At 64.8% G+C, this 55,750-nt stretch carries 53 protein-coding genes (2 of these 53 only partly in view); 27 read left to right on the forward strand and 26 right to left on the reverse strand.

What is annotated here, in order from left to right:
• Both ACN0S5_RS16055 and dctP (ACN0S5_RS16060) read left to right on the forward strand, forming a co-directional pair.
• Nucleotides 1-1,901, forward strand: partial view of a xanthine dehydrogenase family protein molybdopterin-binding subunit gene (locus tag ACN0S5_RS16055; RefSeq protein WP_417209748.1) — the 3' portion only. 394 nt of this gene lie to the left of the window's left edge; 1,901 of the gene's 2,295 nt are visible here — the last part of the coding sequence; the start codon falls outside the window, past its left edge; the stop codon is at nucleotides 1,899-1,901.
• 30 nt (nucleotides 1,902-1,931) lie between these two features.
• Nucleotides 1,932-2,951, forward strand: coding sequence for a TRAP transporter substrate-binding protein DctP (gene dctP / locus ACN0S5_RS16060; protein WP_417209749.1), 1,020 nt, complete (start codon nucleotides 1,932-1,934; stop codon nucleotides 2,949-2,951).
• Between the two features lie 83 nt (nucleotides 2,952-3,034).
• On the opposite strand, the gene ACN0S5_RS16065 is transcribed toward dctP (ACN0S5_RS16060), so the two are convergent.
• From ACN0S5_RS16065 to ACN0S5_RS16075, 3 genes are read right to left on the reverse strand one after another with little or no spacing between them, the layout of a single operon-like run.
• The gene (locus ACN0S5_RS16065) at nucleotides 3,035-4,165 is read right to left on the reverse strand and encodes a C4-dicarboxylate TRAP transporter substrate-binding protein (RefSeq protein ID WP_417209750.1); all 1,131 of its coding nucleotides are present in this window, start codon (nucleotides 4,163-4,165) and stop codon (nucleotides 3,035-3,037) included.
• Nucleotides 4,166-4,215: 50 nt separating this feature from the next.
• On the reverse strand, nucleotides 4,216-4,698 hold the full coding sequence (locus ACN0S5_RS16070; protein WP_417209751.1) for a (2Fe-2S)-binding protein: 483 nt from the start codon (nucleotides 4,696-4,698) through the stop codon (nucleotides 4,216-4,218).
• Between the two features lie 12 nt (nucleotides 4,699-4,710).
• Nucleotides 4,711-5,568 carry an FAD binding domain-containing protein gene (locus ACN0S5_RS16075; RefSeq protein ID WP_417209752.1) on the reverse strand — a complete coding sequence of 286 codons (858 nt, stop codon included), beginning with the start codon at nucleotides 5,566-5,568 and terminating at the stop codon, nucleotides 4,711-4,713.
• Between the two features lie 174 nt (nucleotides 5,569-5,742).
• On the opposite strand from ACN0S5_RS16075, the gene ACN0S5_RS16080 reads away from it, so the two are divergent.
• From ACN0S5_RS16080 to ACN0S5_RS16090, 3 genes are read left to right on the forward strand one after another with little or no spacing between them, the layout of a single operon-like run.
• Nucleotides 5,743-6,756 carry an amidohydrolase family protein gene (locus ACN0S5_RS16080; protein ID WP_417209753.1) on the forward strand — a complete coding sequence of 338 codons (1,014 nt, stop codon included), beginning with the start codon at nucleotides 5,743-5,745 and terminating at the stop codon, nucleotides 6,754-6,756.
• Nucleotides 6,753-7,598 carry a thioesterase family protein gene (locus ACN0S5_RS16085; protein WP_417209754.1) on the forward strand — a complete coding sequence of 282 codons (846 nt, stop codon included), beginning with the start codon at nucleotides 6,753-6,755 and terminating at the stop codon, nucleotides 7,596-7,598. Before ACN0S5_RS16080 ends, ACN0S5_RS16085 begins: the two co-directional genes overlap by 4 nt.
• Before the next feature lie 25 nt (nucleotides 7,599-7,623).
• Complete coding sequence (locus ACN0S5_RS16090; protein WP_417209755.1) at nucleotides 7,624-7,983, forward strand: carboxymuconolactone decarboxylase family protein; 360 nt, start codon at nucleotides 7,624-7,626, stop codon at nucleotides 7,981-7,983.
• Between the two features lie 290 nt (nucleotides 7,984-8,273).
• Here the strand turns inward: ACN0S5_RS16090 and ACN0S5_RS16095 are convergent, their stop codons facing one another.
• The 4 genes from ACN0S5_RS16095 to dctP (ACN0S5_RS16110) all read right to left on the reverse strand — a co-directional run bounded on the left by ACN0S5_RS16095 (nucleotide 8,274) and on the right by dctP (ACN0S5_RS16110) (nucleotide 12,202).
• On the reverse strand, nucleotides 8,274-9,554 hold the full coding sequence (locus ACN0S5_RS16095; RefSeq protein WP_417209756.1) for a TRAP transporter large permease: 1,281 nt from the start codon (nucleotides 9,552-9,554) through the stop codon (nucleotides 8,274-8,276).
• 1 nt (nucleotide 9,555) lies between these two features.
• Nucleotides 9,556-10,065: a TRAP transporter small permease gene (locus ACN0S5_RS16100; protein ID WP_417209757.1), complete on the reverse strand. Its 510-nt coding sequence runs from the start codon at nucleotides 10,063-10,065 to the stop codon at nucleotides 9,556-9,558.
• A 35-nt stretch (nucleotides 10,066-10,100) separates the two neighbouring features.
• Complete coding sequence (gene dctP, locus ACN0S5_RS16105; protein WP_417209758.1) at nucleotides 10,101-11,120, reverse strand: TRAP transporter substrate-binding protein DctP; 1,020 nt, start codon at nucleotides 11,118-11,120, stop codon at nucleotides 10,101-10,103.
• 80 nt (nucleotides 11,121-11,200) lie between these two features.
• Nucleotides 11,201-12,202, reverse strand: a complete 1,002-nt coding sequence (gene dctP / locus ACN0S5_RS16110; protein ID WP_417209759.1) for a TRAP transporter substrate-binding protein DctP — start codon at nucleotides 12,200-12,202, stop codon at nucleotides 11,201-11,203.
• A 293-nt stretch (nucleotides 12,203-12,495) separates the two neighbouring features.
• Here dctP (ACN0S5_RS16110) and ACN0S5_RS16115 point away from each other — a divergent pair, with 293 nt between their 5' ends.
• Genes ACN0S5_RS16115 through ACN0S5_RS16135 form a run of 5 tightly spaced genes read left to right on the forward strand, consistent with a single transcriptional unit; the run spans nucleotide 12,496 to nucleotide 17,504 of the window.
• Nucleotides 12,496-13,662, forward strand: a complete 1,167-nt coding sequence (locus ACN0S5_RS16115; RefSeq protein ID WP_417209760.1) for an acyl-CoA dehydrogenase family protein — start codon at nucleotides 12,496-12,498, stop codon at nucleotides 13,660-13,662.
• A gap of 8 nt (nucleotides 13,663-13,670) precedes the next feature.
• Nucleotides 13,671-14,837 carry a CaiB/BaiF CoA transferase family protein gene (locus tag ACN0S5_RS16120; RefSeq protein ID WP_417209761.1) on the forward strand — a complete coding sequence of 389 codons (1,167 nt, stop codon included), beginning with the start codon at nucleotides 13,671-13,673 and terminating at the stop codon, nucleotides 14,835-14,837.
• A 23-nt stretch (nucleotides 14,838-14,860) separates the two neighbouring features.
• On the forward strand, nucleotides 14,861-15,721 hold the full coding sequence (locus ACN0S5_RS16125; protein ID WP_417209762.1) for an SDR family NAD(P)-dependent oxidoreductase: 861 nt from the start codon (nucleotides 14,861-14,863) through the stop codon (nucleotides 15,719-15,721).
• A 5-nt stretch (nucleotides 15,722-15,726) separates the two neighbouring features.
• Nucleotides 15,727-17,079, forward strand: a complete 1,353-nt coding sequence (locus ACN0S5_RS16130; RefSeq protein ID WP_417209763.1) for an MmgE/PrpD family protein — start codon at nucleotides 15,727-15,729, stop codon at nucleotides 17,077-17,079.
• Nucleotides 17,080-17,099: 20 nt separating this feature from the next.
• Entirely contained in the window at nucleotides 17,100-17,504 is a 405-nt protein-coding gene (locus tag ACN0S5_RS16135; protein WP_417209764.1) for a lipocalin-like domain-containing protein, read from the forward strand.
• 7 nt (nucleotides 17,505-17,511) lie between these two features.
• Here the strand turns inward: ACN0S5_RS16135 and ACN0S5_RS16140 are convergent, their stop codons facing one another.
• The 9 genes from ACN0S5_RS16140 to ACN0S5_RS16180 form a co-directional block, all read right to left on the reverse strand.
• Complete coding sequence (locus ACN0S5_RS16140) at nucleotides 17,512-18,879, reverse strand: MFS transporter (RefSeq protein WP_417209765.1); 1,368 nt, start codon at nucleotides 18,877-18,879, stop codon at nucleotides 17,512-17,514.
• Between the two features lie 220 nt (nucleotides 18,880-19,099).
• Nucleotides 19,100-20,515: an aldehyde dehydrogenase family protein gene (locus tag ACN0S5_RS16145; RefSeq protein WP_417209766.1), complete on the reverse strand. Its 1,416-nt coding sequence runs from the start codon at nucleotides 20,513-20,515 to the stop codon at nucleotides 19,100-19,102.
• A 72-nt stretch (nucleotides 20,516-20,587) separates the two neighbouring features.
• A complete protein-coding gene (locus ACN0S5_RS16150) occupies nucleotides 20,588-21,058 on the reverse strand; it encodes a DUF2938 family protein (RefSeq protein ID WP_417209810.1) in 471 nt (156 codons plus the stop codon).
• A 66-nt stretch (nucleotides 21,059-21,124) separates the two neighbouring features.
• Complete coding sequence (locus tag ACN0S5_RS16155) at nucleotides 21,125-22,120, reverse strand: aldo/keto reductase (protein WP_417209767.1); 996 nt, start codon at nucleotides 22,118-22,120, stop codon at nucleotides 21,125-21,127.
• Between the two features lie 148 nt (nucleotides 22,121-22,268).
• Nucleotides 22,269-23,408, reverse strand: a complete 1,140-nt coding sequence (locus ACN0S5_RS16160; protein WP_417209768.1) for a hypothetical protein — start codon at nucleotides 23,406-23,408, stop codon at nucleotides 22,269-22,271.
• A 186-nt stretch (nucleotides 23,409-23,594) separates the two neighbouring features.
• Entirely contained in the window at nucleotides 23,595-25,109 is a 1,515-nt protein-coding gene (locus tag ACN0S5_RS16165; RefSeq protein WP_417209769.1) for a tripartite tricarboxylate transporter permease, read from the reverse strand.
• A gap of 62 nt (nucleotides 25,110-25,171) precedes the next feature.
• Complete coding sequence (locus ACN0S5_RS16170; protein ID WP_417209770.1) at nucleotides 25,172-25,678, reverse strand: tripartite tricarboxylate transporter TctB family protein; 507 nt, start codon at nucleotides 25,676-25,678, stop codon at nucleotides 25,172-25,174.
• Nucleotides 25,679-25,701: 23 nt separating this feature from the next.
• Nucleotides 25,702-26,712: a tripartite tricarboxylate transporter substrate binding protein gene (locus ACN0S5_RS16175; protein ID WP_417209771.1), complete on the reverse strand. Its 1,011-nt coding sequence runs from the start codon at nucleotides 26,710-26,712 to the stop codon at nucleotides 25,702-25,704.
• Nucleotides 26,713-26,830: 118 nt separating this feature from the next.
• A complete protein-coding gene (locus ACN0S5_RS16180; RefSeq protein WP_417209772.1) occupies nucleotides 26,831-28,033 on the reverse strand; it encodes a CaiB/BaiF CoA transferase family protein in 1,203 nt (400 codons plus the stop codon).
• Nucleotides 28,034-28,321: 288 nt separating this feature from the next.
• Here ACN0S5_RS16180 and ACN0S5_RS16185 point away from each other — a divergent pair, with 288 nt between their 5' ends.
• From ACN0S5_RS16185 to ACN0S5_RS16195, 3 genes are all read left to right on the forward strand, one after another.
• Nucleotides 28,322-29,491: an FAS1-like dehydratase domain-containing protein gene (locus ACN0S5_RS16185; protein ID WP_417209773.1), complete on the forward strand. Its 1,170-nt coding sequence runs from the start codon at nucleotides 28,322-28,324 to the stop codon at nucleotides 29,489-29,491.
• Nucleotides 29,492-29,506: 15 nt separating this feature from the next.
• Nucleotides 29,507-31,081, forward strand: coding sequence for a class I adenylate-forming enzyme family protein (locus ACN0S5_RS16190; RefSeq protein ID WP_417209774.1), 1,575 nt, complete (start codon nucleotides 29,507-29,509; stop codon nucleotides 31,079-31,081).
• Nucleotides 31,082-31,142: 61 nt separating this feature from the next.
• A complete protein-coding gene (locus ACN0S5_RS16195; RefSeq protein ID WP_417209775.1) occupies nucleotides 31,143-32,576 on the forward strand; it encodes an MmgE/PrpD family protein in 1,434 nt (477 codons plus the stop codon).
• A gap of 57 nt (nucleotides 32,577-32,633) precedes the next feature.
• Here the strand turns inward: ACN0S5_RS16195 and ACN0S5_RS16200 are convergent, their stop codons facing one another.
• Nucleotides 32,634-33,704, reverse strand: a complete 1,071-nt coding sequence (locus tag ACN0S5_RS16200; RefSeq protein WP_417209776.1) for a zinc-dependent alcohol dehydrogenase family protein — start codon at nucleotides 33,702-33,704, stop codon at nucleotides 32,634-32,636.
• Nucleotides 33,705-33,854: 150 nt separating this feature from the next.
• Between ACN0S5_RS16200 and ACN0S5_RS16205 the strand changes: the two genes are divergently transcribed.
• Complete coding sequence (locus tag ACN0S5_RS16205) at nucleotides 33,855-34,292, forward strand: NAD(P)-dependent oxidoreductase (RefSeq protein ID WP_417209777.1); 438 nt, start codon at nucleotides 33,855-33,857, stop codon at nucleotides 34,290-34,292.
• Nucleotides 34,204-34,788, forward strand: coding sequence for an NAD-binding protein (locus tag ACN0S5_RS16210; RefSeq protein WP_417209778.1), 585 nt, complete (start codon nucleotides 34,204-34,206; stop codon nucleotides 34,786-34,788). Before ACN0S5_RS16205 ends, ACN0S5_RS16210 begins: the two co-directional genes overlap by 89 nt.
• Here the strand turns inward: ACN0S5_RS16210 and ACN0S5_RS16215 are convergent.
• Nucleotides 34,785-35,768, reverse strand: coding sequence for an NAD(P)-dependent oxidoreductase (locus ACN0S5_RS16215; protein ID WP_417209779.1), 984 nt, complete (start codon nucleotides 35,766-35,768; stop codon nucleotides 34,785-34,787). The two genes, ACN0S5_RS16210 and ACN0S5_RS16215, sit on opposite strands and share 4 nt — an antisense overlap.
• A 7-nt stretch (nucleotides 35,769-35,775) precedes the next feature.
• The gene (locus ACN0S5_RS16220) at nucleotides 35,776-36,675 is read right to left on the reverse strand and encodes an N-acyl homoserine lactonase family protein (RefSeq protein WP_417209780.1); all 900 of its coding nucleotides are present in this window, start codon (nucleotides 36,673-36,675) and stop codon (nucleotides 35,776-35,778) included.
• Between ACN0S5_RS16220 and ACN0S5_RS16225 the strand changes: the two genes are divergently transcribed.
• Together ACN0S5_RS16225 and ACN0S5_RS16230 are read left to right on the forward strand one after the other, a co-directional pair.
• A complete protein-coding gene (locus ACN0S5_RS16225) occupies nucleotides 36,674-36,868 on the forward strand; it encodes a hypothetical protein (protein WP_417209781.1) in 195 nt (64 codons plus the stop codon). The genes ACN0S5_RS16220 and ACN0S5_RS16225 overlap by 2 nt on opposite strands.
• Nucleotides 36,858-37,298 (forward strand): nuclear transport factor 2 family protein, encoded by a 441-nt coding sequence (locus ACN0S5_RS16230; RefSeq protein ID WP_417209782.1) that lies wholly within the window; start codon nucleotides 36,858-36,860, stop codon nucleotides 37,296-37,298. The genes ACN0S5_RS16225 and ACN0S5_RS16230 overlap by 11 nt, the downstream gene beginning before the upstream one ends.
• Here ACN0S5_RS16230 and ACN0S5_RS16235 read toward each other — a convergent pair.
• The 4 genes from ACN0S5_RS16235 to ACN0S5_RS16250 form a co-directional block, all read right to left on the reverse strand.
• A complete protein-coding gene (locus ACN0S5_RS16235; RefSeq protein ID WP_417209783.1) occupies nucleotides 37,295-38,209 on the reverse strand; it encodes an NAD-dependent epimerase/dehydratase family protein in 915 nt (304 codons plus the stop codon). The genes ACN0S5_RS16230 and ACN0S5_RS16235 overlap by 4 nt on opposite strands.
• Before the next feature lie 75 nt (nucleotides 38,210-38,284).
• Complete coding sequence (locus tag ACN0S5_RS16240) at nucleotides 38,285-39,034, reverse strand: SDR family NAD(P)-dependent oxidoreductase (RefSeq protein WP_417209784.1); 750 nt, start codon at nucleotides 39,032-39,034, stop codon at nucleotides 38,285-38,287.
• A gap of 28 nt (nucleotides 39,035-39,062) precedes the next feature.
• A complete protein-coding gene (locus ACN0S5_RS16245; protein WP_417209785.1) occupies nucleotides 39,063-40,682 on the reverse strand; it encodes a GMC family oxidoreductase in 1,620 nt (539 codons plus the stop codon).
• Nucleotides 40,683-40,810: 128 nt separating this feature from the next.
• On the reverse strand, nucleotides 40,811-41,743 hold the full coding sequence (locus ACN0S5_RS16250) for a LysR family transcriptional regulator (protein ID WP_417209786.1): 933 nt from the start codon (nucleotides 41,741-41,743) through the stop codon (nucleotides 40,811-40,813).
• A gap of 147 nt (nucleotides 41,744-41,890) precedes the next feature.
• Between ACN0S5_RS16250 and ACN0S5_RS16255 the strand changes: the two genes are divergently transcribed.
• From ACN0S5_RS16255 to ACN0S5_RS16265, 3 genes are read left to right on the forward strand one after another with little or no spacing between them, the layout of a single operon-like run.
• On the forward strand, nucleotides 41,891-43,087 hold the full coding sequence (locus ACN0S5_RS16255; RefSeq protein ID WP_417209787.1) for a CaiB/BaiF CoA transferase family protein: 1,197 nt from the start codon (nucleotides 41,891-41,893) through the stop codon (nucleotides 43,085-43,087).
• 17 nt (nucleotides 43,088-43,104) lie between these two features.
• A complete protein-coding gene (locus tag ACN0S5_RS16260) occupies nucleotides 43,105-44,328 on the forward strand; it encodes a serine hydrolase domain-containing protein (RefSeq protein WP_417209788.1) in 1,224 nt (407 codons plus the stop codon).
• A 17-nt stretch (nucleotides 44,329-44,345) separates the two neighbouring features.
• Complete coding sequence (locus ACN0S5_RS16265) at nucleotides 44,346-45,776, forward strand: MmgE/PrpD family protein (protein WP_417209789.1); 1,431 nt, start codon at nucleotides 44,346-44,348, stop codon at nucleotides 45,774-45,776.
• A gap of 53 nt (nucleotides 45,777-45,829) precedes the next feature.
• On the opposite strand, the gene ACN0S5_RS16270 is transcribed toward ACN0S5_RS16265, so the two are convergent.
• Genes ACN0S5_RS16270 through ACN0S5_RS16280 form a run of 3 tightly spaced genes read right to left on the reverse strand, consistent with a single transcriptional unit; the run spans nucleotide 45,830 to nucleotide 49,046 of the window.
• Nucleotides 45,830-46,228, reverse strand: a complete 399-nt coding sequence (locus tag ACN0S5_RS16270; RefSeq protein ID WP_417209790.1) for a MaoC/PaaZ C-terminal domain-containing protein — start codon at nucleotides 46,226-46,228, stop codon at nucleotides 45,830-45,832.
• Nucleotides 46,225-46,686, reverse strand: a complete 462-nt coding sequence (locus ACN0S5_RS16275; RefSeq protein WP_417209791.1) for a MaoC family dehydratase N-terminal domain-containing protein — start codon at nucleotides 46,684-46,686, stop codon at nucleotides 46,225-46,227. Before ACN0S5_RS16275 ends, ACN0S5_RS16270 begins: the two co-directional genes overlap by 4 nt.
• Entirely contained in the window at nucleotides 46,683-49,046 is a 2,364-nt protein-coding gene (locus ACN0S5_RS16280) for a xanthine dehydrogenase family protein molybdopterin-binding subunit (RefSeq protein ID WP_417209792.1), read from the reverse strand. The genes ACN0S5_RS16275 and ACN0S5_RS16280 overlap by 4 nt, the downstream gene beginning before the upstream one ends.
• Before the next feature lie 260 nt (nucleotides 49,047-49,306).
• On the opposite strand from ACN0S5_RS16280, the gene ACN0S5_RS16285 reads away from it, so the two are divergent.
• From ACN0S5_RS16285 to ACN0S5_RS16315, 7 genes are all read left to right on the forward strand, one after another.
• Complete coding sequence (locus ACN0S5_RS16285) at nucleotides 49,307-50,449, forward strand: hypothetical protein (protein WP_417209793.1); 1,143 nt, start codon at nucleotides 49,307-49,309, stop codon at nucleotides 50,447-50,449.
• 55 nt (nucleotides 50,450-50,504) lie between these two features.
• Nucleotides 50,505-51,263 (forward strand): SDR family NAD(P)-dependent oxidoreductase, encoded by a 759-nt coding sequence (locus tag ACN0S5_RS16290; protein ID WP_417209794.1) that lies wholly within the window; start codon nucleotides 50,505-50,507, stop codon nucleotides 51,261-51,263.
• A gap of 18 nt (nucleotides 51,264-51,281) precedes the next feature.
• Nucleotides 51,282-52,265: an amidohydrolase family protein gene (locus ACN0S5_RS16295; RefSeq protein ID WP_417209795.1), complete on the forward strand. Its 984-nt coding sequence runs from the start codon at nucleotides 51,282-51,284 to the stop codon at nucleotides 52,263-52,265.
• An 11-nt stretch (nucleotides 52,266-52,276) separates the two neighbouring features.
• Nucleotides 52,277-53,260: an NAD(P)-dependent oxidoreductase gene (locus tag ACN0S5_RS16300; RefSeq protein WP_417209796.1), complete on the forward strand. Its 984-nt coding sequence runs from the start codon at nucleotides 52,277-52,279 to the stop codon at nucleotides 53,258-53,260.
• 165 nt (nucleotides 53,261-53,425) lie between these two features.
• Nucleotides 53,426-54,574, forward strand: a complete 1,149-nt coding sequence (locus tag ACN0S5_RS16305) for an aldo/keto reductase (RefSeq protein WP_417209797.1) — start codon at nucleotides 53,426-53,428, stop codon at nucleotides 54,572-54,574.
• A 123-nt stretch (nucleotides 54,575-54,697) separates the two neighbouring features.
• The gene (locus tag ACN0S5_RS16310) at nucleotides 54,698-55,153 is read left to right on the forward strand and encodes a cytochrome P460 family protein (protein WP_417209798.1); all 456 of its coding nucleotides are present in this window, start codon (nucleotides 54,698-54,700) and stop codon (nucleotides 55,151-55,153) included.
• Nucleotides 55,150-55,750: the 5' portion of a DUF4405 domain-containing protein gene (locus ACN0S5_RS16315; RefSeq protein ID WP_417209799.1), read on the forward strand. The gene runs 140 nt beyond the window's last position; 601 of the gene's 741 nt are visible here — the first part of the coding sequence; its start codon is at nucleotides 55,150-55,152; its stop codon lies beyond the right edge, outside the window. The genes ACN0S5_RS16310 and ACN0S5_RS16315 overlap by 4 nt, the downstream gene beginning before the upstream one ends.

Consider the following 55,750-nt stretch of genomic DNA (forward strand, 5'->3'; position numbering starts at 1 on the left):
GCGCCGCCCTTAAACTGATCGATGTCGACTACGAAGTGCTGCCCTTCGTTGTGACCATCGACGCGGCCATCGCCGAGGACGCGCCGCTGCTGCACGAGGACGCCTTCACCCGCAATGTCGCGCCAAAGCCGGCAAAGCCCTCGAACATCTCGCGGGTCTACGAGGATCGCATGGGCGATACCGAGGCGGGCTTTGCCGAAGCCGACGTGATCGTCGAACACAGCTTTTCCAGCGATCCGGTGCATCAGGGCTATATCGAGCCGCACGCCTGTGTCGCGGAATACAACGGCGGCAAGGCGCACCTCTGGGTCTCCAGTCAGGGGCATTTCCAGATGCGCGACCTGACTGCGGCCTTCACCGGCATGTCCTCGGGCGACATCCGCGTGACCCCGGCCGAGATCGGCGGCGGATTCGGCGGCAAGACAAAGGTCTACCTGGAGCCTGTGGCGATGATCCTGTCGCGCAAGTCCGGCCGCCCGGTGAAGATGGTGATGACCCGAAGCGAAGTGTTCCGCGCCACCGGACCCGGTTCGGATTCGAAAGTCCGGGTCAAACTGGGCGCCCGGAAGGACGGTAGCATCACCGCCGCCGAGATCGAATTGTATTACGGGGCAGGGGCCTTTCCCGGCTCGCCCTTCATGAATGGCTGCCTGTGCGCCTTTGCGCATTACGCCATCCCGAACCAGCATGTGAAGGGCCATGATGTGGTGACCAACCGCGCCATGACCTGTGCCTATCGCGCTCCCGGATCTCCGCAATCGAATTTCGCGGTTGAAAGCGTCGTGGACATGGTCGCGCGCAAACTGGAAATGGACCCGATCGAGATCCGCCTGAAAAACGCGATCCGCAAGGGAGATCCCTTGATCGGTGGGCGGGTGATGACCCACGAGGGCTTTGTCACCATGCTGGAACGGCTGCGCGCGCATCCCGCTTACCAGCGGGATCCGGGGCCGAACCGGGGCCGGGGCGTCGCCGCCGGGTTCTGGCACAATGCCGGTGGCGATTCCGGCGCGACAGTCTTTGTGAACACTGACGGAACGGTGTCCGTGGCAACCGGCAGTCCCGATATCGGCGGCAGTCGCGCGTCGATGGCGATCATGGCCGCCGATACGTTCGGTGTCCCCTATGAGCAGGTCCACAGCGACGTGCATGACACCGCCTCGGTTCCATTCACCTACGTGACGGGGGGGTCGCGGGTGACATTCGCCACCGGCAAGGCGGTTGTCAGCGCAAGCGAAAAGGTCATCACGCAGTTGAAGGAGCGCGCCGCGAAAATCTGGGGCGTGGACCCGGATGCGGTGGACTGGGTCGACGGCGAAGCGCGGCCGTCGTCGTCCAATGTTGGTGAGTTTGAGCCCCTGTCGCTGAAGTCTCTGGCCGCACAGGCGACCGCGACGGGTGGGCATTTCGGCGCGTCTCATGCAGAGAACATGACCGGCCATGCCCCCGGACTCAGCGCGATGTTCTGCGATGTCGAGGTCGATCCGGAGACCGGGCACACCCGCGTCGTCACTTTCGTCGCGGCGCAGGATGCCGGACAGGCCATCCACCCGTCCTACGTCGAAGGCCAGATTCAGGGCGCCGTGGTGCAGGGCATCGGCTGGGCATTGAACGAGGGCTATGTCTTTGGTCCGGACGGCGTGTTGCAGAATGCGGGCTGGCTGGACTACCGGATGCCCGTGGCCTCGGATCTGCCGATGATCGAGGCTGTGGTGGTCGAGGTTCCGAACCCGAACCACCCGTTCGGCGTCAAGGGCGTGGCAGAGGCGGGCATGGTCGCCGCCATGGGCTGTGTCGCCAATGCGATTCGCGATGCCTCTGGCCGGCGGATGACGTCGCTGCCGATCTCGCCCGTCAAGCTGCTGGAGGCGATCGAGACACGCACCGATCCCGATCTATAGATCATCCCCTGCAAAAGAGGAGTTGCAGACATGTTGACCGGCCTACCCACCAGAACCTTTTTCGGCGCGGGGGCGGTTTCGCTTCTGGCGCTGACGCAGGCGCATGCCGAAGAGCTTTCGGTCGTCACCTACCTGTCCGCCACCCATTTCGGCGTGACCGAGGGCATGCAACCGTTCATGGACTGCGTGACTGCGGAAACCGCGGGAGCGACGACATTCAACTTTTACCCCTCGGGTCAGTTGGCATCGGCGGAATCCTCGTTGGATGCGCTTGGCAACGGACTTGCCGACATCGCCTATATCGTGCCGCAGCGGGCCTCGTCCAAGATGCCGCTGACAAACGTGCCCGTGCTGCCCAACATGGGGGATAGCTCCGGTGAGATCTCGGCCGCCTATCGCAAGGCGCTGGAGGCGGACGGGTTGCTGGCAGAGGAATTGCGCCGCAACAAGCTGACCCTGCTGACCGTTAACCAGTACCCGCCCTATCAGGTCGGCTTTACCGGTGGTGTGGTCGATACACTGGACGGGTTCGCGGGCCTGAAACTGCGCGTGATCGGTGGGTCGGCGTCGAGCACGGCCACCGTTCTGGGTGCGGTGCCGGTCGAACTGTCCGCCGCCGATGTCTACATCGCCCTGCAACGGGGAACCGTGGATGGTGTGTTTTTCCCGATTGCGGGCATGCAGGCCTTTAAGCTGGACGAGGTCACCAAGGCGATCAGCACAAACGCCAATTTCGGCGGCTCCATGGCGATGATCGCGATGAATTCAGACACTTTCGGTGCGATGCCGAAAGAAACGCAGCAGATCTTTCTGGATTGCGGCATGAAGAGCGAAGAAAACTTGATCGCCTACCAGGACGGGGCACAGGAAAGGTTCCTGCAAGAATTCGAAGCGGGCGGAGTTTCGGTCTTTGCCTTCCCGCCCGAGGAACTGGCCAAGATCAACGCGGAACTGGACAAAACGGCTGAGGAATTCATCGCCCGGCTGGAGGCGCGCGACCTTCCCGGTCAAGCGGCCTACGACGAGTTCAGGGCCGCGCTTGGACGCTGAGACGCAAGCCGCCTGAATGAGACGGGGCGCCCGGAGAGATCTCCGGGCGCCCCTTGCATTCCGACCGCAGGGCCTGAATCGGCTCAGTCGATCCCGTAGGTCGCCACGTCGATCCTGTCGTGCAGGTTGGTCTTGATGACTTCGGTGATCGCATCCTCAGAGGTGCGGTCCACGCCCTCGAACAGCGCGGTCCACTTCTCGACATAAGGCTCGAACGAGGCCATGACCGCCCCGGCGTCCTCAATCCCGAACTGGTCGCGGCCAATCGCTTCGAGCCCGCCAAAGCCATCCGCGACCCAGGCGTCGAAGGCCGAGACCAGATCGTCTCCGGGCGCATTCAGGGCAATGCCCTTTTCCTGCGCCAAAATTGCTCCCTCTGCCACCTGTGCCTCGAAGGCCAGAAAACCGCGGGCCATGGACCGCGCGGTCGCGTCCAGATGGATGCGGCGGTCCGCCTCGCTGAGACCCTGCCAGTAGGTGCGGTTGTAGTTGATCAGCGCCAAAGCAAAGAGCGGCGGCATCGGCAATGTGACCACGGAATCCGCCAGCCCCGCCAGATCGAAGGAGATCAGCAGCGACAGGTCGCCCGCCACGCAATCCACCGCGCCGCGTTCCATGGCCGTATACAGCTCGGAACTGGTCAGGTTCACCGGCACCATTCCGATTGACTGGCTGAAGCGCGACAGGGCGCCTCCGGGGGTGCGCACCCGTTTGCCCTGAAGATCCTCGGCCGTCTTCAGGTCGCCGCGACAGATGAAGTTGTAGGAGGGCGTCGCGATGGTTCCCGCGCCGTAGAGGATGTCGTTGTTGGCGAATTCCTTCAACCCCACGGGTTCGTTGACCGTGAAATCCGCATAGGCCGAGGCCAGCACCAGCGGGTCCGGATTCAGCGCACCCATGTCGTTGATAAGATTGCTGATCGGCAGGTTCGACGGGAAATAGGCCGGCACGATATGTCCCGCCTGCGCGATGCCGCTGCCGACCGCCTCAAGCGTGCCGGTGGCCGGAACCAGCGAGCCGTTGACGAAGATTTCCCAGTCGATGGCCCCGTCCGAGGCTTCTTTGATCAACTCGGCCCAGCGGGTCTGCATTTCCTCGGTCATGACGTATTTCGGCGGCGTGAACCCGGCAAAGACCGGACGATTCTGCGCCTGCGCCGCCGGTGCCGTCAGCGCCAGAGCGGCGAGCACGGCCCAGAGTTTCGATGTCTTCATTTTCTGTTTCCTCCCTTGAAATGTAACGACTGTCACAGCGGCCCGACGGCTCAGGCCGGCGCGCGCATTTCCTCTGCGGCTTTCTGCACCGCGCGTATGATCTTGTCGTAGCCGGTGCAGCGGCACAGGTTGCCCGCCAGCCAAAAGCGGATCTCGGATTCCGACGGGTCGGGGTTCCTATCCAGCAGGTTGCGGGCCGCCACGACGATACCCGGCGTGCAGAATCCGCATTGCAGGGCGGCCTCTTGCAGGATGTGCCGTTGCACCGGGTGAAGCCCGTCACCGACGGCGATACCTTCGATCGTGGTGATCCTTTTGCCCTCGGCCTCGGCAGCGAGCATCGTGCAGGAACAGGCGACCCGTCCGTTCACCTCGATGGAGCAGGCACCGCAGTCACCCGAACCGCAGCCCTCCTTGGTGCCCATCAGGGCCAGTTCGTCCCGCAGGGCGGACAGCAGGGTCTGGTCGGGGCGGGCGAGAAACTCGACCTCGGCACCGTTGATGTCGGCGGTGATATGGATCTTCTTTGCCATGGGTTTTCCTTTTCAGGCTTTGGCGCGGTCGAGCGCCCTGAGCGCGGCGCGCTTGAAGATCACCCCCGAGATCCTGACCCGGTAGGCGGCTGTGGCGCGCTTGTCGTCGATGGGGGCGCAGGCGGAGCGGACCGCCTCGGCGGCGGCATCCAGTGCGGGGTCGTCCACCGCAGAGCCGATCAGGGCCCCGGCAGCCTCGGGGACCAGCAGGACGGTCGGGGCCACGGCGCCGATGGCCACGCGTGCCGCGGTGCAGATCCCTTTGGTGTCCAGCGTTATGCTGACCCCGACGCCGACAACGGCGATGTCCATTTCCGTCCGCGGCGTGAACCGCAGGTACGCCTCGCCCGAGCGGGGCGGCTTTGGCGGCAGGTTGATCGAGACGATGAATTCGCCCTTCGCAAGCGACGTGCGTCCGGGCCCCGTCGGGATCTGCTCGACCGGGACGGTGCGGCGTCCGTCGGGGCCGGCAATGGTCACGGTGGCCCCGGCGGCGACCATGCCCGGCACGGCATCGGCTGCCGGCGAGGCGTTGCACAGGTTGCCCGCCGGGGTGGCCCGGCTTTGCACCTGCATCGACCCGATCACGTCCGTCGCCTCGGCAAAACCCGGCCAGTTGGCGCGGATCTCGGGGTGTTCGTTGATGGCGGCGCCACAGACCGCGGCACCGATGCGGATGCCCCTGTCATCGACCTGAATGCCCGTCAGTTCGCGGATGTTCTTGATATCCACAACCAGAGAAGGCCGCCGCAGCCCCGCCGTCATCTGCACCACAAGATCGGTGCCGCCGGCCAGAACCCGTGCATCGCCGGACGCGCCCGAAAGCAGGCCAACGGCATCTTCGACGGTTTGGGGAGAAGCGTAGTCCATCGCTGAAAGTCCTTTCCACCAGACATCGCGTCGGGCCCGCATGGCGCGGGCACCGTGAAAATATTATGTCAGACAGTATAGGATAAATAATCTAGATGAAATAGACTTATATTGCGCCGCCCGCAATCAGGGCAGGCGCGGCCAGACAACTTCCGGTTTCATAAAGAGGTGCCCATGCCGGTCAGACGCAACGAAGGACGATCCGAGCCGATCATCGACCCCGACCTGCCGATCATCGACGCGCATTTCCACCTGATCCATCGCCCGGTGACCTACATGACGCCGGAGTATCTGGCCGACGTGAATGCCGGGCACAATATCCGGGCCTCGGTCTATGTGGAAACCCGCGTGTTCGAGCGCCAGACCGGCCCCGAGGCGTTGCGCCCGCTGGGCGAGGTCGAATTCGCCAACGGCATCGGCGCAATGACGGCCACCGGCGTCTACGGCCCTTGCCACGTGGCGGCGGGAATCGTCGGCCATGTGGACATGCGTCTTGGCACCGGCGTGGCCGCCTGTCTCGACCGCTGCATCGAGGCCGCGCCCGAGCGGTTTCGCGGCGTCCGGCACCTGTTGCTGGAGTTCGATTCGTCGAAGGAATTCCCCACCGTCATCGGCAGCAGGCCCCCGACCGGAATCATGGAAAGTCCGGGCTTCGCCCCGGCGCTGAAAGAGCTGGAAAAGCGCGGGCTGCCTTTTGACGTGTCGGTCTTTCACTACCAGTTGCCCGCAATCGCCAGCCTGGCCGATGCCAATCCCGGCATGACCTTCGTCCTGAACCATTGCGGCATCGCCGCCGGGTTCGGGCTGGACGCGGCCGCGCGCGACGAGGTCTTTTGCCAGTGGGCCGCCAACATGCGGCTCGTCGCCGAACGGTCCAATATCGTCTGCAAGGTTGGCGGGCTGGGCATGCCGCACTGGGGCTTCGACTTCGAACGTCATGACGGCGAAGTTGGCTATGCCGATCTGGCACGGGTCTGGCGGCCCTATGTCGAAACGGCGATCGAGGCGTTTGGCCCGGATCGCTGCATGATGGAAAGCAACTTTCCGCCCGACGGGCGCTCGGCCGGTTTCGTGCCGCTGTGGAATGCCCTCAAACACATCACCCGCGATGCCGGAGATGGCGAAAAAGCCGCGCTGTTTTTCGGCACGGCCAAACGGGTCTATCGCTTGGAGGTTCCGCAGACATGACACGACACAACCTTGCCGATCGGGGAACCCCGACGCTTCACACGCGGGTCGAACGCTGGGAATGCGATTTCAACAACCACTGGAACGTCCGTTTCTATGCCCGCAGTTTCCAGATGGCGAGCGAGTCGCTGGCTAGCCGTGAAACCGGGCGAAACCCCGGTGCAGGAGTGGTCGCGACCCGACATATCCGGTTCCACAAAGAGCTGTTCGCCAATGCGCCGGTGGTCATCCGGTCCGCGCGTGTCGGCGACGGCGCATTCGGGGGCGCAGTCATGCACCTGGCGGTCAGCGAAGGCAAGCTGGCCGCGACATCCCTGGAGCAAGGCATCGCCCATGGCGAAAGCCTGCCCGTCATCGCCTCTGACGCCTTGTCCAGCGCCTTGCCGCGAGGCATCGACACCGCGCCCGTGGACACGGACTGGCCCGCCGGGTCCGGGGACCAGACGCTGGAACTGGGCCCGGTGCGCCCGGCGGAACTCGACCACACCGGCGGGCTCCTGACCGAGGATATCCTCAAGCGTGTGGCGCTGGCTTCGCATCACCAACTGGCTGCGGTGGGCTATACACCCGAATTCGTTCAGGAAACGGGAATCTCCAGAATGTCGGTCGAAAACCGGGCGGTCCGGCATGGCGACCCGAAGGCAGGCGACATGGTCCATGCCCGGTCGCGCATCATTCACGTGGGCGAAAAGATCTTCAACGTCCAATATCACCTGTTTGTCCCTGACGGCCCGGCTGTCGCCACGGTCGAGCAATGCTTTGTCGCGGTCGACCTGAAGTCGCGCCGGGGCGTTGCCGCGCCGGCTTTCCTGCGCGCCGCGATGCCGGTCGCCGCCAGTTGATCCGCCCCCAAAAAAGGTCCCTTCCATGTCCAATCCTTCCTCCTCCAAGAACCGGATACGGCCCGTCGTGCCGAAACTGGCCGAAGTCATCGACGAGGTCATCTACGGTGACATCTGGAACCGTCCCGGCCTGACCAAGCGGGAAAGGAGTCTGATCACCATCGCGGCGCTGATCGGGCTGCGGCAGACGGACCAGTTGCGTTCGCACATGGAAAAGGCTCTGGACAACGGCGCCTCGCCGGAAGAGTTGAGCGAGGTTCTGACGCATCTGGCCTTCTACACCGGGTTTCCCGCGGCGCTGTCCGCCTCGCTGGTGGCGCGGCCATTGTTCGAGGAGCTGGGGCTCGTGTCCGCAGTGGACGGTCACGCCGACCCGGACGCATAGCCGGTATTCGGGGCCTCGCCTTGTTGCTGCGATGCGGCATGATATATTGCAGCGCAGCAACAGCAAACATTCGAGGTCCCCCATGATCACCAAGGAAGCAACCCTGCTTATCCGTCAGGCAAAGCTTGATCGTCAGCGCATGGTGCGCGCATTCTTCGCTGCGCTGTTTTCCGGCACGACCAAGGCCTCTGCCCAGGCGTAACGCCCAAGCAGGCCGCCGACTCGTTCGCGCCCGCCCCTGATCGGGGCGGGCGCGACGGTTTCCGGGCCTCGACCCGCTTCCTGTGGGCCTAGAGATAGGCGAGATACAGCGGGATAGCGGGGAAGATCAGCATCAGACCCAGCACGAGGAAGTCGATCACGACAAAGGGCGCGATCCCCTTGAAGCAGGTCTTGAGATCGACCCCCGAGGCGGCAGAAGTCACGTAGACGTTCAATCCCAGCGGTGGGGTGACCATTCCGATCTCGGCCGTCTTGACCATGATAACTCCCCACCAGATCGGGTCATAGCCAAGACCCACCATCAGCGGCGTGGTAATCGGCGCTGTCAGGATGATGATCGCGGCCTGATCCATGATCGTGCCCAGCAGGACATAGATCAGGACAATCGCCAGCATGATCGAGGTGGGCGACATGTCCGCGTCGACCACGAATTGCAGCATCGCGTCGGTCACCCGCGAGAACGAGATGAAATAGCCGAACATATGGGCGCTGATCACGATGGTCATGATCATCGCCGTGGTGCGAATGGTATTGCCGATTGCGGTGGTCGCCTTGCCCCAGTTCAGCCGCCGCAGGTACAGGCAGATCAGCAGCGCGCCCGAGGCACCGATGGCGGCGATTTCCGTCGGCGTGGCGATCCCGGTATATAGCGAGGTGAAGATCACCACCACCAGCAGGCCCACCGGCCAGACACGGGTGCGTTCGCTGGAACTGGCCAGCTCTTCTTCCTTTTCGCGGTCGGGGCCGAGTTCGGGTTTCCACCACAGAACGACGCTGACTGTCACGATGTAACCAAGCGCCGTCATCAGGCCGGGGATCACGCCGGCCATGAACAGCTTGCCGATGGAATGCTCGGTGATCAGCCCGAACAGCACAAAGGCCACAGAGGGCGGGATCATCATCGCCAGCGTGCCGGAAATCGCGATCGAGCCGACGGCCAGAGAGGGCGAATAGCCCGCGAGCCGCATGGTCGGATAGGCCGACCGGGTGATCGTTGCCGCCGTCGCGGTGCTGCTGCCCGACGCTGCGGCCAGGATTGTGCCGGCCGCGATACAGGCCATGGCCATGCCGCCCCGAATGCGCCGCAGCGCGCGGTTGCAGGCCAGCATCAGGTCCCGCGTCACCGCGCCGGCGCTGAGGAATTCCGCCATCAGCAGGAACATCGGCACCGTCAGGAAGGCGTGGTTCGTGACCGTGTCATGCACCACTTTCTGGGCCAGCACTGTGATCATGTTGAAGGGCACCAAAGCGGTCAGGCTGAACAGCCCCGCCAGTCCCAGCGCAAAGCCCACCGGAACGCCAAACACGATGAGGCCCACCAAAAGGCAGGTCGCAATAAGAAATGCCATGTCAGACGTCCTCTTCGGGGTCGTGTTCGATATGCAGGAAGTCCGAAGGCCCCAGGGCAACCATAAGGACGCGCAACGTCAAAAGGCCCATGCCGAGCGGAATCCAGATCCAGGAAAGGTAAACTGGCCAGTTCAGGTCCTCGATGTAGACCTGTCCGGTCAGGAAGGTCTTGAGGAAATACTGCCCGCCCTTCCATGCCAGCAGCAGCAGATAGCCCGCGCTCAGCAAAAGCCCGAGGCGAAACAGCAGGAACCGGGGGCCATCGGGTATGATTTCGGTCAGGATACCGACGCGGATATATCCTCCGGTCCGGAAGCCCCAGGGCAGCGCCATGAGTATGATCCCAACCAGCAGGTAGTTCGCGGTAAAATAGAACTGAAAGACCAGCGGAGCATCGAAAAGATAACGCATCAGCGCATCTGCCGTGGTCAGGACCATGGCCAGCGCGGTGCAGACGCCCGACACGATGGCTGCGGCATTTTCAAGCGGCACGAGCACACGGTCAAACATGCCGTGTACCCGCCGCCAGTTGGAAACAGCCTCTGTCACTTGCCAAGGGCCTTCCTGTATTCGTCGTAGGCTTCCTGGCCGGGCAGACCCAGCGCGTTCATGCGCTCGATATAGTCGGTGGCGACCGGCTGCATCTTTGCGGCCACCTCGGCCCAAAGCTCGGGGGTGAACTCGAACATCTCGACACCCTGTGCGGCGAAATCGGTCTTCAACTCGTTTGCCAGATTTTCGAGATAGGCGGACATGCTGTCCTCGGTCTGCTTGCCGCATTCGAGGTAGATCGCCTGCCGTTCCGGCGTGAAACTGTCGAACACCCGCTGGTCCATGCCCAGAAAGGTCTGGGCGTTCGCAAAGTTGCCGTTGGTGCTGATCGCCGAGGACACTTCCTGCAAGCTGTAGGAGACCACCGAGGTCAGCGACAGCAGGAAGCCATCGACCGTGCCCTGCTGCATCGCCACATAGGCGTCGCCAGAGCTGATCTGCACCGGAACGCCGTCCAGCGCCTGAATGCCGAAGACCTGCCCGCCCCCGGCGACCCGGACCTTGAGCCCGTCGAAGTCGCCGATGGCGTTCAGCGCCGGACCCTTGAGACCGATCTGATAGGGCGGCAGATAGATCACCGTCAGCGGCAGCACGTTCGCCGCCGCCAACTCGCGCGCCAGCGGCCCGTCCTGTGCCATCACCTTGCGGTAGGCGGCGACGATGTCGGGTGCGGTATCGCCCATGTCGGGCAGCATGGTGATCTGGTTCAGTGGCAGCCGGTCGGAATTCGCGCTGGTGGCGATCATGCCAAGCTGTGCCAGCCCCCCGGTCACCGCGTCGAGCGCGCCAGCGGTCGAGGCGATCTGCCCCGCGGGAAAGAAATCGAAATCGATTTCGCCCTCGGACCGCTCGCGGATGCAGTCCATCAGCGGTTCCATGCCCTGGGTGTTCAGCCAGTGCGTCGGCGGTACGCTGGATGTGGCAACAAAGGTTTCGGCGACGGCACCCTGTGCGGTCAGCGACGCGGCGCACGCCAGCAGGCCAATGCCTTTGACGGTGTTTCTGATGGACATCTGAATCCCCCTCCCAAGTGGATCATGTGCGGCCGTGGGCAGGGGTTTCCCTGCCCACCAAAAGTCTCATAGCGGTGCAATCATTCCGTCAGAGCGGCGCGGTACTGCTCCAGCGCTTCTTGCGCGGGCATCCCCAGTTCGGTCAGCCGGTCGACGTAGTCCTTGACCGCCAGTTCCAGCGTCTGGTTCAGCGCGGCCAGCGTCTCGTCGGACAACTCGTAGATCTCGGCACCGGCCTCGGCGAACTTGACGTTCATCTCTTCGACGAGGGTATCCTGAAAGACGGCCAGCTCTTCTTCGATCTTCAGCCCGCACTCACGCAGGGCGGCCTGCTTGTCTTCGGACAGGCTGGCCAGGTATGCGTCGTTCATGCCGATGAACGCGGCGGCACCGGCAAAGGCGCCATTCGATGTGATCGAACCCGAGACTTCCTGAAGGCTGTAGGAATCGATGCTGGTGACGGCCAGCATATAGCCGTCGACGGTCCCGTTCTGCATCGCGACATAGGCATCGCCTGCGGAAATCTGCACCGGAACCGCGCCCAGCGAGTTCACCGCAAAGACCTGCGCACCGCCCGCGACGCGCAACTTCAGCCCGGCGAAATCCTCGATCGAATCCAATTTCTCGCCCGTCAGGCCCAGTTGGTAGGGCGGGTACATGTGGACCGTCAGGGGAACGATGTGGTTCTCGTCAAGCTCGTCCTTCATCGGTCCGCCATCGGTGATCACCTTGCGCCAGGCATCGACCATGCCCTTCACGCTGGACCCCATGCCCGGCAGGACGGAAATATTGGCAATCGGCAGTTTGTCAGAGTTCGACGTCACGACGACGTAGGACACATGCGCAAGGCCGTCGTTGATCGAATCCACCGAGGCCTTGGCCGAGGCGATCTGCGATGACGGAAAGAAATTGAAGTCCAGTTCGCCGCCAGAGCGTTCTTTGACGCAGGCCATGAACGGCTCAATCGCGTGTTTGGTGGTGAAGTGCGTCGGCGAGTTGTTGGTCGACAGGATCAGTGTCTCTGCGGTCGCGGTGGTCGCCGCCAATCCCGTCAGAAGTGTTGCCAGACATATTGATTTCATTGGTGTATTCCTCCCTGCTTGCCCTCATTCGGGGCCGCTTGGCGAACCGGCTGGCCGCCTGGCCCGGCTGCGCCTGAGATGCACTGGCGACCCGGCCGACACGTCACGTTAGGGAGCGATGGTGTCATCTGTCAAGATCGTTTTGTTGATTTAGATGATTGCGTCCAATCTGTCGTCCGTGATCCTTTTCGCAGCAACGCTCTTGACCGTCTTAGTATTTTAATGATCTAACTGAAATAACCTTGCGGCCCCGGCCCGTCCGGCCGCGAGAGCTGCAACGAAAGGGCTCGGTTTTGAATTTCGACTACACAGACGATCAGCGCGCGATCCGGGAAGGCGTGGCCGCCGTGGCCTCGCGTTTCGGCGACGATTACTGGCGCGCCCGCGACGACGACGGCAAGTTCCCGGTGGAGTTCCACAAGGCCATGGCCGAAAGCGGCTGGCTGGGCATCACCATGCCCGAGGAATACGGCGGTGCCGCGCTGGGGGTGGCCGAGGCTGCCATCATGATGAACGAGATCGCCCATCACGGTGGCGGCATGGCGGCTTGTTCGACCGTGCACATCAATCTTTTCGGCCCGCACCCGATCCTTGTCTACGGCTCGCAGGACCAGAAGGACCGCTGGATTCCGAACCTTGTCAGCGGCAAGGATCAGGTCTGTTTCGGCGTGACCGAACCCGATGCCGGGCTCGACACCACAAAGATCCGCACTTTCGCGAAAAAGGTGGATGGCGGCTATGTGGTGAACGGTCAGAAGATCTGGACGACGACCGCGCAGGTGGCCTCCAAGGTGCTGCTGCTGACTCGCACCACCCCGCTTGAGGAGTGCGCCAAGCCCACCGACGGCATGACGATCTTCTACACCGATCTGGACCGCGACAAGATCAAGGTGACGCTGATCCCCAAGATGGGGCGCAAGGCGGTCGATTCGAACAACACGTTCTATGACGATCTGTTCATCCCCGACAGCGACCGGATCGGGGAGGAGGGCAAGGGTTTCCGTTACCTTCTGGACAGCCTCAACCCCGAGCGCGTGCTTGTCGCAGCTGAGGCCATCGGCATCGGGCAGGATGCCCTGTCGCGCGCGGCGAACTACGCCCAAGAGCGCAAGGTGTTCGGTCGCACCATCGGCAAGAACCAGGCGATCCAGCATCCGCTGGCCGAAAGCTGGGCCCATCTTGAAGCGGCCTGGTCCATGACCATGAAGGCCGCTTGGCTTTACGACAACAAGCGTCCTTGCGGCCCCGAGGCCAATGCCGCCAAGCTTTTGGGCGGGCGGTCGGGCCACAAGGCCTGCGAGAATGCCGTGATGACCCACGGCGGGCTGGGCTATGCCAAGGAATACCATGTCGAGCGGCTTTACCGCGAGGTCATGCTGACCCGGCTGGCGCCGGTGTCCGAGCAGATGATCCTGTCTTTCCTCGGGGAGCGCGTGCTGGGTCAGGAGAAAAGCTATTGACGGACGCCATGACTGACAGCTTGCCGCTAAGGGGCTACCGGGTTCTGGAAATCGGTGCCTATATCTCAGGGCCCTATTGCGGGGCGCTGCTGGCGGCCCTGGGGGCCGAGGTGGTCAAGATCGAGCCACCGGGCGGCGAGCCGTTCCGCCGTGGCAACGGCAACCGCGATCCGTTCTTCATGCAGTACAATGCCGGCAAGCACTCCGCCACGGTCAACCTAAAGTCAGCCGGGGGCCTCGATCTGATCAAGCGGTTGCTGCCGGATTTCGACGTTCTGCTGGAGAACAACCGCCCCGGCAAGATGGAGAAGCTGGGCCTGGGCGCCGAGGTCTGCCGCGCGATCAATCCCCGGCTGGTCTATACCTCCGTCTCGGGCTTTGGCGATGGCGGGCCGCTGCGCGACCGGCCGGCCTATGACACCATCGGGCAGGCGATCTCGGGCAACTATTCCCTGATGAACGACCGTGACCAGGCGCAGATGCTGGGCGGCGCGATCTCGGATCTGATTTCGGCGGTGGCGGCGACCATGGGCATTCTTGCGGCGCTGGTGAAGCGCGCGGACGACAGCGAAGGTGCCGTGGTCAAGACCTCGCTGATGGAGGCGATGTCGCTGGTGACGGTCGATGCCATCACCTCGTTCTATGAAAAGGGCGTGACCCCGGTGCGGACCTCGCGCCACCCGCAGGCGCAATCCTACTGCCTGCCCACCGCCGACAGGGGCGCGGTGGTGATCCACATGTCGGTGACGCAGAAGTTCTGGGAAAACCTCTGCACCGCGATGGAGCAGCCGCATTTGGCCGCCGACCCGCGTTTCGCCACCTACCGCGACCGGCTGGACAATTATTTCGATCTGGAACCGATCCTCAAGGGCCTGTTCCTGACCCGCAGCCGCGCCGAATGGGAACAACGCCTGCTTGACGCGGATGTGCCCTATGCTCCGGTGTTGTCGGTCGAGGAAGTCATGAAACACCCCCAGACCGAATGGTTGGAGTTGATGGAGCCGCAGCGCAACGGGCTGGCCCTTGTTCGCCCGCCATTCCGGTTTGACGACGCCCGTCCCGGCCGCGCCTTTGACGCGCCGATGCCGGGCGAGCACAGCGACCAGATCGCCGCCGCGGTTCTTTCCCCGGCCGAGGTCAAAGCCTTGAAGGCAAACGGCGTGCTTGGCGCCTGAGCCCCTGAAGAAGGACAACAAGAATGGCAAAATTCGAAACCTCCGATGGCCTGCCCGGCGGCAAGGGTGAGCGCGTCGCGGGCAAGGTGGCTCTGGTCACCGGTGCCGGCTCTTCGGCCGACGGGATCGGCAACGGGCGCGGGTCCGCGATCCTGCTGGCCCGGCACGGGGCCAAGGTCGGCCTGATGGATTTCAACGAAGAGGCTGTCCGCAAGACCGAGGCGATGATCCGCGAAGAGGGGGGCGACTGCTTTGTCATCATCGGCGATGTCAGCAAGGAGGCGGATTGCCAGCGCGCGGTGCAGGAGACAGCGCAGCGCTATGGCCGTCTCGACATCGTGGTGAACGTGGTCGGCACCAGCAAGGTGCGCGGCGATGCCACCACGCTGGATCTGGACGACTGGGACATGGCGATGACGCTGAACCTGAAATCCATCGTCATGACCACGCGCCATGCAGTGCCGGAAATGCGCAAGGTCGGCGGCGGGTCCATCGTGATCATCGGCTCGATCACCGGGCTGTCCGGCGGCCACCCGAACCTGAACTATCCCACCACCAAGGGCGCTCTGGTCAACATGACACGGGTGATGGCGGGCAATCACGGCCCCGATGGCATCCGCGTCAACAACGTGGCGCCCGGCTTTGTCTATACGCCGGTGGTCTACGGCAAGGGCATGCCCGACAGCGTACGCCAGTTCCGCCGCGAGGTCGGTCCGCTGGGCACCGAGGGCACCGGCTGGGACGTGGGCTACGCCGTGCTGTTTCTCGCCAGTGACGAGGCCCGCTGGATCACCGGTGTCACCCTGCCCGTAGATGCGGGGGCTTCGGCAGTCAGCCCGCATTTCACCCGCACGACCCACAACAGGGATATGAGCAAGGACTGAACGAGATGCACCGCGACATCGACATTACGGCGCAACTGGCCCGGTACGCGCTGTCGACGGAGTTCGAGAGCCTGCCGGACAAGGTGCAGGACGAGGCCGCCCGCGCCTTTCTGAACTGGGTCGGCGTCGCCATTGGTGGCAGCCGGGAACCCGCCGTGGCCACGGCCGCGGCCTATGTTCAAAGCCTGGGCTGCGCGCCGCGGGCCAAGGTCATCGGGCGGGGCGGGCAGATGACCGATCCGGCCAACGCCGCGCTGGTCAACTGCATCTCGTCCGCGGTACTGGCCTATGACGACGCCTACCTGCCCTCGGTGGCGCATCCCAGCGGCCCCGCCGCCGCCGCGCTGTTCGCGCTGGCGCAGGATCGCGGTGCCACCGGGGCCGAATTCCTGAACGCACTGGCGCTTTCCATCGAAGTCCAGTGCCGTTTGGCCAACATGCTGTCGCTGGCACCTTCACCGTTTCACCCCTCGCTCTACGTGAACGGCTTTTCAGGGCCCATCGGCGTGGCCGCCGGGGCGGCGCGGATGCTGCGCCTGACCGAAGAGCAGACGATCTGGGCGCTGGGACTGGCGGCGTCGCAGGCCTCGGGCTTTCGCGGCACCCACGGCACGATGACCGCGCATTTCCGGGCCGGGCATTGCAGTCGGGTCGGGCTGGTGGCGGCCATGATGGCCGAGGCGGGATTCGATTGCGCCCGCGCCGCGCTGGAAGGGCCGGGCGGCTTCTTTGATGTCTACGCGGACGGGGCCGATCCGGGGCATCTGCTGGACGGGCTTGGCCAGCGGCACGTGATGCTGGACAACCGCTACAAACCCTATCCCTGCGGCATCGTCATTCACCCGACCATCGACGCCTGCCTCGCGCTGCGCGACCGTCTGCCAGAGGGGGCGCGCGTCGCCGCGCTGCGGCTGGAGGTTCACCCGGTCGTGCTGAGCCTGACCGGACGGCGGACACCGACCTCTCCGATCGAGGCCCCGAACAGCGTTTATCATTGGGCCGCGGCGGCCTTGCTGCGCGGGCGCGCCGGTCTGGCAGAGATGCAGATGGACTGTATCACCGACCCCGCCATCGACGCGCTGCGCAGCCGGATCGAGGCCACCGGTGTCGAGGCGATGGCCAAAGGCGAAGCGGCTGTGGAACTGGAACTGGATGACGGCACGCGGTTGCGCGAACACATTACAAGCGCCCGTGGCAGCCATGAACGCCCGATGAACACCGCCGATCTAGAGGTCAAATTCCGCGACGTGGTCAGAGACCACCTGACCCCGGATCACACAGAGCGGCTGATCGCCGCCTGCCGGGATGTCGGCCAAGCCGGGGATGTCGGCGCCGAAATCGGTCGGCTGTTGCCATGAGAGGCGGTGGAGGACATCCCATGGACGCGCATCCCATTGACGCCGAGCAACTGTACGGAACCTGGCGACTGGTACGGTCGCGGGCCGTGGATGCCACCGGTAACCCGATCCGCGATCCATGGGGCCCCGAACCGATGGGCCGCCTTGTGCTGGCGCGCAACGGCCGCATGATGGCGGTCCTTTGCGATGGTCGGCTGTCCCTGCCAGAAGGTAAAAAGCGCGCCTATTCATCCTATTGCGGGAACTATGTCTACGAAAATGGTCTGCTGACCACGATCATCGACGCCGCCTCGGACCCGTCCCGGATCGGCAGCAGCCAGCCACGCCGCGTGGCCCTGCGCGACGGGGCGCTGGTGCTGATGCCACCCACCCGAAAGGACGGCGAACGGCGCGAGATCTTCTGGCATCTGGAAGCGCGCCTCTGACGCTTTCTTAATGCGGGTCTGGAGCCGACTGGCGATTCCGTCGGTCCAAGGCCGCCAGCATAGCCGCCAGGATTGCCCCTGCCAGACACAGGCCGACCCCCAGCAGGATGGCCACGGCGGTGCCCCGTTCCGCGAAGAGGTGAAAGCTGATCCCGACAAGCGCGGGCCCCAGCATCTGACCGATGACCCGCACCGTTGACTGCACGCCCCCCGCTGCGGCCATCCGCCGGGCAGGAGCGCCGAGGATCAGCGTCTTGGCATTGTGGTTCTGAAACAGCGCGAACCCGACGCCGATCACCACGATACCGGCGGTCAGAAGCGCGCGTTCATCGCGCGCTCCGATCAGGTAGATTGCCAGAAACCCGACCGCGGTGACAAGACAGCCGAACAGGTTCAGCGGCAGCGCGGGGAAGCGGTCGCAGAGGCATCCCGCCACCGGCGAGACCAGCAGCGTCGCCAGCGGCAGGACAGAGATCAGCAGCCCGGCCTCGAACAGCGCCATGTCCAGAGAGGACATCAACAGAAAGGGCAGGGCGGTCAGCGCCACAGCCTGCGCCCCGTATGTCAGCGCCGAGACACCGGCGGGCAGGGCAAAGCGCGGCAGGGTCAGCAGGTCGACGGGAAACAGCGGCCGGTCGCGGCCGCGCTGCCGCCGGACCAGCAAGACGCCGGCGGCACATGCCACAGCGAGCAGCAGGTAGGGCGCGGCCCGGTCCGGCCCCCGCGCAAGCCGGTCCAGCGCGAAAAAGCCAAGCCCCAGCGTCGGTACGCAAAGCGCTGCGCTGAGGCGATCGAACCGGCCCGACAGCCCGGTGTCGCGCGGGATCGCGTACAGCGCCAGCAGGATCGCGGACCCGGTCAGCGGCAGGTCGTAGAAGAACAGCCAGCGCCAGTTGGCGTATTCCAGGACAAAGGTGCCCACCAGCGGCGCCGCGCCCTGCGCGGCACCCAGCACAATGGCCAGCGAGGCGATTGCGCGGCCCAGAAGATGCTCGGGCACGATCCGCCGCACCAGCGCCGCGTTGACCGAGCTGATGCCCGCCGCGCCCAGCCCCTGAAGGACACGGGCCAAGGTCAGTTGCGTGAAGTTTCCGGCCAGACCGCAGAGCACCCCGCCTAAGGCGAAGACCGCCAGACCGATGACGAACATGCGGCGGACCCCGATGGTCTCGGACAGGCCCGCGAAGGGGATGGTGCAGCTGACCGCCGCGATCTGGAACGCGACCGAGACCCAGACGACCTCTGACGCCGACACGCCCAGTTCCCTGGTCAGGATCGGCAGCGCGATATTGGCGATGCCGCCGCTGAGGATGAATATCCAGGCGCCCAACGCGATGGTCAGCATGGCTAGGTAAGGGTGTTCAGGTCGGTCCAATCCGGTCCCTCTTTGGGCTTTTCGCGGGAAACGATGCGCGCCAGTTACATTGACCGGGCAAGGGGCCGGCGCAGAAGGCGCGAGGCCCTCCCCGGCATGGGCGGGAGGATGACCCATGCCGGGCGGCAAAACACGCCCCGATGAAGGATACGGGGCGTGCTTCAGAGCGGTTCGCAAGAGGCGGGGCGCTATTCCGACCGGCCCCTGTGCGAAGTCGAGGTCAGCCGTTGATCGACTGGAACTCTGTGAACTCCTCGATTCCGAAACGCCCCCACTCGCGGCCAAAGCCGGAATGTTTGAACCCGCCGTGGGTGGCATTTTTGCTGAAGGGTGCGCCATTGATCCGCTGACGACCGGTGCGGATCTGCCGGGCCACGGCAACGGCGCGGTCGCGCGAGGCACTCCAGACCGCCCCGGCCAGCCCGTAGTCGGAGTCATTGGCGATGGCGATGGCCTCCGCCTCGTCCCGGTAAGGGATGATCGTCAGCACCGGGCCAAAGATCTCTTCGCGGGCGATGCGCATGGCGTTGTCGCCGGAAAAGACCGTGGGCTGAACATAGTAGCCGCGCTGAATCCCGGCCGGCAGGTCGGTGCCGCCGGTCAGCAGCCGCGCGCCTTCCTCTTGGCCGATGCGGATGTAGTTGCGCACCCGCTCCATCGCCACGTCCGAAATCACCGGCCCCAGCGTGGTGTCGGGATCGAAGGGATCGCCGATGACAAAGCTCTGCGCCTTGGCGATGGCCAGTTCCTCGGCCTCGGCCAGACGGTCCTGCGGCACCAGCATCCGGGTCAGCCCGCCACAGACCTGACCCGAGTTGCGAAAGGCGTCGTCCAGCCCGACGCTGACGGCCTTTTCGAAATCCGCGTCATCCAGCAGGATGTTTGCCGATTTGCCGCCGAGTTCCAGATGGACGCGCTTGACGTCTTGGGCAGCCAGTTCCATGACCCTGCGCCCCGCCCGCACCGACCCGGTAAGAGAGACCATGTCGACCGCCTTGTGCGTCACGATGGCCTCGCCGATTTCCGGCCCCGTGCCGCTGAGCAGGTTGAACACGCCCGGCGGCAGGCCCGCCTCGTGCGCGATCTCGGCAAAGATGAAAGAGGTCAGCGGCGCGACCTCGCTGCCCTTGACGACAACGGTGCAGCCCGCCGCGATGGCCGCTCCGGCCTTGGAGATGACCGACCGTAGCGGCCCGTTCCACGCGGTGATCGCCCCCACTACGCCCGAGGGCAGGCGGCGCACGACCGCGCCGCCCACATCCTCTTCCCAGGTGATGGTCTGAAGGTTCTCGGCCATGACCCGCAATTCATCGACTGCGCCACCAGTCTGCAAGGGTGCGGTGAACCGGATCGGCTGACCGACCTCCGAGACCGACGCTTGCGTCAGTTCCTCGCCGCGTTTCTCGACCAGATCGGCCATGCGGTTGAACAGGGCGACACGCTCGGCGATGCTGGAATTCGACCAGCCCGTGAAGGCCTCAGCGGCCGCGCTGGCGGCACGATCCGCGTCTTGCGGCACGCAACGGGGAATGGTGGCGATGACCGCTTCGGTGGCGGGGTTCACGACCTCGATCACCTCTTTGCCCTCGGGAGCGACCCATTGGCCGCCGATATAGATCTTGTCTCTTTCGATCATTCGCCTTTTCCTTTGTTGGTCCGCCGCGTGCGGCGGTGTCTCTTCTGCTCAGGGGGGCGCTGCCCCGGCGCGCTATGCCAGCGCCAAGGCCCCGATCCACAGCGCCACGCCAAAAACGACATGTCCCAGCAGACCGTTGATCCGCACCTTGGCCGGGTTGGGCGCCTGCGCACCGGCGATGCCAAGACCCATGCCGGGAAGCATCAGGAACCAGCCGAACCCCACCGTGACGATGCCGAAGGCAAGCGCCGGCAACAGGGTCGGTTCGGCAAGCCAGTCGCGCCCCGCAAGCAGCGCCAGCATGACGCCGAACGTGGCGCCGACGCAGATGTGGAACAGCCACCCGATGCGCGTTTCGCCGGGAACCGGCGGCGCGGCGGCAATGCTGTCGTGAAACAACCGGCCCCGCGCGCCATGCGCCGCCCAGCGACCCATCATCGCGCGGTTGGGCATGGGTATGCCTGCGACCCGGAACAGCAGCAGCGCCCAGATATTGATGGCCAGCGTCGCAATCAGGCCGATCGCCATGCCCTGCACGATCATCGTCACGTCCACAGCTCCTGTTTGGTGCCGCACGCAGGGGGGTGGCGTGCGGCGAGCCCTTGGGAATTATCCGTTGGTCAGCGCCAGAACCGCCTCTGGCAGGCGCGCGCCCTGAAGGTCGAGCCTGGCCGAGGCCTCGTCGATCTCGCGCAGGTCGTCGGGGCTCAGCGTCACGTCGACGGCGCCCAGGTTCTCTTCGAGACGGTGCAGCTTGGTTGTGCCGGGGATCGGCACGATCCATGGCTTCTGCGCCAGCAACCAGGCCAGAGCGACCTGTGCGGGGGTGGCGTTCTTGCGCGCCGCCACGTCCTTGACCAGCGCCACGAGGGCCATGTTCGCCTCCAGCGCCTCGCCCTGAAAGCGCGGCACCATGGTGCGGAAATCGCCTTCGGGGAACTTGGTCGCCGGGTCGATTTTGCCGGTCAGGAACCCCGCGCCCAGCGGACTGAAGGGAACAAAGCCGATGCCCAGCTCTTCGAGTGTGGGCAGGATTTCCGCCTCCGGGCCGCGATACCACAGCGAATATTCGCTTTGCAGCGCCGCCACCGGGAGAACCGCGTGCGCGCGCCGCACCGTGGCGGCGGACGCCTCGGACAGGCCCCAGTGCCGGACCTTGCCCTCGGCGATCAGGTCCTTGACAGCACCGGCGGTCTCTTCGATCGGAACATTGGGGTCGACGCGGTGCTGGTACAGCAGGTCAATCGTCTCGATCCCCAGCCGTCTAAGCGCGTTCTCCGTCACCTGACGCACGTGGTCGGGACGGCTGTTGGCGCCGCCGCGCCGCTCGCCGGTGGTCTGGTCGATGTCAAAGCCGAACTTGGTGGCGATCACCACCTGATCACGTACCGGTTTCAGCGCCTCGCCCACCAGCTCCTCGTTGGTCCAGGGGCCATAGGCTTCGGCGGAGTCAAAAAGGGTCACCCCCAGATCGACCGCCTTGCGGGTCAGGTCGATCATCGTGGCGCGGTCGGGCATGTCGCCATAGACGCCGGTCATGCCCATGCAGCCAAGCCCGATGGCCGAAACCTCCAGCCCGCTGGTGCCAAGTTTGCGTTTCTGCACGTCTGTAACTCCTGTCTGATACGGACCGGCCAAATCGCCGGTCCGTCGATAGGGACAATTTAGGCGGAGCGGTGCTTATCGATAATCCGCATAATTCCGCATGAACCCATCGGCATTCAGCATGAATGTTTCTGCCGGCGCGACGCCGTCAGTCCATGCCGTAGGCGGTCTCGTCGATCTGATCGAAAAGGTTTTCCTTCAGGATCGCGGTCAGCGCCGCTTCGTCGTCGCGGGCCACGCCGTCGATCAACCCGGCCCACTTGTCGATGTAGCTCTGCATCGACTCGAGCACTGCGCCGGGGTCTTCAAGGCCGCGCTCCTTGGCGGCGTCGATGACGATCTGAAGATTTCTGGTGTTCCAGTCGTCGTAGAAGGCCTGAATCTCTTCATCCATCTCCTCGATGAACACCATTCCGGCGTCGCGCCCGGCCTGCTCGGCCTTGGCGACCTCGGCCTCGTATCCGACATGGGCGCGGACCATACCGACTGCGATGGCGTCCAGAATGGCGCGGCGCTGGTCGTCGGTCAGGCTTTTCCAGACATCCTCGTTGATGGCGTTGTGGGCCGAATTGTAGCCGGGGCTCAGCGGGATCTTCAGGACTGAACCGGACTTCACCAGTTCCAGAACGGTTGCCCCGCTCACCAGATCCGCGGTCGACATGGCCGCACAATCGACCGCGTTTCGTTCCATCGAGGTGAACAGTTCGTTGTAGGGGATGCTGACCGCGACAAAGCCGACGTCGGTGGTAAAGCGTCCCCAGGCACCGCCGGGTGAACGCACCTTCTTGCCCTGTAGCGCGGCCATGTCGGTCACGACGTCCTTGCAGACGTAATAGTAGTTCGGGGTCGAGATCGTCCCCATCGGCACGACGTTCTGCGCCCGCCATTCGCCATGCGCCGCCGGATCGTTCACGATGTAGTCGGCATAGGCAAAGGCCAGAGCGAAGTAGTCTGGATTGGCAAAGCCCAACTCGCCGGCGACATAGTTGATCGGCAAGTCCGACGCATAGTAAGGCACCGCAAGATGGGCCGCGGTGGCCAGCCCGTCCCCCACCCCTTGCAGCATGCTGAGCGGCGGCATCAGCGAAGCGCCGGGGAAAATTTCGAAGTCGACTTCGCCGCCGGTCGTCTCGCGCACCTGATCGGCCCAGCCGGAGCCCAGGGTTCGCACCATGATGTGCGACGGCGCGTTGAAGGATGCATAGCTGTAGGTCTCGGCACCGGCCGTTCCGGCCGCGAGGACCGACATGGCTGCGGCAGCCGCAAGCATGGTTTGGTTGGGTTTCATGCCCCTCTCCCTGATGGACGGCTGTTCTGCGGTCCGTCCGTAGACGCCGTGCCGTAGCAGCGGCGACGGCCGGGGAATCCGGCCGCCGGCCTGCGGACATGGCGGCACGTTTGTGTTAATTGATTTATATGATTATGTCAAACTGAATCCGGGCGGCAGACGCGCCGCGCTGCGGCGGATGCAGTCTTATTCATCGACCGCGCCTGACAGGTTTCGCGCCTTGACCCTCGCCGCGCGAATGCGCAGCACGATGGTCAACAGGCCGATGGCAAAGAACACCAGCGCGATTGGCCGTTCCAGGAAGATCAGGGCGCCGCTGTCGTCCAGCAGCATGGTGCGCCGCAGCGAAGCCTCGGCGCCGTGGCCAAGAATGAAGGCGATGATGAAGGCCGGCAGGCTCATCCCCAACCGTCGCATGGCAAAGCCGACGAGGCCGAAGATCAGCATGATCACCATGTCGAAAACTGCCTGCCGCACAGCATAGGCGGCCACAAAGCAGGTCACAAAGATGAACGGATAGATCATCCTGACCGGAATCAGGGCAATGGCACGGCCAAGAAGGGCGCTGCCGAAATACCCCACGATCAGATAGGTGAAGATGCACAGCAAACCGGCGGCGAACAGCCCATAGACCAGGTCGTAGGACTCGACGAAGACCATCGGCCCCACGGTCATGCCGTGGATGACCATGACCCCCGCCAGCATCGCAGCCGTGGTGCTGCCGGGAATGCCCAGCGTCAACATCGGGATCAGGTTGGCGCCCGACGTCGCGTTGTTGGAGGCCTCGGCGGCGGCGATGCCTTCGATTTCCCCTTTGCCCCACAGGGTGCTTTTCGACACGCGCCGCGCCTCGCCATAGGCGACGAAACTGGCAATCGTCGCCCCCAGACCCGGCAACATGCCGATGAACGTACCGATGGCGCTGGATCGCAGCATTACCGGGAAACAGCGCCGGTATTCGCTCCATGTGACGCGCCGGTCCTCGGGCCGCTCCGATTCCGGCGCGATCTTGCGGTCGTCCGACATCTCTTCGCGGTCAAGCACGCGGGCAAAGACCTCGGAGAGCACCAGCACACCCAGCAGCACCGGAACCAGCGAAAGCCCCTCGAGCAGATAGTCGAACCCGAAATCGAAGCGTTCGAAACCGGTGATCGAATCCGCTCCGATCATCGCCAGCAGCAGGCCGAGAAGAGTGCTCAGGATGCCTTTGATCACGGAGTCGCCGATCACGCTGGCGATCACGATGAAGGCGCAGAAATAGACCGCGACATATTCCGGCGGCCCCATCTGCGCGGCATAGCCCGCAAGATAGGCGGCCCCGAAGATCAAAAGCAGTTCAGACAGGAAATCGCCCTGGGCCGAGGCCAGCACCGCCATTTTCATGGCCTTGCCCTGCTTGCCCTGCTGCGTCAGGGGAAAACCCTCCTGCGCGGTGGCGGCGGCCTGCGGCGTACCGGGTGTGTTGAACAGGATGCCGGGGATCGAACCGGCGAAATCCGACGACTTGCTGACGGTGTAGATCAGCGCCAGCGCCGACAGCGGGTCGAGGTAGAAGGTCACCGGCAGCAGCAGGGCGATGGTCGTCGATCCGGTCAGCCCCGGTATCGCACCGGCGGCCAGCCCGACAAGCGTGCCGAGAATTGCGAAGAAGGCTGGCTGCCACGACCCGAATAAAGCCGCGAACCCGTCAATGATCTGCATGTTCGCCTCTGGTCCTGTTCTGGAGTCGTGTCATTCGGATGGTCGTGTGAAGGACCGCTGCCCTAGAAGGACAGCAGGCTCTTTCCGTCATAGCTGATCAAGGCACCGGGAAACTCGTGCAGATCGAGCAGGACGAAGAAGAGGATGTAGTAGCAAAATCCCGCCACGATCGGCACGACCCCCAGCCGGACCCAGCCGCGGTTGCCGAACAGGGCCAGCGACAGCGACAACATCAGCATCGTCGGAACCAGATACTGCACCTGGACGAACAGCCAGATATAGCCCAGGCCCAACAGCAGCACCGGCCCGCTGTATCGCAGCAGGGGGCGCAACTCATCGGGATCGACAAGGGAAACCTTTTCGCGACGCATCTGGCGCACCGCCCGAAACAAAAGAACGCAGGCCAGCAGGACAATCGCCGTGATCACCCCGATGGGGAAATCGCGCGCGCCGAAACCGGGATCGAAGGGGTCGATGTAGATCTCGTTCAGCACCGCGATAAACGGCACCACGATGATCAACAGGGCAATCGCGGCAAAGGCGTCGGCGCGCGGATGTTGGTTGTCCATGGATCGGGCCTGCGTTCAGGGTCTCAGTTCGAGCGGGCCGAAGCCAGCACAGAATCCACCGCTGCTTTCCAGCCGTCGATCAGACCGGCCATCCGGTTGGTGATGGTCTGCGAGTCCTGGTAGATCACCGCAAAGCCGGCCTTGTTCATGGCCTCGACAAAGCTTGGCATTCCGGACACCTGCTTGACCGAGGCCTCGAGGCAGTCGATCACTTCTTGCGGCGTGCCGGTCGGCGCGGCCAGCAGCAACGGGCCATCCATGTCGACGTAGGGGATGCCCTGCTCCTTCATGGTCGGCACATGGTCCACGGCTGGATCGCGCGTTTCCGACAGCGTGCCGACGCCGTGCAGAACCTCGTCCTTTTCCACGTTGGCGATGTTCATGCCGGTGAAATCCACCTGCTCGCCGATCAGCGCCGCACGGGCCGGGCCCGAGCCGTCAAAGGGCACGTCCTGCACCATGCCGTAAAGGTCGTTCGCCTCCAGCCAGGCGGCGATGGCGATATGCGAGGACGATCCGCGCCCGGCATGGCCATAGCGCAGCTTTGAGCCGCTTTCGTAAGTTTCCTTGATCCAGGCGATCATTTCCTCGCCGGTGGTGACGCCAGAGGATTTGTTGACCGCCAGAACGCTGGTCGAGATCGCCACGTTGGCGACCGGTTTGAACTCTTCCATGAAGGTAAAGCCCTGGTCGCGCAGAAGCGTCGCCATCACGGCGCTGCCGGTCGAGAAGAATTCCAGCGTGTAGCCGTCCTTTTCAGCGTCCATCACGAATTTCATCGCCGGGACCTGCGCGCCGCCGGGCTTGTTGACCACGTTGAACGGCTGGCCGGTGACTTCTGTCAGGCCATTGGCCAAGAGGCGGGCGATGGTGTCGGTTCCGCCCCCCGGCGAATAGCCCACAATGATCGATACCGGCTGCTCGGGGTAGCTGCACGCATCCTGAGCGGCAGCCGACGTGACCGCCGCGACGGAGGCCGTGAGGGCGATACCCCCGATCAGGAACGGCATTTTCAAGAGTTTGGCGATTGCCATTGCATATCTCCCATTTTGCGGACCAAGTGTCTCTGAGGAAAAGAAGCCCGATCGTTCAAGGCCGGTTTTGCGTCCAGTCCTGTGCCGACCCTAGAGAAGAATGTCGCCAAAGTCAAAATCATTTAGATGAAAACGGCTCTTTTTCCGCGCGATCCGATGCCTGAGGGCGTTCTTCTTCCGGCTTGTCGCGATACCGCTCCAGTATCCCATTGTCTTGGCCCAGGGCGGGCGCAGCGGCAACGGGGCACCATTCACCGTCGAATTTCACCGGGATTCGGACGCCGGGAATGACCCCCGCCTCGCCACCATAGTCGATGTCGGCAATCGAGCCGGTACCGCTGTCCCGTTCCATGTCAATTGCCTCGCCCAAGGAACGGACGATCCCGCAGGGCACGCCCGCTGCCTCCAGCCGGCGCACCACCTCTTGCGACGGGTGCGCTGACAGCATCTCGACGATCAGGGATTCGCAGGCCTCGCGGTTGGCGGCGCGCCCCGGTGCGGTGTCAAACCGCGCGTCGCCCGCAAGATCGGGGCGGTCCAGCGCGTCGACGATCTTTTTCCACGACCCGTCGCTGAAGGTCGACAGCAGAATCAGCCCGTCGGCGGTGGGATAGGGGCCGTAGGGCACCACGGTATGGTGCCGCGACCCCACGCGCGACGGGGATTTTCCGGTCAGAAAGTACAGGCCGGGATTGTAGCCCGACAGCGACAGCAGCGACGACAGCATATTGACTTCGACAAGCCCGCCCTTGCCGGTGCGGCCGCGCCGCAGCAGTGCCGCCAGGATGCCCTGCACGGCAAACATCCCGGCCGAGATGTCTGCCACTGGGATGCCGATCTTTTCCGGGTCGCGCGCCGGATCGCCGTTCAGGCTCATGACGCCGGATTCACCCTGCACGATCAGGTCGAACGCGGCGCGGCGGCTTTGCGGCCCTTTCGAATCAAAGCCCGTGATGGCGCAATAGACCAGCCGTGGATTGATCTGCGCCACTGCCTCGTGCCCCAGCCCCAGCCGGTCCGAGACACCCGCCCGGAAGTTTTCCACCATTACGTCCGCGTCCGCGATCATGGCGCGCAGCGTCTTGAGATTGGCGGGGGACTTTAGGTCCAGTTCCACCGACGCCTTGGACCGGTTCACCGAGGAATGGTAATAGCTGACGCCCCCCTTCAGCGGCGCGATATGCCGGGTATCGTCGCCGGTTACAGGCATCTCGACCTTGATGACCTCGGCCCCCATCTCGGCCAGTTGCAGCGTCGCATAGGGGCCCGAGAGGTATCGCGTCAGGTCCAGAACCCGGACTCCGGCAAGTGGTCTGTCCATGCATTTGTCCTTTCGCAAACCCGCACGAAGGCGGTCGGTCGTCGCCCAATCGGCTTGACCTTGGTTGAATGGCAACCTAATGATTAAATCATTTAAGTCAATTGCGGTCCCATGGGTCGCAATGCTCTGGATGGTTTAGCGCAGAATGAGGGCAATGTCCCCTGCGCGGCCTCCCGATGACGACAGGTTTCGGGGCCGCGTGGCCCTGCCCATCACACCGCGCCACCGCGCGCGGACCTCAAGACCGGCCCCGAGTCCGGGCCCGCAAGACACTGAAGGAACACAGCGATGAGCGAGACAACCACCACTGAAGCGGGCATCGACAGGGAACTCGCCAAGGGCAAGTTCACCGACAAGATGCTGGCCGACATGACCGCCCTGATCGGCACAGAGCTGCGCACGGCCTCCTGCGTGAACAACGAATACGCGACCCGTATGGCGATCATCCGCTTCTGCGAGGGAATCGGCGACGACAATCCGTTGTGGATGGATGAGGACTACGGCAAACAGTCCCCGCACGGCGGCCAGATCGCGCCTCCCAGCTTTATCTTCGCCTGCCTCGGCTCGGTGCAGGTCGGCTGGCCGGGACTGGGCGGCTTTCACTGCGAAACCCGCATGACCTTCAACAAGCCGATCCACGTGGGCGACAAGATCGACGCCAAGGTGATTTTCGACGGCTATGACGGGCCGATCGAGGAAAGCAATTTCGGCGGCCGCCGGATCAAGGACTATCTGCGGCAGGAATACCGCAACCAGAACGACGAACTGGTCTCGACCTTCAACTGCTCGCGGATGCGCTTCGAACGGACCGAGATGCAAAAGCGCCGCGACAGCCGCAAGATCGAACTGCCGCATCCCTGGACCGAGGCGGAGCTGGAGGCCATCGAGGCTGACATCCTCGCCGAAACGCCGCGCGGCGCAACGCCCCGTTACTGGGAGGACGTGCAGGTCGGTGACGAGATCGACACCATCACCAAGGGCCCGCTGGGGATGACCGATTTCATCGCCTACATTGCCGCAGGGGCTGCGCCGGTGCCGCGGATCGCGGCGCATTCGGTGGCGCTGAAGCGGTATCACAAGCACCCCAAATGGGCCTTCCGCGACCCCAACACCCATGCGCTCGAACCGGTCTACGCGGTGCATTACAACGACTACGCCGCGCAGCTTCAGGGGGCGCAGATCGCCTATGACGTGGGCGTGCAGCGGACCTGCTGGCAGATCCATTCGCTGACCAACTGGATGGGCGACGCAGGGCACCTGAAATCGCTGTTCGGCCAGTATCGCGCCCACGTCTACCTGTCCGACGTCGTCCGGCTGGGTGGCAAGGTCGAGTCCAAGGAAGTTGACGCCGATGGCGATCACGTGGTGCATCTGACCACCTGGGCGATCAACCAGCGCGACAAGAACTGCATGCCCGGCAAGGCCACCATCGTCCTGCCGACCCGCGACAAGACCTGAGCAGGAGGAGCCGCGATGACCATCCTGTCACCGGAGTGGAGCAAGGAAATCCGGGTCGAGACGCATGGCGCCGTCTCGTACCGGATGTATGCCGCCCGTCCGCATCGAACCGACCAGATCCTGACGCTGGCGCAGGCGCGTGGCGACAAACCCTACCTGATCCAGGGAGATCGGATCGTCAGCTTTGCCGGGTTCTACCGGGGCGCGGTCGCCAAGGCCCGTGCTCTGTCGGACATGGGGGTCAAGGAGGGCGACAGGGTGGTGATCTTCGGGTGGAACAGCCCGGACTGGATCATGAATTTCTGGGCCTGCATCCTGACCGGCGCCGTGCCGGTGCTGGCGAACGCCTGGTGGGGCGATACGGAAATCGACGATGGCCTGTCGCTGATCCAGCCGAAACTGGTGCTGGCCGACAGCCGCAGCGAGGCGAAGATCCCCGCCCGATGGCCCCGCGGTCCCTGGGAGGCGGACGAGACCGCACCCGAAGCCGATCCGCCTGAACGCGCGCCGGTGGACCCCGCGCGCGAGAACGAGACGGCGGCCATCGTCTTTACCTCCGGCACCTCTGGCCGGGCCAAGGCGGTGACGCTGGCGCACCGGGCGTTGATCTCGGGGCTTCAGATGATGTTGCACATCACCCGGCAGATCCCGCCCGGTCCGGACGGCGACAAGGCCGAGATCGCGCTTCAGACCGGCCCGCTGTTTCATATCGGTGGCCCACAAGTCATGCTGCGCAGCATCGCCACCGGCAACACGCTGGTTTTTCCCTCGGGCAGGTTCGATCCCGAAGAGGTGCTGGAACTGATCGAGACCCATGGAGTCACCCGCTGGACGGCAGTACCGACCATGGTGACCCGCGTCCTCGACCGGGCCGAGACCACCAGCCGGAACATCGGCACCCTGCGCGCCATCGGCATGGGCGGCTCTCCGGTCAGCCCCGAACTGCTGGAACGGATGCGCACGGGTCTTCCCGGCGTGCAGCCCAGCGTGGCCATCGGCTATGGCCTGACCGAGAACACCGGCCCGGCGACCACGGCGGCCGGCAAGGACTCGGAGAAATATCCCGGCACCTGCGGGCGCGCGCTGCCACTGGTCGAAATCCGGCTGGCACCGCAGCCCGGCCTGACCGACGGCGAAGTTCTGATCCGCTCTCCGACGCAGATGTCGGGGTATTACGGCATCGACGAAAGCCCGATCGACGCCGACGGCTGGCTGCACACCGGGGATCTTGGCCGGATGGACGACGACGGGCGGCTCTGGATCACCGGGCGCACGAAGGAGATGATCATCCGCGGCGGCGAGAACATCGCGCCCTCGGCGGTCGAACGGGCGCTGGCGGCCCTCCCGCAGGTGGCGGAAACCGCCGTTGTGGGCGTGCCGCACCCGGATCTGGGAGAAGAGGTCTATGCCTTCGTCGTGCTGCGGCATCCGGCGACACCGGACGAGTTGCGGCAGGCCCTGCGCAAGACGCTTGCCTCCTTTGCGATCCCGAGCCGCTGGCACCTTCAATCCGAACCGCTGCCGACCAACCAGACCGGCAAGGTCGATAAGAAGGCCCTGACCGCGCAGGCGCGCGCGGAAATGGCCTGAGATCCTCCTGTGTCACCCCGCCCCGGGGTGGCGCCAAACCGTGACCGATGGAGCACCGCCGATGAACGTCAATGCCACAGTGGACACCCCGCAGACACCCGATCTGGCCGCGCCTTGCGCCGCCTTCGCCGCAGGCCTGAAATTCGCGGATCTGCCGGACTCGACCGTCGAAAAGACCCTCCTCAACCTTTACGACACGCTGGCCTGTTCGCTGGCCGGGTTCACCGCGGACGGGGCGCGGGAGTTGCGGGCACTGGTGACCGAATGGGGCGGCAAGCCCCAAGCCCCGGTCCTGTGGACGCGGGATCGGCTGCCAGCCCCGGCTGCCGCCTGGATCAACGGCACGATGGCCCACGCCCGCGACTACGACGATACCCATGACGCGGCGATCATACATGTGGGGGTCTCGTCCATTCCGGCGGCGCTGGCGGCAGTCGACATGGCGGATCACCCGGTCAGCGGCGAGGATTTCATCGCCGCCGTGGCCGCCGGGCTGGAACTGAGCACCCGCATGGCCTTTGCCACCACCGTGGGCGTCATCGAAAGCGGCTTTATCTACAGTTCGCTCATGGGGTATTTCGGGGCAACGGTCGCGGCGTCGCGCGTGCTGGGGTTCGACGCGGCGCAGACCCAGAACGCCATGGGCATCGCCTATGCGCAGGCCGCCGGCGGCCATCAGGCCACCCGTGACGCCGCCCTGACCAAACGCATGCATCCGGGCTTTGCCGCCCGCGCCGCGATGGTCTCGGTGGCGCTGACACAAAAAGGCGTGCGCGGCTCGCAGAACATCTTCGAGGGCGAGGACGGGCTGTGGCGGATCTACCTCAACAGCGCCCCGGATCGCGCGGCGCTGCTGGACCGTCTGGGCGAGCATTTCCACCTCGAGGATCTGGGCTACAAGCCGTACCCGTGCTGCCGCTTCAACCACACCGCCATCGATGCCGCCAAGGAAATCCGCGCGATGCCGGGGTTCGACTGGCGCAAGGTGTCAGAGGTCCGGGTCTACAGCAACCGGCAATGCCAGTCCGCTGTGGGGACCCCGCTGGAGATCCGGCAGGCGCCGCAGACGCTGGTGCAGGCGCAGTTTTCCAGCCCCTACAACATCGCCTGCGCGCTGATCAACGGCGAGGTCAGCCTTGCGGACTTCTCGGATGTCTCGGCCCTGTCGCGGCCGGATATCCAGACCCTGACCGCCAAGGTCACGCCTTTGGTCGATGAGACGATCGAGCGGGACTGGGGCCGCAACGTCAGCCCCTCGCGGGTCGAGGCCGTGGTGGATGGCAAGACCTTCTCCGCGCAGGTCGATCAGCCCAAGGGCAGCAAGGATCTGCCCATGACGCGATCCGAGATGCGGCGCAAGTTGGAGGATTGCCTTGCCACCGGCGGATTTTCTCCCGAACTGGCCGATGCTTTTGAAACCACGATCGAGGGGCTGCCCGCCTCGCGGGACGTGGCCGCAGACATCCGGGCACTGATGGACAAGGTCGGGTCCTGACGGCACCGCACCCGGAGCCTGCGGACCCCGGATGCGCGCCTTTGCGCCCGCTCCGTCTCAGAACTGGATCACGCCTTTGCCACCGGACTGCCGGTCAAAGGCGCGATACGCCTCGTCAGCCTGATCGAGGCTCCAGCGGTCGGTGAACAGCGCATCGACCCCGACGCCATGGTCGGCGATGAACCGCGCGCATTGCTTCATGCCCATGATCGAGGTGGTGTAAGAGCCGATGACCGTGCGCTGCTTGGCGATCAGGTCTTTCATGCCGTCGACGTTCAGATTGCCGCCCATGGCGACCAGCGCAATGCGCCCCCAGGGGGCGGTCGACCGGATCGCCTGCGCGCGGGCGATCTCTCCACCGGCGCATTCCGCTGCGCAAGTCGCGCCGCGACCGCCGGTCAGCTTGCGGATCTCGGCGACGGCGTCCTGCTGTCCCGCGTCGATGGCATTGGCGGCGCCGAAATCGGCAGCACGGGCGACGCGCTCGGCGCTGATGTCGACCCCGATCACCTCGACCCCCATGGCCGCGGCCAGCTGCACCGCAGACAGACCCACGGGCCCCAGCCCGAAGACCGCCAGCGTGTCACGCGCCGACAGGTCTAGCCGGGCAAGCGCCCCGAAGGCCGTGCCGGTGCCGCAGGAAATCGCGGCACCTGCGGCAAAGGACAGGTCCTGCGGCAGATGCACCAGCGACGAGGCCGGCACCCGGATGAAATCCGCGTGGCCCCCGTGTTTCATCACGCCATGGGCGGCGGGACCGTCGTCGCACATCTGCGTCCAGCCGCCCCGGCAACTGTCGCAATAGCCGCAGCCCTCGTAGTGAAAGACGATCACCCGGTCGCCGGGTTTGAAGTGGCGCGGGTCGACGCCATGCCCGACCTCTTCGATCACCCCGCAGGGTTCGTGGCCCGCGATCACCGGCGCATCGGGGTCGACCCCATGCGCGGCAAGGCTGTCGGCGCCACGCGCCTTCAGCATTTCGGACGGATTGCCGCGATAGTAGTGCAGATCGCTGCCGCACATCCCCGAGGCCTTCATCCGCACGACAACCTCGCCCGCGCCGGGGCGGGGATCGTCGAAGGCCATGATCCCGATTTCACGATTGCCCCTGAAGACGACTCCGCGCATGACGTTTTCCCCTGTCTAGCGTCCGGCCCTGCCGACATCGGCATGGGCGGGAACGGTGATTGCGTTTGGCGTCACTTATAATAAATTATTTAAATGAATAGAAGATTGAATGACAGCCCTCATCCGGGCGTCACAAACGGAGATGCGGAAATGAAGACGGGCTTTATCGGATTGGGACGGATGGGCCGGGGCATGGCCGCGCGGCTTCACGCGGCGGGGCATGATCTGGTGCTTTTCGATGTGTCGGACACGGCCGGGGCCGATCTGGTCGCCGCCGGGGCAGGTCGCGCCGCCAGCCCGGCGGCACTGGCGCGGGATTGCGACCTTGTCTTTACCTCGTTGCCGACCCCAGCGGATGTGATGGCGGTCTGTCACGGGCCGGACGGTCTGGCCGAGGGGTTTCGCAAGGGCACGACATGGTTCGACCTGACCACCAATTCGCTGTCCGTGGTGCGGGACTTGCACACAGAGATGGCGGCCCGTGGCGTGCAGTTCCTCGATGCGCCGGTCAGTGGCGGGCCGGGCGGCGCGGCCAGCGGCAAGCGGCAAGCTGGCGATCTGGGTGGGCGGCGACAAGGCCGCGTATGACCGCCACGCGGCGGCACTGGACGCAATGGCGGATCAGCCGAAATACATCGGCGAATGCGGTGCGGGCACCATCGCCAAACTGGCGCACAACATGGCCAGCAGCGCCATCAAGGTGGTGCTGGGCGAGGTCATGACCATGGGCGTGAAGGCGGGGCTGGACCCGCTGCCCCTGTGGGAGGCCATGCGCACCGGCGGCGCCGGGCGGATGCGCGGTTTTGACAACATCCAGCGGTTTCTTGAGGGCAATCTGGATCCGGCCAGCTTTGCCATTCGCCTGATGCAGAAGGATGTCGGGCTTGCGCTGGAACTGGGCCGCGAGCTGGATGTCCCCATGCGCATGTGCAATCTGGTCGGTCAGGATTTGTCGGAGGCCATCAACCGTGGCTGGGACAACCGCGATTCCCAGGCCCTGCTGGTGCTGCAACAGGAACGCTCGGGGATCGCTGAAATCCGCATTGACGCGGTCGAGATCAAGGCCGCCATGGCGCGCAGTTAACCGCTGCCGCGCTTGCTGTCGCTGGGCGCGGGCGGGTCTCGGCGCAGGATTCCGGCGATGGCCTCGGGGTCTTCGGCCAGCGTCAGGCCCAGCCGCTCCAGCGCCAGTGACATCGCGACGCGCCCGTCGCGATCCTGCCAGCCGCGCGCCATGGCCTGCCGGTAATCCTCCAGTGCGCGGGTGGCAAAGGGCATCGGCACCGCCAGATCGCGGGCAAGGTCGGTCGCCAGCGTCATGTCCTTGACGAAGACCGGCAGCGCCGCGTTCGGGGGCGTGTAGCGTCCGGGCAGGAATTCGTCGATCATGCCGTCGAACACCCGCCGACGCCCCGACGCGCCAGAGCGCAGCGCCTCCCACAGGGGCAGGGGGTCGGCACCGGATTTCATCCCCAGCGCAAAGACCTCGGCCAGAACCAGATACAGTGTCTGGCTGGCGCAATTGTTGACCAGCTTGGCCACCGTTCCGGTGCCGCTGGGGCCAAGGTGGATCACCCGATCGGCGAAGCAGTCCAGTACCGGGCGGTATCGGTCGACCGAAGGGCCATCCCCCCCGATGAAGACGGTCAGGCGGCGATTCGCCGCGCCTTTCGCGCCGCCGGTTACGGGAGCGTCAAGGAAATGCGCGCCGCGTTCGGCAAAGGCATCGTGCAGCCGGGCCACGACTTCGGGCGCATTGGTCGACATCTCGAACACCGCCTTGCCGTCGCCGAGCCCCGTCAGCACACCCTGCGGTCCGGTCATGACCCGCTCGACCACGTCGATGGAGGGCAGGCAGGACAGCACGACGTCACAGCGCCGCGCCACCTCCTGCGGACTGTCGGCCCATAGCGCCCCGGCATCCAGATGCTCTGCCGCGGCGTCGTGGCGGCTGTCGTGCACGACCAAGCCGAAGCCACCCGAGAGGATATGCCGGGCCATCGGCGCGCCCATGGCGCCCAGCCCGATGAAGCCGACCACGGGGGCGGGGACGGGGGCGGCCATGCCGGACTCATTCCCCATCAAGCGGATAGTCCTCGCGGTAATTGGCGGTGTCGGTGAAATAGTCCATCGCCGTCTGGCTCGGGCGTTCGTGCAGCACGTGTAACGCGATCCCGTTCACGGATATGCCGGGATAGATCTCGCGCACCTTGGGGTCATGACCGGGAATGAAGAACTCGGGCCCCGGCACCAGCGCCGTCATCCGGCGGTACGAGGCCAGTGTCTCGGGCGCGCTGGAAGTGATCCGGTGGGGCGCGAAATTGTAGATGTTCGGGTAATAGTGGCTGCCATCCGACGCCATCAGAACCCGGCCCCGCGGTGTGTTGACCAAGGCCCCCATCAGACCCGGCGCATGACCGGGCAGCAGGTACAGGTCGACACCGGGAAACAGCGGTGCGTCACCGGCATGGAACGCCAGTTGCTTGCCCCAATTCTTGCGCATCAGGTTCAGGACGTCGTCCAGTTCATAGGGATAGCGCAACGCGTCCTCATGCATGCAGCGGCCGGTGACATGGCCGACCTCGGCATCCTGAAGGTGGACGAGGGCATTGGGAAATTTCTCGATATTGCCGGCATGGTCGACATGCATGTGCGAGATGACGATATCGGTCACGCCGGCGGGATCGACGCCGATGCGGGACAGCGCCTCGACCGGGTCGTGCACCAGAGCCCGGCCACGGGCCTGCGCCGACTCGGTGCTGAACCCAAGGTCGATCAGAAAGCGCCGCCGGGCGTTCTGAACGATCCAGATATTGTAGTCGATGGGCATCGGCCCGTCGTGGAAATCGCGCCCGTAGAACCCGAAGGCATCCCCCACGCGCCGGCCGCTGTTCTTGGCGTAGCACAGGGAATAGATGTGGTATTCGTCCTCGGCGAGGCCGTCGGTCGGCGGAAGGCTGGTCAGGCTCATGGCGGGCTCCGTTCCTGTTCTGGGCAACGCGAGAAAGGCCGACGCCGCCGGGCGGACACCGGATCGCTTGCGTGTCGATGTGGGGCAAGGTATTGCCTTATTCGAAAATAATCTAGATGATTTGAAAGCGGATTTGATCCGACACATCACCGGGTCGCCGGATCAGCCATCAGGAGAAACCGATGATGCGTGACATCGAAGACCGGCTGGCGCGTCTCGAAGCGCGCTTTGAGCTCAGCGCCCTGCGCGCGCGTTATTGCTGGCACACGACACGCGGCGACCGGGACGCCGTGGTGGCGCTGTTCACCGAAGATTGCCTGTTCACCAATGCCCGTCAAAGCGAAGGCTCCGTTATCGAGGTCCGGGGCCGGGCCGCGCTGAGCGCGTACCTGTCGCGGATGGCACCGGGTCGGCGCGTCCCCATGGTGATGAACGAAGTGACAGAGATCGACGGGGCCACGGCGCAGGGCACCTGCGTCATGCAATCGGTCAGCGACGATCCCTTTGTCGGCCATTACATCGACGATTTCCGCCGGGTCGACGGGCGCTGGCTGTTCGCCGTGCGGCGGTTCTTTCCCTACTATCCGATCTACAACCCCGCTCCGGACCGGGGCGAAGCCTAGAAGGGGGCCTTGCTGCGCGCCACTTCGATCAACCCGGCGATGCGGTGGCGATAGTCCGGCAAGGAGAAAGCGAATTCCTCGCACAGGCGGCGGTTGTCAAAACGGTAGGCGATGGAATGCGCATCGCCCCCGGTCGGCGCATCAAAGGTGATATCCGCATCCGGTATGCGTTCGCGCACCATCTCGGCGATCTCGCCCAGGCTGAGGGTCTGGCCGCCGGTGTAGTAGACGGAATGATCGGGGCACCGCTTGAGCGCCACGCGCCGAAAGATCTCGGCCACATCATCGACGTGGATCACGCAGCGCCGCTTGTCCTCGAACGGGAACCGCACCGCCGCGCCGGTGGCGGGGCCGGTGATGCATTGCACATGATCCACCGCGCCGACCAGCTTGCCCGGTGCTGCCGCATGGCCGACCCGGATCGAGGTGACGGTCAGCCCGTGCTTTTCGCGGTATTCCCTTGCCTGCCATTCGTTGAACACCTTGTGAACGGCATATTGGTAGGTGGGGTAGGGCGGGTCGTCTTCGCAAATCGCCCGGTCGCCGTATTGCGCCTGCCGCCCGTTGACGGCAATCGAACTGGCAAAGACCACGTGGTCCACACCGGTCAGCCGCGCCGCCTCAAGGCAATTGTCCATGCCCAGCACGTTGACCTTCATGGCCGCATGCGGCGTGGTCTCGCGCATGTAGGCAAGGTTGATCACGATCTTTGGCGCGTATCGTTCCATGGCGGCACGGACGGCGGCAAAATCGCTGATGTCCAGCCGGATGGCGGTGGCCTCGATGCCATGCCGGTCGAAGAGGTCCGTCAACTCGACATCGGCAGAGACCACCTGATGCCCCTCGGCGGCAAAGGCCCGGACCACCCGCCGCCCGATGAAACCGGTGCCGCCTATGACAAGAACGCTCATGCCCGTACCTTGCCGCGCAAGCGCGCTGCCGGGGGGCAAAAGGAGCCGTAAGGGGAACGGGTCATGGAAGTCTCCTCAGTGAATGGTCATGCCGCTGTCGACGACCATGATATGGCCGGTTGTTGTGCGGGCCTCGTCGGATGCAAGATAGAGCACCGCGTAGGCGATATCGTCGGGATCGCTGAGGCCAAGCAAATGGTCTGAGGGCGGGGCAGAGACCCGGCCCGCGCCGGACAGCCGTTCCTGCACACGCTCTGTCAGGGTGCCGCCGGGCGCGATGCCGTTTACCCGGATCCTGTGCTCCGCGTATTGCACGGCCAGCGCGCGGGTCAGCGAGATGATGCCCCCCTTGGCCGCGGTATAGGCAGAGCGGTTCAGCCCCACGATGGCGTTGACCGAGGTGGCGTTGACGATGGCCCCGCCGCCGGCCTCGATCATGTGCGGAATGACAAGGCGGCAGCCCAGCCAGGTGCCGAACAGGTCAACCCGCATCTTCAGCCAGAATTCGTCGTTCGAGACATCGGTCAGCTTGCCGTCGTTCAGGGTCGATCCGCCGGCATTGTTGTACAGGATGTCGATCTTGCCGAACCGGGCCATGGCCGCCTCGGTCATCCGTGCCATCGCGTCTTCGTCCGACACATCGGTCTGTATGAACAGCGCCGCGCCGCCGCTTTCGCGGATCGCGGTTTCCACCGCGCGGCCCTTGTCCGCGTCCAGTTCGGCGATGACCACCTCTGCCCCCTCGCGGGCAAAGAGTTCGGCCGTGGCGCGGCCGATCCCGGCACCCGCGCCGGTGACGATGGCGGTCTTTCCGGCAAGTCTCATGGCGCTGTCCCTTCTGTTTTGTGGCGGCTCACGCCACATCGGCCAGTGCGGTTCGGTCCAGCAGCATATCGGCGCATTTCTCGCCGACCATCATGGCCGAGGCGCAGGTGTTGCCCGACGGCATGGTGGGCATGATCGAGCAATCCGCGACATAGAGACCGTCAAGACCGTGCACCTTGAGCCGCGCATCCACGACCGCCGTCGGGTCGCTGGCGGGGCCCATCTTGGCGGTGCCGATCAGGTGATAGCCGCTGTTGGCGCTGCGGCGCGCGAAATCCAGCCATTCGTCGTCGGTCTGGACCTGCGGACCGGGCAAGGTCTCTTCTTGCAGGATGCGCGCCATGGGCCCCGATGTCAGCACCGCGCGGGCGAACTTCAGCGCCTTGATGACCACGGCGCGGTCATATTCGTTGTCGATGTAGTTCGGTTGCAGGATCGGCGGATCGCGATCATCGGCAGAGCGGATGCGCACATATCCCCGGCTTTCGGGTCGCAGTTGCTTGGTGCCCAGCGTCACGCCGGGATAGGCGTCCAGCTTGCCGATCAGACCGGCCTGATAGCTGGCCGGGGCAAAGGACATGGCGAAATCCGGATCGCTCATCGACGGGTCCGACATCCAGTAGCAATAGGCCTGCATCGGTGGAATCGCGAGGATGGTGGGCCGGTTCATCGCCCAGGCCATGATCTCGCGCCCCAGTTTCAGACCGCGGACCCGCCCGTTGATCGAGTCGACCCCGGTCTTGGCACGCCCGACCAGCCGGGGCGAGAAGTGATCGCGGAAGTTCTCGCCGACGCCGGGCAACGCGTGATGCACGTCGATGCCATGGTCGCGCAGGACCTCGCCGGGACCGATGCCGGACAATTGCAAAAGCTTGGCGGTGTTGGCCGTGCCCGCCGAGACGATCACCGCCTCGCTGGCAAAGACCTCGGCAAAGCCGTCGCCCTTGCGATGCCGCACGCCGACGGCCTTCTTGCCTTCCAGCAGGATCCGCGTAACCGGAGCGTCCGTGCGCACCGCCACCCCGAACCGCTTGCGGGCCGGGTGCAGAAAGCTGTGTGCCGCGCTCCAGCGTTTGCCGCGATGAATGAAGTTCTGGTAATAGCCGGTTCCGGCCTGCGTCGCGCCGTTCATGTCGCCGTTGCGCGGAACGCCCATCGCCTCGGCCCCCTCGATGAACGCGTCGCAGGCGTCGTTCTTCCAGGCGCATTCCTCGACCGGGAGGCGTCCGTCGCGGCCTCGGAATGTGTCCTCGCCGATGCCGATGGCGCGTTCGGTGCGCTTGAAATAGGGCAGGACGTCGCGATAGCTCCAGCCCGGATTGCCGCTTTGCGCCCAGCTGTCGAAACCCACGGCCTGACCGCGGTTGTACATCATCCCGTTGACCGCGCTGGACCCGCCCAGCGTCCGGCCCTGGGCCACGTGGATCTTGCGGCCGTGCACAGCCTCGGTGGGTTCGTGGTGGTACTGGAAGGTGACTTTTTCGTCGAACAGGGTCTTCATGAAACCGGCGGGCAGGCGGATATAGGGATTGCGGTCCGGCGGCCCGGCTTCGAGGACACAGACGCTCTTGCCCGCCTCGCCCAGCCGGAAGGCCAGAACCGACGCGGCAGATCCGCCCCCCACGATGACGTAATCGAACCTGCTCATCCCGTCCTCTCCTGTCCTTGCGGCTGGTGCCGGTATCCGGCCATGACGCGCCCGACCCAAGGTGCCGCGCGACATCCGCTCCAATCGGTAGCGCACCGGAGACGGAATTTCAAATGATTTTGATGATTTTACGCTTTGGGCGATATTGGCACGCCGGATGACAGCCGTTTTAGAATTGCCGACATGCGGTTGGCGACCTCGCGGGCGGCCCGGCTCAGCGGGCGTTGGGTGGTGGTCGCCAGTTGCAGATATCGCTGGATGGTCGGGTCGATAATGACGCCGGTTCGGCTGCTGTCGGGCGGGAACTCTTCGGCGATGGTTTCGGGTGCCTTGACAAGGTAGCAGCCGCAATGATCGCAAAGCTCCTTCTGCACCACCAGAGAGCTTGTCTCGATCGTGACATCCAGCGCCATTGCCTTGCGCCGGGCGACATCCTCAAAGATCGCGCGCAGCCCGTTGGGCTGGGCGGGCAGGGCCAGCGGATAACCCGCCAGGTCGGAGAAGGGGATACGGGGTGGCAGCGGTGGCGCGCCCGGCGGCGCCACCAGCACGAGATTCGAGGCAAACAGGACCGCGCTTTCCCCGTTTTGGCCGTCCGGACCAAGTTCGCGGAAATGGCTGGTGACGCCGACGTCGACGGCCCCGGCAGAACGCCACCGTTCGATCTGGTCGCTAAAGCCCTCGCGGATGCGCAAACGGATGCCGGGTGCATCCCGCCGCAGAAGATTGACCAGTTCCGGCACGAGAATCGGGGCGAGGGACGGCGACACGCCCAGCGAAACCGTGCCGGTGGGAACGCCGCTATGGGCGCGCAGATCGTCACCAAGCTGATCTGCCTCGTTCAGCAGCGCCTGCGCGCGGGCCAGGGCGACCTCACCGAACTCAGACAGGGTCACGCCGCGCCCGGTCCGATAGAACAACTGAGCGCCCCAGGTCCGCTCCAGATCTTTGACGATCCGGCTGACTGTCGGCTGCGCGACCCCGACGGCGACGGCGGCCTGGGTAAAGCTGTGGAGCTCGCAGATCCGGACGAAGATCCGCAAATGGTACAGGTCGATCATGGGTGTAACTCATCCGTTGAGTGGATGTCTCTTATCCAAGCAATGTATTGGACGGATGGCAAGCCATGCCCGTAAAACGGCACGACCCGCCTGCACGGCCAGAACACGCCGTGTGGCCTATGGCGGACCCGAGGAGGAGAGCAGCCCATGTCCCGAAAGCCAGGCCCCCTGACCGGCATCCGCATTCTTGATGCGGCGACGTTCCTTGCGGCACCCTATGCCGCCTCGCAGCTGTCGGAATACGGCGCCGAGGTGATCAAGGTCGAACAGCCCTCAGGGGACTGGATGCGCAACATACCCCCGAAGCGCGGCGAGGTGTCGATGTGGTGGAAGGTGATCGCCCGCAACCGGCAAAGCGTCGGTCTGGACCTGAACGCCGAAGAAGGGCGCGAGGTGTTCCGCAAGCTGGTGGCGGAAAGCGACATCGTCATCATGAACTACCGGCCCAAGGCGCTGAAGAAATGGGGGCTGGATTTCGAAGATCTGGTGAAGGTCAAAAAGGATATCATTTTCTACCACCTGACGGCCTTTGGTGCAGGCCCCTACCATCAGCGTGCCGGGTTCGCCCGTGTGGCAGAGGCCTATGCCGGGTTGACCAACCGCACCGGGTTCAAGGACGGACCTCCGGTGCAATCGGGCTATGCCATGCTGGGGGACGGCATCGCGGGCATCTACGGTGCCTTCGCGCTGATGCTGGCGCTGCGCCAACGCGACCTGACCGGCGATCCGCAACATATCGACCTTGGCATCTACGAGCCGATCCTGTCGATGATGGAAGACATGATCGTCAATTATGACGTGACCGGCAGCCGGATGGAACGGATGGGCAATTCCAGCCCCCGCTGGGCGCCGCACGGGCTGTTTCCCACCAAGGACGGGCTGCACGCGGTGATTGCCTGTTCGACGGAAAAGCTGTGGCAGCAGTTGCGTGCGCTGATCGGCGATCCGGATCTTGCCAAATACGACAACCAGTCGGCCCTGCGGGTCGAGGAGCGCCCAGATCTGGAAGGTAAGGTCGCGGACTGGACACGCAGTTACACTTTGCCGGAACTCGTCGAAATTTGCGGCAAGGCCGACCTGGCCATCGGGCCGATCTTCTCAGCCGAAGAGATCCTGAAGGACCCGCACATTCAGGCGCGCGGGTCGATCATCTCGCTTCCCGACGAACAGACCGGCACAACGGTGCGCATGGCCTCGCCTTCGGGGCGGTTCTCGGGGTTCGAGGGCACGGTTCGTACTCTGGGGCCGCTCGTGGGCGAACACACCGACGAGATCCTGAGCAACCTTGGCCACCTGACGCCGGACGAGATCGCGGCGCTCCGGTCCAGGGGTGTCATCAACTAGGCGGAGAGGCAGAGCACATGGCCGAGATACACGGAACATGGGACCCGCGTTTCGACCGCGTGGCCGAGTTGTTGCAGACCAACTTCGCCTCCGGCGGCGAGGTCGGCGCGAGCCTCTATGTCAGCATCGACGGCGAAGCGGTGATCGACCTCTGGGGCGGCTGGAAGGACGAGGACCATTCCTCCCCCTGGGAGGAAGATACGATCGTCAACGTGTTCTCGGGTTCCAAAACCGTGACCAGTCTGGCGGTGCTGATCCTGGCGGACCGGGGCATGATCGACCTGGATGCGCCGGTGGCCGACTACTGGCCCGAGTTCGCGCAGAACGGCAAGCAGAAGGCCACTGTCCGGCATCTGATTTCCCACAGCGTCGGTCTGCCCGCATGGGAGCCACCGTTCAGCATCGACGAGGCGATGGACATCGGGGCCTCGACCGCGCGGCTGGCGGCGCAGAAACCGTGGTGGGAGCCGGGAACGCGGGCGTCCTACCACGCCAGTTCCTTTGGGCATCTCAACGGTGAACTCGTCCGCCGTGTCACCGGCAGGTCGCTGGGCCAGTTCATCGCGGAGGAGATCGCCGGACCGTTGCAGGCGGATTTCTACCTTGGTCTGACGGACGCGCAGTTTCCCATCGTGGCCACCGTCTATCCCGCCACGGACGAGGGCGGCCCCAAGGTGCCCAAGGCCGCCACCGCACCCGCCGACCCCGACGATGGGCTGGCGGTGGAACGCGAACTCTCGCAGCGCACCCGGCTCGGCTCGTTTTCGGGGCAAAAGCGGGACGCGCTGGCGCTGTTCAACTCGCCACAATGGCGTCGGACACAGTTCGGCGGCAGCACCGGCCACGCCAATGCGCGCGGGCTGGGCCGGATCATGACCGTGATCGCCAATGGCGGCGTGTCGCGGGGTCGGCGGCTGCTGTCGCCCGTGACCATCGCCGAAATTTTCAGGGAACAGTTTGCCGGGATCGATTCCTATTACATGAAACCGATCCACTGGGGCACCGGCTATGCGCTGGCGCCGGTCGCGACGCAGGAAAAGGGCCCCTTGCCCTTCCTGCGGCCGGGCAAGCGGACGGCCTACTGGTACGGAACCGGCGGCGCGCTGTCGATTGCCGATGCTGAGCGCGGCATGGCCGTCAGCTACGTCATGAACCGATGCCAGAGCGGTCGGGCCTCGCTGAACGGGGCCTACTACACCGCAATTTACGATGCGCTGGAGCGTCCCCGCGCAGCGCCATGACCAGAGGATAAGCCAACATGCACAGGGATGTGTCCGAATACACCGCCACCCTGCCGGATTTCGCGCAGGTCTATTCCGCGTTCAGCGAGGCCCTGCGGTTCGAGGACCTTCCCGCCGAGGCCCTCGCCGCTGCCCGGCTGAACGTCGCCGACACTCTGGCCTGCTCCATCGCGGGCGTTCAGACTCCGGGCAGCGCCGAGATGCGCGAGATCGTCGCCGAATGGGGCGGCACCGGGCAGGCGCAGGTGCTGTGGAGCGACATGCGCGTGCCCGCACCGCAGGCCGCATGGCTCAACGGCATCATGGCGCATGCCTGCGACTATGACGACACCCACGACAAGGCGATCCTGCATGCCGGCATCTCTGTTCTGCCCGCCGCCATCGCCGCCGCCGAGATTGCCGGCCGCCCGGTCAGTGGCCGCGAGTTCTACACCGCCGTCGCCGCGGGGCTGGAGCTGATGTGCCGCATTGGCGTGGCCACAAATATCGGGCTGATCCAGGCTGGATACATCTACTCCGCGCTGCTGTCCTATTTCGGCGCGACCGTGGCGGCCGCCAAGGTGCTGGGACTGAACGCGGCGGACACGCAGAACGCGCTTGGCATCGCCTTCACCCAGGCCTCGGGCACGCATCAGGTGACGCGGGACGGCGCTCTGACCAAGCGCATGCAGCCCGGTTTCGGCGCACGCGCGGCGCTGGTTGCCGTGACCATGGCACGCAAGAACATCCGCGGCGCGCAGGGCGTGTTCGAGGGCATCGACGGCCTGAACCGCATCTATCTTCAGGATGAGCTGGACTCGGACATACTGCGGGCCGGGCTGGGCGAGACCTGGCATTACGTCGATCTCAGCTACAAGCCCTATCCTTGCTGCCGGATGAACCACACCGCCATCGACGCGGCGCTGGCCCTGCGCGAGAAACCGGGCTTTGACCTGAACGCGATCACGGCCGTCACCGCCAACATCAACAGCCAGGGCAACCAGGCGGTCGGCACCCCGCTGGACATCCGCCGCGCGCCCGGCAACGTGGTGCAGGCGCAGTTCTCGATCTGCTACACCATCGCCTGCGCGCTGGTGCAGGGCAGGGTGGGGCTGTCGGATTTCACGCCAGAGGCCATCACCCGCCCCGAGATCCTTGCCGTGGCAGCCAAGGTCACGCCGGTCGTGGATGCCGAACTTGAACGCAGCATGGGCCGCAATGTGACGCCCGCGCGGGTCGAGATCGAGATCGGCGACAAGCGGTTGTCGGAACAGGTGCTGGAGGCCAAAGGCAACTTCAAGACCCCGATGACCGAGGCGGAAAACCGGCGCAAGCTGGAAGACTGCCTGACCTTCGGCGGTTTCGACCCCGCCCGCGCCGATGCGTTTCAAAAGGGGGTCGCCGGGTTGCAGGACTCCGCCGATGTGGCGGCCGATATCAGGGCGCTGTCAGAGACCGTCCGCGGCTGAGGCCCTCCGCGGGCTCATGGCGTCACCCGGATCACACCGGGCGACGCGCTGCGTCAGCTTACATCGACGGTCGCCCAAGCCTTGACCACCACCTTGCCGTCCGGCAACGCCGCCTGCAAGTCCAGCCGCGCCATGCCGTCCTCGACCGAAGCGACGCGGCCGGTGCAGACAGGTTGAACATTCACCGGGGTCACGGCGACAAAACGGGCGTCGAAGGCGCGCAGCCGCTCTTGCGGGGCGAAATCCGTCAACATCCGTCCGACAAAAGCCATCATCAGCATCCCGTGGGCGATCACGTCCTCGCGCCCCTTGGCGCGCGCCGCGTCGATGTCCAGATGCGAGGGCTGATGATCGCCCGACGCGCCGGCGAACAGCGCCAGCGTCTTGCGCGAGATCGTGTCCGGGCGCAGCTCCGGCAGGGCGTCTCCGGCCTTGGCGTCGCGATAGGTCATGCGGCCTCCGGATGTTTGAGAACGATGGTAAAGGACACCTCGGCCAGCACCTCGTCGCCCCGCATCACATCGCTTTGCTTGACCACGAATTCCAGCGCGCCGCCCTTTTTCGTATAGACGTCGGTGATACGCCGCCGCAGCACCAGTTCATCCCGCGCATAGGCCATCTTGTGATAGACGAATCCCTGCGCGCCATGGGTGGTCTTGGTCAGATCGCCGCCCAGTTCCGCCAGCCAGCCCAGCGGGTCCGGCAATTCCAGTTCCAGCGCGTTCGACAGGAAGGTCGGCGGCACCGGCAGATCCGGGTGCCCGGCGGCCCGCGCGGCGTCCAGGTCGGTGTAGACCGGATCGCTCAGCCCGATCACGCGGGCGAACATCCGCAGGCGGCCGCGCTCTACCTCGAAAGGCATCGGGGCGATGGGATGGCGCAGGGCCTTTTCCCGGTCGATGTAGCTCATTGGCGCGACGTCTCCTTACGGGCGTCCTGGATGGCACGCCAGACCGTCTCGGGGGTGGCAGGCATGTCGATATGGGTGACGCCGACCGTGGACAGCGCATCGATGACCGCGTTCATGACGCTGCCCAGCGACCCGGCGCAGCCGGACTCTCCGACGCCCTTCGCGCCGATCCCGTTCAAAGCCGTTTGCGTGCTGCGATTGCGGATGTCGAAGAACGGCACATCGTCGGCGCGCGGCATGCAGTAATCCGTGAACGACCCGGACAGAAGCTGGCCTTCGTCGTCATAGATCACCCGCTCCATCAGCGCCTGGCCGATGCCCTGCATGATTCCGCCATGCACCTGGCCCTCCAGCAGCAACGGGTTGACGACCTGACCCACGTCGTTGGTGGCCAGATAGCGGTCGATGCGCGTCTCGCCGGTGGCCTCGTCGATCTCCACTTCGCAGATGTGGCAGCCATTGGGAAAGGTCGGGCCTGCCCCCTCGGCGCCGATAAATTCGGACTCCAGCGATTGCGGCAGCCCGGCCGGCAGGTCGGTCGCCTCGCGCAGGCGTCGCGCAAGGTCGATCAGGCTGATCGCCGTGCCGGTGCTGGTGACCTTAACCTGTCCGTCCTCGAAGGTGATGTCGTTGGCGTTGGTGTCCAGCGCCCAGGGCGCCAGTTGCAGCGCCTTGTCGATCACCATATCGCTCGCCTTCAGCGCGGCGTTCCCCGAGGCGATGACCGAGCGGGAGCCACCAGTGTAGCCGCCGAAATCGGGCATCTCGTCGCTGTCGCCCTGGATCAGATTGATGCGCTCGAAGGGAATGCCCAGCTTCTCACCGATGATCTGCGCAAAGGTACTGGCGTGGCCCTGGCCGAAATCCAGCGTGCCGGTCACAAAACTCACGTCGCCATTGGCCTCGAACCGGATGCGGCCCAGTTCCTTGCCGTTCAGGCTGGTGGCTTCGAGGAAACAGCCGATGCCAAAGCCGCGCAGCTTGCCCGCCTTGCGCGACGCCTCGCGGCGATCGGCGAAGCCGTCGAGATCCGCCGCCTTCAGGGTCTCATCCATCAGCGCGGTGAAATCGCCGCTGTCATAGCGCTGCCCGGTGAGTGAGGTATAGGGCAGTTCCTCGGGACGGATCTGGTTGATGCGGCGCAGCGCGACGCGGTCGATACCGGTAACGCGGGCAGCCTCTTCGACCATGCGCTCCATGATGTAATTGGCCGCCTGCCGTCCGGCACCACGATAGGCGCCGACCGGCGGTGTGTTGGTCACCATGCATTTGACGCCCACACTCAGCGCCGGCAGGCGGTACATGGAATTCAGGTTGCCCATCACGTTCTTGGCCGGAGAACTGAGGCCGTTGGGGTTGAGATACCCCCCGAGATTGGCAAATCCCTCGATCCGCATCGCCAGCATCCGCCCTTCCGCATCCAGCGCAAGGGCGCAATCGTAGCGGTTGGCGCGGCCGTGGTAATCGGTCAGGAAACTGGACGTGCGCTCTTCGAGCCATTTCACGGGACGGTTCAGGGCGCGGGCCGCGAAGAGCGCGCAAATCTGTTCGGGAAAGGTGACGATCCGCATCCCGAAAGAGCCGCCAACGCTGCCGGTGATCACCGACACCTGATCGGGTGAAACGCCAAGGCAGCGCGCGGCCTCGTTGTGGAACGGAAACACACCCTGCGTCTGGGTCGAGATGGTGAAATGGTCGCGTGCGCCGTCATATTCGGCCAGACAGGCGCGCAGTTCCATCGGGTTGATGATGATGCGCGGGTCTTCCAACCGCAAGCGCGCCACCTTGGCAGCCTCGGAAAAACCCGCGTCGACCGCCTCGGCATCGCCGTCGAAATACTCGACCACCCTGTTGCCGGGCACCTCGTCGAAAAGTTGCGGCGCGTCCGGGTCGGCCGCCGCCTCGGCGTCGGTCACGACCGCCAGGTCGTCGATCTCCAGCATCACCAGTTCGGCGGCATCGCGGGCCTGTGCGGCGGTCTGCGCAGCGATACAGACCACCGGATCACCGACGTAACGCACCTTGTCCACGGCCAAGGGGTGACGCGGCGGCTGGCGCATGTCCGACCCGTCGCGGCTGGTCGGCGCGGACATGCTGTCAGGCATCGTCAGCCCCTGATCCTTGAGGTCTGCGCCGGTCCAGACCCCCAGCACCCCCTCTGCATCGCGGGCGTCCGAGACATCGATCGAGTCGATCCGGCCGTGTGCGACCGGGCTGTAGACAAAGGCCAGGTACACTTGCCCGTCGACGTTGAAGTCGTCGGAATACCGGCCTTCACCGCGCAGCAGGGTCGGGTCTTCCTTGCGGGGGGCCGATTGACCGATGCCGAATCTTTGCCGGTCAAAATGATCTTTCGCCATGTCGTCACTATCCCTTCTGCGCCCTGCGGCCCCTGTCGGCCCAAAGGGGCGCGGCAGCGCGGAGGACAAGCCTCTGGACCCCGCAAGGGGGCCGCGGTGCGCATGATGCGCAACTCGCCAACCACCGTCAAATCATATAAATCGTTTGCACGAAACGATGCGTTATGTCTACATGGCATTATCGTGTCTTCTCAATCGGCAACAGACCGGCGGCGCGATTTCGGAGGGCTGTGGGCGATCCACCACCCAGGGAGGAAACAATGACCCTTTCAATCAAAAATGCGCTGGCTGCCGCCGCGCTGTCGGGGGCCGTTCTGGCCGGGGGCGCTCAGGCGGAACAGCTTCGCCTGTCTCTCGGGCTGCCGGAGACCCATGCGTTCTACACGCCGATGCAGAAATTCGGAGCGGCCCTGTCCGACGCCGGGATCGAGGCACAACTTTACTCGCTTCAGGTATTGAGCGTGGTCGAGGCGACAAGTGGCGTCCGTGACGGCCTTGTCGATGCGGCCATGGTGCTGTTCCCCTACTTCTCCAATGAGTTCTCCGAGGCCAACCTTGCGGCGGAACTGTCGATGCTGGCCACCAGCGGCACGCCCGCCGCAATGCCCGGTGCCGCGATGAACGGCGCGACAATGGAGTACATCTTTCACAAGTGCCCGACCTGCCTGCAACAGTTCAAGAACCAGAACCAGGTCTATGTGTCCGGCACCTCGACCACCGAATACGCGCTGGTCTGCAATAGGCCCGTGGGAAACCTTGCGGACATGGCGGGCAAGCGGTTTCGGGCGGGCGCGGGCAATTACACCCGCATGGCCGAATTCGTCGGCGCGACCGCCGTATCCATGGGCGGCGCCGACGTGTTCGACGCACTGGACAAGGGCGTGGTGGAATGCACCATGCAGCCGGTCGCCTCGATCCTGGATTTCCGCTACATCGAGGTGACGAATTCCGTCCTGACCGGCTTTCCCGGCGGCGTCTTTTCGGGCGTGGGTCTGACCAACTTCAACCGCGACAAATGGCAGGGCCTGACGACCGAACAGCGCGCCGCCGCGCTGAAGGCCGGCGCCAAGGCCGCAGCGGCGGGGTATTTCAACAACGTCGCCATGGATGAAACCTCGGCCTCTGCCGCGCGCGAAGCCGGGATGAACATCTTTGTGGCCGACGCGGAACTTCTGGCCAAGGTGGCCGAGTTCGTCGAGGCCGACATGCCGGTGGTGAAGGACGAGTTGACCGACAAATACGGATTGCAGGACGTCGACGCCAAGATCGAGACCGTGCACGGTCTGATCGAGAAGTGGAAGGGCCTGACCAATGCCCCCGACATGACCGAAGAGGCGCTGGCGCAGCTGTACTGGGACGAGGTCCTGTCGAAGGTCGATCCCGCCACGTACGGGATGGACTGAACCGCGACCCGCCCTGCCAAGGGCCGGGGTCGCATCGGGGAGACTGACGAAAGGAATGATGGTGAGATTGCAGGACAAGGTGGCGCTGGTCACGGGCGGCGGGGCAGGGATCGGACGGGCGACGGTGGAACTGTTCGCCCGCGAGGGTGCCAAGGTGGTCATCGCGGAATGGAACGAGGACGCCGGACGGGCAGCCCTCGACGCGGTTCACGCCGCCGGGGGCGAGGCGCTCTTTGTCCCGACCGACGTGTCGGACGAGGACGCGATGAAGGCGCTGGTCGACAAGACGCTGCAAGCCTACGGAAAGATCGACATCCTGCACAACAATGCCGGTGGTTCGACCACCAATGACGGGCCGATCCACACCGTTTCGAACGATGAATTCTGGCTCAAGATGCACGTCGACGTGTTCGGCACCTGGCTGGGCTGCCGGCTGGTCATCCCACATATGATGGAGGCGGGGGGCGGTTCGATCATCAACATGACCTCCGTGAACGCCATCATCGGCGTAAAGAACCGCAACGCCTATGCGGTGGCCAAGGGGGCGGTCTCTTCGCTGACCCGCGCCCTGGCGGTGCAATACGGGCAATATGGCATCAAGGTGAACGCCATCGCGCCCGGCCGCACCCTGTCCGAGCGGGTGCTGGCGCGGCAGGGCAATCGCGGCCCCGAGGACCTGAAGGACGACAGCCACCTGCTGGGCGTGATCGAACCCGAAGAGATCGCGCGCTCTGTCCTTTATCTGGCCACCGATGACAGCAGCAAGACGACCGGGCACACGCTTGTCGTCGACAGCGGCCTGACCATCCAGTAACTGCGGGATTCCATCGTCATGACACGCATCCTAGAGCCCGACCTCGAAATCATCGATCCGCACCATCATCTCTACCCGATGAGCCACTGGGTCGCCGGAGGCAAGCCGTTCCTGTTGCAGGAATTCGCCGAAGACCTGAACGCCGGTCACAAGATCGTCTCGACCGTCTATATCGAGTGCAGCCAGCTTTATCGGCAGACCGGCCCCGCGCATCTGCGCCCGGCGGGCGAGGCCGAGTTTTCGTCCGTCACCGCGCGGCTGGCAGAGACCGGGCATTTTGGTCCGGCCCGCGTCTGCGAGGGCTTTGTCGGCACCGCCGACCTCATGCGCCCCGATACGCTGGACGAGGTGCTGGACGCGCTCGACCATGCCAGTGACGGGCGCCTGCGCGGCATCCGCTATCCGGCCAACTGGGACCCCGACCCGCAGATCAACCCCAGCTCGCGTCCCTATGCCATCGAAGGCGTCATGCTGGACCAGACGTTCCGCAAGGGCGTGGCGCGGCTGACCGCGCGCGGACTGGTCTACGAGGCGTTCCAGTACTATCCGCAACTGCCCGAGCTTGCCGACCTTGCGGCGGCGCTGCCCGACACGGTGATCGTGTGCAACCACGTCGGCGGGCTGGTGGGCAAGCGCGGCTATGCCACGCCCGACAATTTCGACAACTGGAAGGCGCGGGTGCTGGACCTGGCACAACGCCCCAACGTGCTGATGAAACTGGGCGGGCTGGCCAACGAGCGCACCAATTTCGGCTTCAGCCTGCGCCCCGAGGATATTGGCGAGGACGAGTTGGTCGACACGTGGGGGCCCTACATCCAGACCTGCATCGACGCCTTCGGGCCGGATCGCTGCATGTTCGAATCGAACTTTCCGGTCGACCGATGCGCCACCGATTACGTGACGCTGTGGAATGTCTTCAAGCGGATCGCCGCCGGGTATTCGCCCGACGAAAAGGCCGATCTTTTCGCGGGCACCGCGCGGCGCACTTACCGGCTGCAATGATGGGCGGGACAATGGAAACGGACAAACCCACCGTCGGCTATATCGGGCTGGGCCTCATGGGCGGGCCGATGGCGCTGAACCTGCAAAAGGCAGGCTTTCCGCTGGTGGTCAACGACCTGAACCGCGGGGTGGCCGCGCAGCACCTGTCGAACGGCGCCACCTGGGCCGACACCCCCGCCGAACTGGCTGCCGCCTGCGACGTGGTGTTCACCTGCCTGCCCGCGCTGAAAGTCATCGAAGAGGTGGCGCTTGGCCCGCAGGGGCTGATCCACGGTATCCGCCCCGGCGCGGCCTTTTTCGAGATGTCGACCAATGCAACCGACCTGCTGAACAGGCTGCACGCCGCCTTTCTGGAGAAGGGCGCGCATGTTCTCGATGCCCCGGTCAGCGGCGGTGCCAAGGGCGCGCAGCGCGGACGTATGGGCATCTGGGTCGGCGGTGACCGGGCGTCCTACGACCGGTTCGAGCCGGTGCTGCGGGCGATGGGCGACATGCCCACCCATATCGGCGAGATCGGCGCCGGGCTGATCACCAAGCTTGTCCACAATTGCGCCAGCCAGTCGATGCAGGCCGCCTTGGCCGAAGTCTTTGCCCTCGGCGTCAAGGCGGGGGCCGATCCGCTGTCCTTGTGGCGCGCGATCCGTCAGGGCTCGATCGGACGGCGGCGCACCTTTGACGGGCTGATCGACGAATATCTGCCCGCCAATTACGACGCCCCCAGCGCGATGCTGTCGATCATCGAGAAGGATCTGCAACTGGCCACCCAGCTTGGCCGGGACCTGCGGGTGCCGATGCGATTTGCCAACATGGCGCTGGCCGATGTCTACGAGGCGTTGAACCGCGGCTGGGCCGAGCGTGACGCCCGCGCCGTGATGTTGTTGCCGCAGGAACGCGCCGGCGTTGCGATCAAGGTCGATCGGGAGAGGATTGCAGAGGTTCTTACGGAAGACCCGGCCGCACCCACGGACACAAAAAACGGGACAGGGGCTGGCTAGACGCGGACGGCCTCCACCCGCCAGCAGGCATGGCCCGAGACCGACGGTACGGTCGCGCGGTGATTTATGATCTGAGGCGATAGACCTTTGCGGGATCGGGTCCATAACGCCGCGGTGCCGGGCTGCCTATCTACCGGGTGCACGCCTCAGAAGGAGACCCCGCCCATGTCCGATCCGTCCCGAACCCATGCCATGACCCGCCGCGCCTTGCTGGGCACTGGCGCCGCCTTCGGCGCGCTGGCTGCCGCGCCCGCCGCCTTGGCCAAGGCGCCGCTGGCGGACGCCGCCCGCCGCAAACTTGGCGGCCTCGAAGTGGCCCCGGTCGGACTGGGATGCCAGTGGGTGCGCACCCCCGACCCCGACCGTGTGTCCGATTACTACGGCAGCGTCCTGCCGCGCAGCGAGGCGCGGGAACTGATCCGCGCCGCCGTGGACCGGGGTGTCACGCTGATCGACACCGCCGAGGTCTATGGGCCGCTGGTCTCCGAAGAGATCGTCGGCCACGCCCTGTCGGGTATTCGCGACCGCGTCACCATCGAGACCAAGTTCGGCTTTGACATCGACCCCGAGACCGGCGAGCGGCTGGGCGGCACCAACAGCCGCCCGGACCATGTACGCCGCGCGGTCGAGGGGATGTTGAGGCGGCTTGGAACCGACAGGATCGACATGCTTTACCAGCACAGGGTCGATCCCGAAGTCCCGATCGAGGACGTCGCAGGGGTCATCGGCGCGTTGATGCAAGAGGGCAAGGTCCTGCACTGGGGCCTGTCAGAGCCGGGCATCGACACCATCCGCCGCGCCCATGCGGAGCAGCCGCTGTCGGCGATCCAGAATGAGTATTCGATGATCTGGCGCGGGCCGGAGGAAGCCGTTCTGCCGCTCTGCGAGGAACTGGGCATCGGCCTGGTCTGCTGGAGCCCGCTGGCCATGGGGTACCTGCCGGGCAAGATCACCGCCGGCAGCCATTTTGCCGAAGGTGACTTTCGCGCACTCGTGCCGCGGTTCGCCCCCGAGAACCTGCCGCACAATATGGCGCTGTACCACATTGTCGACCGGTGGGCGCAGGAAAAGGCGGCCACCCCGGCACAGATTGCCCTGGCCTGGCTGCTGTCGCGTGCACCTTTCGTGGTGCCGATCCCCGGAACCACTCGGGTCGATCACTTGGCCGAAAACGCAGGGGCCGCCGAGATCCGCTTTTCCGACGACGAGCTTGCCGCGCTCCAAAGCCAGATTGACGCCATTCCGATTCAGGGGGCGCGCCTGCCCGAGGGCGTTTTGGCCGGCACCGGGGTCGAAGCGCCTCGGCGCGACTGACCCTTCGGCCAGGGCCCGAGCCACACAAAACCCTGACACGGATCGGTCCCGTGCGGCAGCGCCTTGAAAAGGCGCGCCGCCCGCAGCCGGTCCTGTCGCTGCACGCATCAAAAAGGATCCCTGATGAAACTTCCCCGACTGACCCTGCCCGCCTGCCTTGTGGCCATTGTTGCCACGACCGTTCTGGCAGAGCCGAACCGGGTCGGCTTTCCCGCCGATCTGGACTCCCTTGTCCACTACACCACCGTGACCCGAGGCGATGTGACCGAATACATGTACACCTCCGCCGAGGCGCTGTCCGCCATCCAGACCGGACAAGAGCCCCCGGATGGGACGCAGGTTATCCTTCAGGACTGGCGCGAGGGCGAAGTCTACCGTCTGTTCGTGATGGAAAAAGGCGCAGGCTGGGGCGAGGACTATGACGAAGCCGGCCGCACCGGCGACTGGCAGTTCCAGTGGTACTGGCCCGACGGCGCGATCAACACCGACGAAAATACCCAGCGCTGCCGGTCCTGCCACATGTCGCGCGAGGATCGCAGCTACATGTATACCTACAACGACGCGCGCCGCTACGAATGAGCCGGTTCTGGAAAAAACCCGGCCCGCGCCTGATGCTGGCGCTGGTGGCGCTGTTGCTGACGGGCTTTGCGCTGTCCTACTGGTGGCTCGGCAACCTCGTGCACGAGGTTGCCGGTACGGTTGCGATCATCGTATTGTTGCGGCACGTGCTGAACAACAGGGCATGGTGGCGCCAGTTGGGTCGCGGGCGATGGGATCTGCGCCGTGTCCTGTCGGCGGCCCTGACCCTGCTGCTTGCGGTGAATGCGCTGGTTTTGGCGGCAACCAGCCTTGCGGTCTCCGAAACGCTGTTTTCCGCCCTGAACCTGCCGACTTTGTATGTCCTGCGGGAAGTTCACTGGTTTTCCGCTTACTGGATGATCGCGCTGGCCGGATTGCACCTGGGGATGAACGGCCACAGGATCAAAGCCTACCTGTCCCGATTGGGGGCCCTTGACCCCGTATCGCGCCCCGTGCGTTGGGCGGCGATCCTGCTTTGGATCGCGGTGGCGGTGCAGGGCGTGGCCAGCGGCGGTGCGCTGGGTCTCTGGCCGCGACTGTCGTTCCGCTACAGTCTGGCGATGTGGGACTTCAATGCCTCGGTCCTGCCGTACTTCC

The sequence above is a fragment of the Antarctobacter sp. genome, assembly GCF_048262615.1.
Lineage (GTDB): Bacteria > Pseudomonadota > Alphaproteobacteria > Rhodobacterales > Rhodobacteraceae > Antarctobacter.

Coding starts and splice junctions, on each gene's coding strand:
- dctP (WP_417209749.1), top strand. CDS start 1,932: ATGTTGACCGGCCTACCCACCAGAACCTTTTTCGGCGCGGGGGCGGTT.
- ACN0S5_RS16065 (WP_417209750.1), bottom strand. CDS start 4,165: ATGAAGACATCGAAACTCTGGGCCGTGCTCGCCGCTCTGGCGCTGACG.
- ACN0S5_RS16070 (WP_417209751.1), bottom strand. CDS start 4,698: ATGGCAAAGAAGATCCATATCACCGCCGACATCAACGGTGCCGAGGTC.
- ACN0S5_RS16075 (WP_417209752.1), bottom strand. CDS start 5,568: ATGGACTACGCTTCTCCCCAAACCGTCGAAGATGCCGTTGGCCTGCTT.
- ACN0S5_RS16080 (WP_417209753.1), top strand. CDS start 5,743: ATGCCGGTCAGACGCAACGAAGGACGATCCGAGCCGATCATCGACCCC.
- ACN0S5_RS16085 (WP_417209754.1), top strand. CDS start 6,753: ATGACACGACACAACCTTGCCGATCGGGGAACCCCGACGCTTCACACG.
- ACN0S5_RS16090 (WP_417209755.1), top strand. CDS start 7,624: ATGTCCAATCCTTCCTCCTCCAAGAACCGGATACGGCCCGTCGTGCCG.
- ACN0S5_RS16095 (WP_417209756.1), bottom strand. CDS start 9,554: ATGGCATTTCTTATTGCGACCTGCCTTTTGGTGGGCCTCATCGTGTTT.
- ACN0S5_RS16100 (WP_417209757.1), bottom strand. CDS start 10,065: ATGTTTGACCGTGTGCTCGTGCCGCTTGAAAATGCCGCAGCCATCGTG.
- dctP (WP_417209758.1), bottom strand. CDS start 11,120: ATGTCCATCAGAAACACCGTCAAAGGCATTGGCCTGCTGGCGTGCGCC.
- dctP (WP_417209759.1), bottom strand. CDS start 12,202: ATGAAATCAATATGTCTGGCAACACTTCTGACGGGATTGGCGGCGACC.
- ACN0S5_RS16120 (WP_417209761.1), top strand. CDS start 13,671: ATGACTGACAGCTTGCCGCTAAGGGGCTACCGGGTTCTGGAAATCGGT.
- ACN0S5_RS16125 (WP_417209762.1), top strand. CDS start 14,861: ATGGCAAAATTCGAAACCTCCGATGGCCTGCCCGGCGGCAAGGGTGAG.
- ACN0S5_RS16130 (WP_417209763.1), top strand. CDS start 15,727: ATGCACCGCGACATCGACATTACGGCGCAACTGGCCCGGTACGCGCTG.
- ACN0S5_RS16135 (WP_417209764.1), top strand. CDS start 17,100: ATGGACGCGCATCCCATTGACGCCGAGCAACTGTACGGAACCTGGCGA.
- ACN0S5_RS16145 (WP_417209766.1), bottom strand. CDS start 20,515: ATGATCGAAAGAGACAAGATCTATATCGGCGGCCAATGGGTCGCTCCC.
- ACN0S5_RS16150 (WP_417209810.1), bottom strand. CDS start 21,058: ATGATCGTGCAGGGCATGGCGATCGGCCTGATTGCGACGCTGGCCATC.
- ACN0S5_RS16160 (WP_417209768.1), bottom strand. CDS start 23,408: ATGAAACCCAACCAAACCATGCTTGCGGCTGCCGCAGCCATGTCGGTC.
- ACN0S5_RS16165 (WP_417209769.1), bottom strand. CDS start 25,109: ATGCAGATCATTGACGGGTTCGCGGCTTTATTCGGGTCGTGGCAGCCA.
- ACN0S5_RS16170 (WP_417209770.1), bottom strand. CDS start 25,678: ATGGACAACCAACATCCGCGCGCCGACGCCTTTGCCGCGATTGCCCTG.
- ACN0S5_RS16175 (WP_417209771.1), bottom strand. CDS start 26,712: ATGGCAATCGCCAAACTCTTGAAAATGCCGTTCCTGATCGGGGGTATC.
- ACN0S5_RS16180 (WP_417209772.1), bottom strand. CDS start 28,033: ATGGACAGACCACTTGCCGGAGTCCGGGTTCTGGACCTGACGCGATAC.
- ACN0S5_RS16185 (WP_417209773.1), top strand. CDS start 28,322: ATGAGCGAGACAACCACCACTGAAGCGGGCATCGACAGGGAACTCGCC.
- ACN0S5_RS16190 (WP_417209774.1), top strand. CDS start 29,507: ATGACCATCCTGTCACCGGAGTGGAGCAAGGAAATCCGGGTCGAGACG.
- ACN0S5_RS16195 (WP_417209775.1), top strand. CDS start 31,143: ATGAACGTCAATGCCACAGTGGACACCCCGCAGACACCCGATCTGGCC.
- ACN0S5_RS16200 (WP_417209776.1), bottom strand. CDS start 33,704: ATGCGCGGAGTCGTCTTCAGGGGCAATCGTGAAATCGGGATCATGGCC.
- ACN0S5_RS16205 (WP_417209777.1), top strand. CDS start 33,855: ATGAAGACGGGCTTTATCGGATTGGGACGGATGGGCCGGGGCATGGCC.
- ACN0S5_RS16210 (WP_417209778.1), top strand. CDS start 34,204: ATGCGCCGGTCAGTGGCGGGCCGGGCGGCGCGGCCAGCGGCAAGCGGC.
- ACN0S5_RS16215 (WP_417209779.1), bottom strand. CDS start 35,768: ATGGCCGCCCCCGTCCCCGCCCCCGTGGTCGGCTTCATCGGGCTGGGC.
- ACN0S5_RS16225 (WP_417209781.1), top strand. CDS start 36,674: ATGGCGGGCTCCGTTCCTGTTCTGGGCAACGCGAGAAAGGCCGACGCC.
- ACN0S5_RS16220 (WP_417209780.1), bottom strand. CDS start 36,675: ATGAGCCTGACCAGCCTTCCGCCGACCGACGGCCTCGCCGAGGACGAA.
- ACN0S5_RS16230 (WP_417209782.1), top strand. CDS start 36,858: ATGATGCGTGACATCGAAGACCGGCTGGCGCGTCTCGAAGCGCGCTTT.
- ACN0S5_RS16235 (WP_417209783.1), bottom strand. CDS start 38,209: ATGAGCGTTCTTGTCATAGGCGGCACCGGTTTCATCGGGCGGCGGGTG.
- ACN0S5_RS16240 (WP_417209784.1), bottom strand. CDS start 39,034: ATGAGACTTGCCGGAAAGACCGCCATCGTCACCGGCGCGGGTGCCGGG.
- ACN0S5_RS16245 (WP_417209785.1), bottom strand. CDS start 40,682: ATGAGCAGGTTCGATTACGTCATCGTGGGGGGCGGATCTGCCGCGTCG.
- ACN0S5_RS16250 (WP_417209786.1), bottom strand. CDS start 41,743: ATGATCGACCTGTACCATTTGCGGATCTTCGTCCGGATCTGCGAGCTC.
- ACN0S5_RS16255 (WP_417209787.1), top strand. CDS start 41,891: ATGTCCCGAAAGCCAGGCCCCCTGACCGGCATCCGCATTCTTGATGCG.
- ACN0S5_RS16260 (WP_417209788.1), top strand. CDS start 43,105: ATGGCCGAGATACACGGAACATGGGACCCGCGTTTCGACCGCGTGGCC.
- ACN0S5_RS16265 (WP_417209789.1), top strand. CDS start 44,346: ATGCACAGGGATGTGTCCGAATACACCGCCACCCTGCCGGATTTCGCG.
- ACN0S5_RS16270 (WP_417209790.1), bottom strand. CDS start 46,228: ATGACCTATCGCGACGCCAAGGCCGGAGACGCCCTGCCGGAGCTGCGC.
- ACN0S5_RS16275 (WP_417209791.1), bottom strand. CDS start 46,686: ATGAGCTACATCGACCGGGAAAAGGCCCTGCGCCATCCCATCGCCCCG.
- ACN0S5_RS16280 (WP_417209792.1), bottom strand. CDS start 49,046: ATGGCGAAAGATCATTTTGACCGGCAAAGATTCGGCATCGGTCAATCG.
- ACN0S5_RS16285 (WP_417209793.1), top strand. CDS start 49,307: ATGACCCTTTCAATCAAAAATGCGCTGGCTGCCGCCGCGCTGTCGGGG.
- ACN0S5_RS16290 (WP_417209794.1), top strand. CDS start 50,505: ATGATGGTGAGATTGCAGGACAAGGTGGCGCTGGTCACGGGCGGCGGG.
- ACN0S5_RS16295 (WP_417209795.1), top strand. CDS start 51,282: ATGACACGCATCCTAGAGCCCGACCTCGAAATCATCGATCCGCACCAT.
- ACN0S5_RS16300 (WP_417209796.1), top strand. CDS start 52,277: ATGGAAACGGACAAACCCACCGTCGGCTATATCGGGCTGGGCCTCATG.
- ACN0S5_RS16305 (WP_417209797.1), top strand. CDS start 53,426: ATGTCCGATCCGTCCCGAACCCATGCCATGACCCGCCGCGCCTTGCTG.
- ACN0S5_RS16310 (WP_417209798.1), top strand. CDS start 54,698: ATGAAACTTCCCCGACTGACCCTGCCCGCCTGCCTTGTGGCCATTGTT.